Origin of the sequence: Veillonella atypica KON, from assembly GCF_002959915.1 — a bacterium.
GTDB classification, from domain to species: Bacteria; Bacillota; Negativicutes; order Veillonellales; family Veillonellaceae; genus Veillonella; species Veillonella atypica.
This window is the reverse complement of the sequence record NZ_PPDE01000003.1, coordinates 57,672-115,342: the sequence shown is the minus strand read 5'-3', so window position 1 is coordinate 115,342 and position 57,671 is coordinate 57,672. Positions and strand designations below refer to the sequence as shown.

General features: G+C 40.4%; 45 protein-coding genes and 1 other RNA gene (2 of these 46 cut by a window edge). 14 read left to right on the top strand and 32 right to left on the bottom strand.

The features are described from left to right. Positions 1-1,132 carry the start of a 2-hydroxyacyl-CoA dehydratase gene (locus VAHSUH02_RS01460; protein WP_038148948.1) on the bottom strand. It extends 3,125 nt beyond the left edge of the window, so only the first 1,132 of its 4,257 coding nucleotides appear in the window; the start codon lies at positions 1,130-1,132; the stop codon falls past the left edge of the window. A gap of 446 nt (positions 1,133-1,578) precedes the next feature. On the opposite strand from VAHSUH02_RS01460, the gene VAHSUH02_RS01455 reads away from it, so the two are divergent. Then, the gene (locus VAHSUH02_RS01455) at positions 1,579-3,333 is read left to right on the top strand and encodes a 1-deoxy-D-xylulose-5-phosphate synthase (RefSeq protein WP_005384053.1); all 1,755 of its coding nucleotides are present in this window, start codon (positions 1,579-1,581) and stop codon (positions 3,331-3,333) included. Positions 3,334-3,468: 135 nt separating this feature from the next. Here VAHSUH02_RS01455 and VAHSUH02_RS01450 read toward each other — a convergent pair whose 3' ends face one another. From VAHSUH02_RS01450 to VAHSUH02_RS01420, 7 genes are all read right to left on the bottom strand, one after another. Beyond that, positions 3,469-4,782: a DUF389 domain-containing protein gene (locus VAHSUH02_RS01450; protein ID WP_005384054.1), complete on the bottom strand. Its 1,314-nt coding sequence runs from the start codon at positions 4,780-4,782 to the stop codon at positions 3,469-3,471. Positions 4,783-4,791: 9 nt separating this feature from the next. Then, the gene (locus tag VAHSUH02_RS01445) at positions 4,792-5,829 is read right to left on the bottom strand and encodes a nicotinate-nucleotide--dimethylbenzimidazole phosphoribosyltransferase (RefSeq protein WP_005384055.1); all 1,038 of its coding nucleotides are present in this window, start codon (positions 5,827-5,829) and stop codon (positions 4,792-4,794) included. A gap of 1 nt (position 5,830) precedes the next feature. Next, complete coding sequence (locus VAHSUH02_RS01440) at positions 5,831-6,454, bottom strand: NUDIX hydrolase (RefSeq protein WP_038148952.1); 624 nt, start codon at positions 6,452-6,454, stop codon at positions 5,831-5,833. Between the two features lie 149 nt (positions 6,455-6,603). Further along, the gene (locus tag VAHSUH02_RS01435; RefSeq protein WP_005384057.1) at positions 6,604-7,926 is read right to left on the bottom strand and encodes a dicarboxylate/amino acid:cation symporter; all 1,323 of its coding nucleotides are present in this window, start codon (positions 7,924-7,926) and stop codon (positions 6,604-6,606) included. Between the two features lie 201 nt (positions 7,927-8,127). Then, the gene (locus VAHSUH02_RS01430) at positions 8,128-8,598 is read right to left on the bottom strand and encodes a hypothetical protein (protein ID WP_005384058.1); all 471 of its coding nucleotides are present in this window, start codon (positions 8,596-8,598) and stop codon (positions 8,128-8,130) included. After that, positions 8,561-9,388 carry a hypothetical protein gene (locus VAHSUH02_RS01425; protein ID WP_038148955.1) on the bottom strand — a complete coding sequence of 276 codons (828 nt, stop codon included), beginning with the start codon at positions 9,386-9,388 and terminating at the stop codon, positions 8,561-8,563. Before VAHSUH02_RS01425 ends, VAHSUH02_RS01430 begins: the two co-directional genes overlap by 38 nt. Positions 9,389-9,412: 24 nt before the next feature. After that, on the bottom strand, positions 9,413-10,585 hold the full coding sequence (locus VAHSUH02_RS01420) for an iron-containing alcohol dehydrogenase (RefSeq protein ID WP_005384062.1): 1,173 nt from the start codon (positions 10,583-10,585) through the stop codon (positions 9,413-9,415). Between the two features lie 149 nt (positions 10,586-10,734). On the opposite strand from VAHSUH02_RS01420, the gene VAHSUH02_RS01415 reads away from it, so the two are divergent. After that, a complete protein-coding gene (locus VAHSUH02_RS01415) occupies positions 10,735-12,294 on the top strand; it encodes a hypothetical protein (protein WP_005384063.1) in 1,560 nt (519 codons plus the stop codon). Between the two features lie 82 nt (positions 12,295-12,376). Here VAHSUH02_RS01415 and VAHSUH02_RS01410 read toward each other — a convergent pair whose 3' ends face one another. Beyond that, positions 12,377-12,895 carry a flavodoxin family protein gene (locus tag VAHSUH02_RS01410; RefSeq protein WP_005384064.1) on the bottom strand — a complete coding sequence of 173 codons (519 nt, stop codon included), beginning with the start codon at positions 12,893-12,895 and terminating at the stop codon, positions 12,377-12,379. A gap of 304 nt (positions 12,896-13,199) precedes the next feature. On the opposite strand from VAHSUH02_RS01410, the gene VAHSUH02_RS01405 reads away from it, so the two are divergent. Further along, on the top strand, positions 13,200-15,482 hold the full coding sequence (locus VAHSUH02_RS01405) for a ribonucleoside-diphosphate reductase subunit alpha (RefSeq protein WP_005384065.1): 2,283 nt from the start codon (positions 13,200-13,202) through the stop codon (positions 15,480-15,482). A 40-nt stretch (positions 15,483-15,522) separates the two neighbouring features. Further along, entirely contained in the window at positions 15,523-16,551 is a 1,029-nt protein-coding gene (locus VAHSUH02_RS01400) for a ribonucleotide-diphosphate reductase subunit beta (RefSeq protein ID WP_005375612.1), read from the top strand. A 259-nt stretch (positions 16,552-16,810) separates the two neighbouring features. Here VAHSUH02_RS01400 and VAHSUH02_RS01395 read toward each other — a convergent pair whose 3' ends face one another. Both VAHSUH02_RS01395 and VAHSUH02_RS01390 read right to left on the bottom strand, forming a co-directional pair. Continuing rightward, on the bottom strand, positions 16,811-17,269 hold the full coding sequence (locus tag VAHSUH02_RS01395) for a DIP1984 family protein (RefSeq protein WP_005384068.1): 459 nt from the start codon (positions 17,267-17,269) through the stop codon (positions 16,811-16,813). Between the two features lie 76 nt (positions 17,270-17,345). After that, complete coding sequence (locus VAHSUH02_RS01390) at positions 17,346-17,762, bottom strand: GNAT family N-acetyltransferase (RefSeq protein ID WP_005377465.1); 417 nt, start codon at positions 17,760-17,762, stop codon at positions 17,346-17,348. Between the two features lie 422 nt (positions 17,763-18,184). Here VAHSUH02_RS01390 and aroF point away from each other — a divergent pair, with 422 nt between their 5' ends. The 8 genes from aroF to VAHSUH02_RS01350 all read left to right on the top strand — a co-directional run bounded on the left by aroF (position 18,185) and on the right by VAHSUH02_RS01350 (position 26,349). Beyond that, a complete protein-coding gene (gene aroF / locus VAHSUH02_RS01385; protein WP_005384070.1) occupies positions 18,185-19,198 on the top strand; it encodes a 3-deoxy-7-phosphoheptulonate synthase in 1,014 nt (337 codons plus the stop codon). A 74-nt stretch (positions 19,199-19,272) separates the two neighbouring features. Continuing rightward, the gene (gene aroB, locus VAHSUH02_RS01380; RefSeq protein ID WP_005384071.1) at positions 19,273-20,325 is read left to right on the top strand and encodes a 3-dehydroquinate synthase; all 1,053 of its coding nucleotides are present in this window, start codon (positions 19,273-19,275) and stop codon (positions 20,323-20,325) included. Positions 20,326-20,344: 19 nt separating this feature from the next. Further along, on the top strand, positions 20,345-21,613 hold the full coding sequence (gene aroA, locus VAHSUH02_RS01375) for a 3-phosphoshikimate 1-carboxyvinyltransferase (protein WP_005384073.1): 1,269 nt from the start codon (positions 20,345-20,347) through the stop codon (positions 21,611-21,613). Then, positions 21,603-22,697, top strand: a complete 1,095-nt coding sequence (gene aroC / locus VAHSUH02_RS01370) for a chorismate synthase (RefSeq protein ID WP_005384074.1) — start codon at positions 21,603-21,605, stop codon at positions 22,695-22,697. Before aroA ends, aroC begins: the two co-directional genes overlap by 11 nt. Next, positions 22,684-23,823, top strand: a complete 1,140-nt coding sequence (locus VAHSUH02_RS01365) for a bifunctional chorismate mutase/prephenate dehydratase (RefSeq protein WP_005384076.1) — start codon at positions 22,684-22,686, stop codon at positions 23,821-23,823. The genes aroC and VAHSUH02_RS01365 overlap by 14 nt, the downstream gene beginning before the upstream one ends. Before the next feature lie 123 nt (positions 23,824-23,946). Further along, the gene (locus VAHSUH02_RS01360; RefSeq protein ID WP_038148956.1) at positions 23,947-25,182 is read left to right on the top strand and encodes a shikimate kinase; all 1,236 of its coding nucleotides are present in this window, start codon (positions 23,947-23,949) and stop codon (positions 25,180-25,182) included. A gap of 262 nt (positions 25,183-25,444) precedes the next feature. Continuing rightward, positions 25,445-26,062, top strand: a complete 618-nt coding sequence (locus VAHSUH02_RS01355) for a type II toxin-antitoxin system RelB/DinJ family antitoxin (protein ID WP_005384080.1) — start codon at positions 25,445-25,447, stop codon at positions 26,060-26,062. Then, positions 26,059-26,349 carry a type II toxin-antitoxin system RelE/ParE family toxin gene (locus VAHSUH02_RS01350; RefSeq protein WP_005384082.1) on the top strand — a complete coding sequence of 97 codons (291 nt, stop codon included), beginning with the start codon at positions 26,059-26,061 and terminating at the stop codon, positions 26,347-26,349. Before VAHSUH02_RS01355 ends, VAHSUH02_RS01350 begins: the two co-directional genes overlap by 4 nt. A 24-nt stretch (positions 26,350-26,373) precedes the next feature. Here the strand turns inward: VAHSUH02_RS01350 and aroD are convergent, their stop codons facing one another. The 3 genes from aroD to VAHSUH02_RS01335 form a co-directional block, all read right to left on the bottom strand. Further along, positions 26,374-27,168 carry a type I 3-dehydroquinate dehydratase gene (gene aroD, locus VAHSUH02_RS01345; protein ID WP_038148957.1) on the bottom strand — a complete coding sequence of 265 codons (795 nt, stop codon included), beginning with the start codon at positions 27,166-27,168 and terminating at the stop codon, positions 26,374-26,376. Between the two features lie 67 nt (positions 27,169-27,235). Next, positions 27,236-28,468: an MFS transporter gene (locus VAHSUH02_RS01340; RefSeq protein ID WP_005384086.1), complete on the bottom strand. Its 1,233-nt coding sequence runs from the start codon at positions 28,466-28,468 to the stop codon at positions 27,236-27,238. Between the two features lie 93 nt (positions 28,469-28,561). After that, positions 28,562-28,981 (bottom strand): RrF2 family transcriptional regulator, encoded by a 420-nt coding sequence (locus VAHSUH02_RS01335; RefSeq protein ID WP_005377450.1) that lies wholly within the window; start codon positions 28,979-28,981, stop codon positions 28,562-28,564. 145 nt (positions 28,982-29,126) lie between these two features. Here VAHSUH02_RS01335 and VAHSUH02_RS01330 point away from each other — a divergent pair, with 145 nt between their 5' ends. Next, positions 29,127-30,494, top strand: a complete 1,368-nt coding sequence (locus tag VAHSUH02_RS01330) for an NCS2 family permease (RefSeq protein WP_005379645.1) — start codon at positions 29,127-29,129, stop codon at positions 30,492-30,494. A gap of 136 nt (positions 30,495-30,630) precedes the next feature. Here the strand turns inward: VAHSUH02_RS01330 and VAHSUH02_RS01325 are convergent, their stop codons facing one another. Continuing rightward, positions 30,631-31,956 carry a hypothetical protein gene (locus VAHSUH02_RS01325; protein WP_005384088.1) on the bottom strand — a complete coding sequence of 442 codons (1,326 nt, stop codon included), beginning with the start codon at positions 31,954-31,956 and terminating at the stop codon, positions 30,631-30,633. Between the two features lie 234 nt (positions 31,957-32,190). Continuing rightward, the gene (locus VAHSUH02_RS01320) at positions 32,191-32,703 is read right to left on the bottom strand and encodes a pyridoxamine 5'-phosphate oxidase family protein (protein ID WP_005384090.1); all 513 of its coding nucleotides are present in this window, start codon (positions 32,701-32,703) and stop codon (positions 32,191-32,193) included. 286 nt (positions 32,704-32,989) lie between these two features. Here VAHSUH02_RS01320 and VAHSUH02_RS01315 point away from each other — a divergent pair, with 286 nt between their 5' ends. After that, on the top strand, positions 32,990-34,435 hold the full coding sequence (locus VAHSUH02_RS01315; protein ID WP_005384091.1) for an amino acid permease: 1,446 nt from the start codon (positions 32,990-32,992) through the stop codon (positions 34,433-34,435). 47 nt (positions 34,436-34,482) lie between these two features. Here VAHSUH02_RS01315 and VAHSUH02_RS01310 read toward each other — a convergent pair whose 3' ends face one another. The 16 genes from VAHSUH02_RS01310 to VAHSUH02_RS01235 form a co-directional block, all read right to left on the bottom strand. Next, complete coding sequence (locus VAHSUH02_RS01310) at positions 34,483-35,049, bottom strand: immunity protein YezG family protein (RefSeq protein WP_038148962.1); 567 nt, start codon at positions 35,047-35,049, stop codon at positions 34,483-34,485. A gap of 157 nt (positions 35,050-35,206) precedes the next feature. After that, on the bottom strand, positions 35,207-36,331 hold the full coding sequence (locus VAHSUH02_RS01305; protein WP_005384096.1) for a cation diffusion facilitator family transporter: 1,125 nt from the start codon (positions 36,329-36,331) through the stop codon (positions 35,207-35,209). A 218-nt stretch (positions 36,332-36,549) separates the two neighbouring features. Further along, complete coding sequence (locus tag VAHSUH02_RS01300) at positions 36,550-37,557, bottom strand: RluA family pseudouridine synthase (protein WP_105112030.1); 1,008 nt, start codon at positions 37,555-37,557, stop codon at positions 36,550-36,552. Further along, entirely contained in the window at positions 37,557-40,142 is a 2,586-nt protein-coding gene (locus VAHSUH02_RS01295; RefSeq protein WP_005384099.1) for a 3'-5' exonuclease, read from the bottom strand. Before VAHSUH02_RS01295 ends, VAHSUH02_RS01300 begins: the two co-directional genes overlap by 1 nt. Positions 40,143-40,159: 17 nt before the next feature. Further along, complete coding sequence (locus tag VAHSUH02_RS01290; RefSeq protein ID WP_005384101.1) at positions 40,160-40,420, bottom strand: hypothetical protein; 261 nt, start codon at positions 40,418-40,420, stop codon at positions 40,160-40,162. A 1-nt stretch (position 40,421) separates the two neighbouring features. Beyond that, positions 40,422-41,018 carry a recombination mediator RecR gene (gene recR, locus VAHSUH02_RS01285; protein WP_005384103.1) on the bottom strand — a complete coding sequence of 199 codons (597 nt, stop codon included), beginning with the start codon at positions 41,016-41,018 and terminating at the stop codon, positions 40,422-40,424. Beyond that, a complete protein-coding gene (locus VAHSUH02_RS01280) occupies positions 41,019-41,348 on the bottom strand; it encodes a YbaB/EbfC family nucleoid-associated protein (protein ID WP_005377304.1) in 330 nt (109 codons plus the stop codon). 69 nt (positions 41,349-41,417) lie between these two features. Further along, positions 41,418-43,832, bottom strand: coding sequence for a DNA polymerase III subunit gamma/tau (gene dnaX, locus VAHSUH02_RS01275; RefSeq protein WP_005379582.1), 2,415 nt, complete (start codon positions 43,830-43,832; stop codon positions 41,418-41,420). Positions 43,833-44,012: 180 nt separating this feature from the next. Beyond that, positions 44,013-44,112, bottom strand: an RNA gene (ffs, locus tag VAHSUH02_RS01270) — signal recognition particle sRNA small type. A gap of 111 nt (positions 44,113-44,223) precedes the next feature. Further along, positions 44,224-48,807 (bottom strand): glutamate synthase large subunit, encoded by a 4,584-nt coding sequence (gene gltB / locus VAHSUH02_RS01265; RefSeq protein WP_038148964.1) that lies wholly within the window; start codon positions 48,805-48,807, stop codon positions 44,224-44,226. 357 nt (positions 48,808-49,164) lie between these two features. Further along, the gene (hemQ, locus tag VAHSUH02_RS01260) at positions 49,165-49,896 is read right to left on the bottom strand and encodes a hydrogen peroxide-dependent heme synthase (protein WP_005375252.1); all 732 of its coding nucleotides are present in this window, start codon (positions 49,894-49,896) and stop codon (positions 49,165-49,167) included. 589 nt (positions 49,897-50,485) lie between these two features. After that, positions 50,486-51,994: a protoporphyrinogen oxidase gene (gene hemG, locus VAHSUH02_RS01255; RefSeq protein ID WP_005384111.1), complete on the bottom strand. Its 1,509-nt coding sequence runs from the start codon at positions 51,992-51,994 to the stop codon at positions 50,486-50,488. Beyond that, on the bottom strand, positions 51,991-52,887 hold the full coding sequence (gene hemH, locus VAHSUH02_RS01250) for a ferrochelatase (protein ID WP_005384113.1): 897 nt from the start codon (positions 52,885-52,887) through the stop codon (positions 51,991-51,993). The genes hemG and hemH overlap by 4 nt, the downstream gene beginning before the upstream one ends. Continuing rightward, a complete protein-coding gene (gene hemE / locus VAHSUH02_RS01245) occupies positions 52,874-53,920 on the bottom strand; it encodes a uroporphyrinogen decarboxylase (RefSeq protein ID WP_038148968.1) in 1,047 nt (348 codons plus the stop codon). Before hemE ends, hemH begins: the two co-directional genes overlap by 14 nt. Before the next feature lie 140 nt (positions 53,921-54,060). After that, positions 54,061-56,916 (bottom strand): ATP-binding protein, encoded by a 2,856-nt coding sequence (locus VAHSUH02_RS01240; RefSeq protein WP_005384116.1) that lies wholly within the window; start codon positions 56,914-56,916, stop codon positions 54,061-54,063. Next, positions 56,906-57,671 carry the 3' portion of a metallophosphoesterase family protein gene (locus VAHSUH02_RS01235; RefSeq protein WP_005384124.1) on the bottom strand. 500 nt of this gene lie beyond the right edge of the window, so the window shows 766 of its 1,266 coding nt (coding positions 501-1,266); the start codon falls outside the window, past its right edge; its stop codon occupies positions 56,906-56,908. Before VAHSUH02_RS01235 ends, VAHSUH02_RS01240 begins: the two co-directional genes overlap by 11 nt.

Sequence of the window (57,671 nt, the reverse complement as noted above, 5' to 3'; positions counted from 1 at the left end):
AATGAGCGATGTAAGCCCCTTTTGGCAATAAGCTATAGATTTTCTCTATTAGTTCTTGGGATTTTTCTAATGGTTTCCCATGATTTGGGCCATAGTGAGAGAAGATGATTTCATTCTTGCTATTGATCAAGACGACTTTCAACGTCGTAGAACCCGCATCGATACCGAGGTAACATGGACCTTCAGCATCTTTAATATCACCCTTCGGTGTTACCGCCTTAGCATGACGTGCACGGAATTCTTCTAGTTCCGCTTCATTTCTAAATAGCGGATCCACACGATCGGTTGCTTCCATTGGTACACCAATAAGCGCACCGATTTCCTTCGTCAATTCACCTACTGTAATATCACGACATTCATCATTCATGAGAGCTGCGCCTAGGGCAATAAACAACTCACCATTTTCAGGGATGATACGATGTGCTTCATCGAGTTCTAAGGTGTCACAGAAGCATTGACGTAATTCGGATAAGAATGTCAATGGACCACCGAGGAATGCTACATTCCCTTCAATTTTATGACCACATGCAAGGCCTGCAATCGTTTGGTTAACGATGGCTTGAAATACGGACTTTGCAATATTTTCATGAGATGCGCCTTGATTTAGCAATGCTTGTACGTCTGTTTTCGCAAATACGCCACAACGAGCGGCAATTGGGTAAATAGTATCCGCATTCATCGCCAATTGATTAAGGCCGGATGCATCCGTTTGCAATAATGTTGCCATTTGATCTATGAAAGCACCTGTACCACCGGCACAAGAACCATTCATGCGATGTTCTGCAGTACGACCTAGATACGTAACCTTAGCATCTTCACCACCAAGTTCGATAATAACATCAGTTTGTGGGTACAACGCTTTTATCGCCTTTGTTTCGGCAATTACTTCTTGTACAAAAGGTATACGCACCTTATCAGCCATCGCCATACCACCAGAACCTGTAATTGCTACATGTACTTTTGCTTCTTCATAGCCCACTTGAGCCTCTTGTAGCAATGTATGAACAGTATCCAAAATATTGGCGTAATGTCGGATATATTTTTTATACAAATAATTATCTTGTTCGTCCAACAAAACGACCTTGACCGTTGTAGAGCCAACATCGATCCCCATACGTAAGGATTTTTGCATATATACCTCTCTTGAAAAAAATGAAGAATTGGTACGCTCGCACCATTTTTCTTCATACATTTAAGTAAAAGTTAAATAATAAAGCTTTTAACTACACATCTAAAAAATTAAATATTAAATATATTATACAACAAACAGAGATTAATTCTAGATTTTGCCATATTCCAATGTGGTATATAGAACATGACTATTCCTAATAAAATATATATAACTCTACATGTCGTGTATTTTTTATTATACCACTTTGAAGTGAAAAATATTGTGTGTAAAGATACATTCTAAAATTAATATGGTTAGCTATCACTTATTTATATATCTAAATATACCGAATTACCTTTTTATTTATAAATAATTTTACTCTATAATGTTATAATAACTATTAATGAGTCATATATTTCATTAACTGTAATTGATTTATCCATTAGTATGGATTATGTAGGAGACCTATGGAACTGACAGACATTCAAATTCCTAGCGATTTGCGCGACTGTTCTCTCACAGAACTCGAGGTCATCGCACAACATATACGCAATTTAATTATCCATAGAACATCACACATTGGCGGTCACATTGGTTCATCTTTAGGAGCCACTGATATTATTGTTGCCTTGCATCATGTGTTCAGCCCTGATGATGCTCAATTTATATTTGATATTTCCCATCAAAGTTATGCTCATAAAATTTTAACAGGCCGTTACGAAGGCTTTAAAAATAAAAACAAATTTCACACCGTATCCGGTTATAGCAATCCTGATGAAAGCACCTACGACGCATTTCACTTAGGTCATGCTTCCACAAGCCTCAGTTTAGCTTGTGGGCTCATGATTGGACGCGATTTACAGCATAAAACGCATCCAATTATTACGTTAATCGGCGACGGCGCTCTCTCTGGTGGCGAGGCTTATGAAGCATTAAATCACTTAGCCACAATGTCCTCTCAATGTTTGATTATCCTCAACGACAACGACCAATCTATTGCAGAAAATCACGGCGGTTTATATAGCCATCTTCAACAATTACGCGAAACTAATGGTGAAAGCCCTAATAATATCTTTAAAGCTCTAGGATTTTCATATCGTTACGTCGACGATGGCAATTCGTTGCCAACCGTAATTAAGGCTTTAAAAGAATGTAAAGCAGAGACAACACCGATAGTGCTCCACATCCATACGACAAAGGGCTACGGTTACAACAAGGCTATTACCAATCCTGAAAGCTTTCATAATCCATCAGGATTTGATATTGACACAGGGGAAACAAAAAAACGCTATACCAACAGCTATGAATCTATCGTTGCAAAACAACTCATTGATGCACTGGAGCAAAACAAAGCTGCATGTATCGTTACAGCTGCTACGCCTGGCGGTTTCTGTTTAACCAAAGATATACGTGAAAAATTAGGTGCTCAATACATCGACGTAGGCATTGCAGAAGAACATGCTACAACATTACTTGCTGGCATTGCCCACAACGGTGGCACGCCGATTTTACCGATTTACAGTACATTTTTACAACGCGCCTATGATCAAATTATTAATGACCTATGTATTAATAATAGCAATGCACTGATCCTTGTATATCGCGCGTCCATTTATGGTAATAAGGATATGACACACCTTGGATTCAACGATATTACTATGCTCAGCAACATGCCAAATCTCATGTACCTAGCACCTACAACAGTAGAGGAATTAGAATCTTCCATTCGTTATGGAGTAGAACATCACAATCATCCTATCGCCATCCGTATTCCTGTAGGATCACCGATTTACGAAACTAGTCAATCCAATACAACAGAATGTCCTGTAACGTCGTGTAACATAACCCAATCAGGTAATACGATTGCCATCATAGGTGTCGGTAATTTCTACCATAAGGCGGTCGAACTTAGCCACGCAATCCATGATGCCATTCATATCTCTCCGACGCTTGTCAAACCACTTTGTATTTCTAGTTTAGACACTGATACATTGAATGAATTAACAAAGGACCACAATATCGTCATCACCTTAGAGGACGGCGAACTCGAAGGTGGCTATGGTCAAAAAATTGCTAGCTATTATGGAAAAACGTCCATGAACGTCTTAAACTATGGCATTTCCAAACAATTCTACGACCGATACAATCCAGAAGATGTATTACAACAAAATCACCTAGATTTTGAACACATTTTAGATGATATACAAAACATACAACATTAATTCAATACATATATGTAAAAAAGGGGCTGTAACAAAACAGCCCCTTTTCGTATCTATAGAATTTGTCATGAGAAGGTATTGTATCAGATACATATATTATTAACGATCAATTAGAACGCTGGGATGATAGCTCCCTTATAGAGTTGACGTTGTTTGCTCGATAGAAATAGTTACAGGCGCTGATAATTTAGCCTCTAACCAAGCTTTTATTCGTTCCAAATCGGCATCAGATATAGTGGATGTAGTATGGATAATCACCATATAGCGACTCGCTTTAGGCTGTTCTAGGTTATCTATTAAAGGCATGCCTTCCACTTTGCTTACAAACGGGAATAACGCCTTTGCTTCAGCTTCTGTCGTTTTCATAGTATTTATAGTTTCACTTACTAATTGATAAGTTGGCTGGTATAGATTGCTCAAGTTTTTATATGTTTCAAGATTCTCTGAAGATTTATTCAAGTTCGTCTTATCCATAGTAGATTTTTTCTCATCTACGCTATTAACAAATCGTAATGTATAAGGCTGCAAGTACTCATCCTTATGTAACTTGTCATCCAACTGGGCTTGCTCCTCTGAAGTCACAGGAGCTCCTATAACTACTATGTCTACTAGCTTATTCGTTTGATCCAATGAATAATCAATCACTTGTCGACGTCCCTCTTGATTAATATCATTCTTAATAAACTGCTCCATATGATTTGACTCAGAATACTTGATGGTCATATCATAGCCTGCATAAATACTTGGTATAGCCATAATAAGACCAATTACGAGAAATATTAGCTGGTTACGACGATTAACCTCTTCTGCTTGTTTATGGAATGGCAAACTATATACACCCTTTAAAACAATAAAAGATGCAAAGAAGATGAAGAATGCATTTATAAAGAATAAATAGCTAGCCCCAAAGAAATAGTTCCAATTTCCATTAGCAAGTCCATATCCTGCCGTACATAGTGGTGGCATAAGTGCAGTCGCAATCGCAACACCTGGTATAACATTATCTAAGGTCTTACGCGTTTGCCCAATAATCCCAGCTAACCCACCAAATATAGCAATGAATACATCAAAAATATTCGGTTCTGTACGCGCTAATAGTTCAGATGTAGCCGTCTGAACGGGAGAAATATAAAAATATAAAGCAGATGCCAAAACAGCAATCGTAATCTGTAAGGACAATCTTAAAATACCGCTCTTCACAACTGTAAAATTAAGCGTAGCGAAGCCAAAACCAGTTGCTAAAATAGGTCCCATCAACGGCGATATAAGCATAGCACCAATAACAACTGCCGTACTATTCATATTCAACCCAATAGAGGCAATAAACATGGAGAGGATCAGGATAACCAAAGCAGGTCCCTTAATCTTAGCACCACCTATCAGTCTTTTAGCGATAGTTGCATCATCAGCTCGCTCAAAATGTATATCAAAGTATTTATTTATTTTCATTCGTCCTCCTTATAATTTCATCAAATCTGCAAAGGTCCCTACGTTTACAAACATATGCTGTGTAGTTTTGAGCATTTGAACCATTAAGATAGCTCCTGTCCCTTCCCCCATCGACATGTGGGCTTGAATAGGAACCATGTCTTGTGTAATATCTACCTCTGCTAAAGCTAGCTCTGTGCCTTTTTCTCGAGAGTTATGAGATGGCAATGCATAATCCTTAACACGATCATTCATATGTACCGCACAAGCTGCTGATACAGCTGTAATAAAGCCATCAATGACGAAGGGCTTTTTAAACTCAACACAAGCGAGCATAGCCCCAAGAATAGCAGCAATATCAAAGCCCCCTACATGGGCTACAATTTTGCGAACGCGATCATACTCACTTTCAGCAATAATATTATTCTTATGTTTATCTAATACAGCATAGACAAAGTCAATTTTACGCTTTATCAAATCTGGTTTATCGGGCCAAGAACCGGGTCCTACTGTTTCAGTAGGATCCGCTCCAGTTAAGGCAGACAACACACAGGCAGAGGTCGTCGTATTACCGAGTCCCATTTCCCCAAAGGAAAAAAGATTTATCCCTTGCTTTACATAATGTTCAACTCGTTCATAGCCAGCTTGAAAGGCACTATTAAATTCATCCTCAGTCATAGCAGGATGGTTTAATATATTCTTAGTCCCCTTTGCGACCTTGCGATTCACTCCGATGCCATCATCTGAGGCAATTCCTACATCCACAACTTCATAAGGAATATTGTTAAAGTTACAAAACTGTGTAGCTGACGAACGACCCAAGAGCATATTACGCGACTGCTTTTGCGTTACCTCATAGTTATAACCTACATAACCTTCCATATTGCACCCATTATCGGCGGAAAATATGATGTGCTGAGGTCTAATTTCACTATCGATACGGCCCCAAGCCGTACAAATTTTACGAAAATAGGTTTCCCATAAACCAAGGCCACCAGGTATTAGGCACTTAGGTTGGAGGAATTTATTCAATTCTTTATCAAATGAAGTTATTTCGTTATCTTTCATTTTATATAGTATTACCTTGTCGATATAAATCTAAGAAATTTTTGAGGACTCGACCTGTTAATCCCCATATCGTATATTGCTTATAGGGATAAAAATAAACAGAATAGTTCTGCCGAATTTTCCAATCTATTTGATACCCTTCTAATAAATGGAACGGAAAATCTCGTAATGGTTTAGTTCCGATATCTAAGTGCCCTACCGTTGGTTCCATATTCAATAAATACGAAAGTGGTACCGTAAAAATTTCACCGACCTCATCAATATTAGGGCGAAATTCATCCGTATGTAAACGTACCGCCACTGCATGTAATTTAACACCAATGGCAGATACTAAACAATCTAATGAGCCTAACAATTCAATTTGCTCTGTATCTATCCCTAATTCTTCCGAGCATTCACGAATAGCCGCAGCAGCTCCAGTTTTATCGGTGCTTTCACAATGTCCACCAGGAAAGCTAATTTCACCAGGCTGCCTACGTAATGTCTGACTACGCACCGTAAATAGGATGTGATCCTCACCATCAATTTTAAGCAATGGCACTGCTACCGCTGCCGTTATAACATCAATATCTGTAATCACTTGCGGTTCTCGCCCATTTAAATATGTGCTTAACTGTCTGTCCATAGCCATCCCCCTTTTCTTAATTATACCAATAATTGTTTTCCAGAAAATAGTAAACGTGGCACATTATTATATTTTCTATTTGAAAGCAAAATAGGTTGCCTCACATATAAGAGGCAACCTATTTATATTATGCTTTTATAACGTACAATCTACGCACCTTGGAATTGAGGCATGTCATCATGAGAGTCAGGATCGTCTAAGGTACCTTTCAAATCATTATCAACCATAGCACATACAGATGCATCGGACCAAACGTTTTCGGCCGTTTCAATCATGTCGATAATTGTATAGATTGGTAAGATAATACCAAGCAAACCGATTGGCGCACCAATGGAACTCATCAAGGACAATGTTAAGAAGTAACAGCCCATTGGAACACCAGCATTACCAATCGCAGCAAGAACAGCAATGAATAACCAAGCAATCATGGTACCCATAGTTAATTCAATACCTGCATTTTGCATTACAAATAAGGATGTTACAAGGATGAAAGCTGCGCAACCATTCATATTAATAGTTGTACAAATTGGTAACACGAAACGCGCTACAGAAGGATGGGCTTTCAAATTGTCTTCTGCAGAGGCCAATGTAACAGGCAATGTAGCAGCAGAAGATTTCGTGAACAATGCAACAGCTACGGCTGGAGACATTTTGCGGAATACATCGAGAGGGTTTAAACCACGGAATAACAAGAACAATGGAATTACAATAAAGAATTGAATCAAGTTGCCGCCGATTACAACAGCTGTATATTTACCTAATGCACCAACAATGACCCCTGCTTCGATTTGTGCAGATAATTGACCTGCAAAAGCAAGGATACCGATTGGTAAAACGTAAAGTAAACCTCTAATCAATGTGAATAGTAATTCTTGTAAACCAAATAACACCTTCAATACTGCTTCACGACCTTCTGTACGAGGCATGAAAGCAAAAGCTAAACCAACAGAAGCAGAAATGAACATAACGGACAATACGTTACCTTCTAAATACGGTTTCAAAATATTGTTAGGAATAACGGATAAGAAATGATCATAATATGTTACGTGACCTAATTTTTCAGGTACTTGCGCTGCACCGGCACCGATTACATCAAATGGTAAGTTACCTGGCGCAATCCAAAGGAATAAACCAAGACCAACAGCGGCTGCACAAATTGTTGTTAACAATGTATAGGTGACAGCATGACCAAAGATACGGCCTGTATCCTTCTTAGCACCCAACATGGACAATGTAGTAATAACCGCTAGTGATACAGTAGGTATTGCAATAAATTGGAATAAATGCGTAAATACTGCAGCAATGAAATTAAATAAATCATTAAGAACTGGAATATGTTGCCATCCTAAGATAGCGCCGATGATGAGCGCACCCATCCATAATATAAATTGACGTAATTTACCTTGACCACGACTTTTCAAGGTAATCTCTTGCGCTAAGGCATCAACATTTTTATTATTTTGATCTGCCATAAAAACACCTCTCAACTAATAAAACTACTAGAGACCAATAAAGAAACCCCAGCCCTAGGGGCTGGGATAATTAATCACATCCGAGTCTCTTCATAAAACCCATTATAAAAATATGTTTTAGAATTGTCAATTACAATACTTGAATATATTGTAATATGTTCAAGTATTGTTCCAAATTATATATACAAACTCTGCCCAACTCTAATGATACATATCTATATCTACAGTAATCATTCGAGTTCGCTCTGGGTTAAACATAAAGTAAATGACTCTAGGCTGATCTTGATCAAAATTATGATAAACAACATATACTACATATTTCTCAGCTGATACTCGAGTACTATAATAAAAATCTTCGTTGGGATCATCACCGACACTTTGTCTACCGTCAATTAACCAGGGAAATAATTTCCAATTTTGTCGTCGAATGGTAATAATCTCATAATAATTGCTTACATCACTAACCAATACATTTTTATCTTTTGGATATGTAAACGAATTAAGTACTTCAACTGTAGTATCTTTGTCCCTGCCATTTATAAACGAATACCAAGCATTAGATTTAACCGTTTCCTCATACCTTGAAATCGTAGCTTTATCACCATCTAATACTAAACAGCTTTGATTCCCTCCATTACTTAGATTGATAAAACACAGCCCGTGTCCCATCATTACTGATCAAAAGTTCCACGAAATGAGGTCTTTTAGTATTCCCATCGTCTACAAAGACATATAGTCTATGATTTTCAGTAGAATTATATGTGTACTTCACCACTTTTTTCGTTTCTTTTCGAGGAGCAAAGCGTAACCACTCTATAAAACTCCGTTGTGGTAAGTTTAGAGGTTCTTCCTCGATGCTCTCTATAATGTTATAGCTATTGGGATGAGATATAAAACGCTTTTTCTCCCCAGTGTCTAAATCACGCAATACACCATCCGCATCAATTTGCGCTTGATACACAGTGTGTTCCTTAGCAATCTCCTCATACTGTGCAATAACTGTAGGATTTCCTTCTAATACAGTATATCTTGTAGGATATGCATTTGCCCACGCTAAGCTATCGCCAGATGCAGAGGCCTTTGAAATACCTTCAGGAAGGTTCTTAGGACGCTTTAGACCTTCCGGCAACCCGTCATCATTTGGCCAACCTCGTTGCCAGTCCATAGTACTAAACTCAAATCCATCGGTTTGTTCAAGAGTCGTTTGAGTATCATACTTAAGCCAATCCGCAACAAGTCCTGCTAAACATAAATTAAATATAATAAATACGCAGCAAATCAATTTAATATGTGTTTTTTCAGATAAAGCATGTTTCTTATACCAGTCATATTGTAGTACTAAAAGCAATACTATTGCTACGCCAAATACAATATATGTTATAGGTGCTATATTAAATAGCATTGCCACAATAAATAGCATAATTATATATGCAGTTAATAGGCCATAAAATATGCGAACCAAAACGCTCTCCCTATACTTCTATGACTACAACATTTTCTTATATAGCACTTCTATATCGTTACGACTTACTTCAGCTACTGTATTAGCAATATTTCCTGTAGCTACAACGTATACATTATCCACGAGCCATGGAATGTCTTTTTTCGTAAATCCTAATTCTGTAAGGTTTGTAGTAAGGTCTAGGTCATGTACGATTAGGCGTAATGCTTCACCCAGCTTAGAACCATCACCATGGTTGAATATACGTGCCAATGAGTTGAATTTTTCAGAGTTAGCACTCCATGTGTATTCCACTACAACAGGTTCAATAACTGCAAGACCAACACCATGGGTAATATCTTTAAGGCCACTAGCAGGGTGTTCCATACCATGACCAAGTGTGACGCCTGCTGTATTGATAACCATACCGCCAATGGTGCTAGCCAATGTAACGGACTCCCATGCTTTTGTTAATTGTTTTTTGTTAAGTACAGCTTCTTGACCATTCGCAATCGCTTTCACATGTTTATATAGAGGTACAAGATATTGTGCTAGTAATGTTACTGCATAATGAGCTAGTGCATCGGTGAAAGGTTGCGCCGTTTTAGAGGTATAGGCCTCAATATTATGGCACAATGCATCGAAACCAACAGATGCCAACACATGAGGAGGCATAGTCCCCATTACAGCAGGGTCCACGATAGATACCTTAGGCACGATGGCATTACAGCGTAAAGATTTCTTATCCCCTGTTTCAGGATTAGTAAGAACACCAAAACCGTTGCCTTCAGAACCTGTGCCACAAGTGGTTGGAATCACAATAAGCGGTAACGCATTATCACTCGTTTTACGGTTAAAGATATAATCATTAATGTCGCCGTCATTCACAGCCATAAAAGCAATGCCCTTTGCACAATCCATAATGGATCCACCGCCGATGGCAATAACCATATCACAGCTTTCAGATTTAGCTAACGCAGCGCCGTCTAAGGCAGTCGTAGTCAATGGATTGGCATCCACTTGATCAAAGAGAACATGTTCAATATGGGCCGCATCAAGCTTAGCTACTACGCGGTCATATAAACCAGATTTTTTAGCACTAGTACGACCAGTTACAATAAGTGCTTTCTTGCCATATGGTGCAGCAAAACCAGCAACATTATCTACTTTATTCCAACCGAATTGAATGTTTACAGGTAAAAAATAAGAGAATTCCATGTGATAACCTCTTTTCTTTGAAAACTAGTTCTTAGTGTTATTGTAAAGGATATTTACAAGCATGTAAAACCTCATAGGGCTTTCACCAGAAAACAGGTATACTAATAATAAGAGGTGGGTATTTATATTTATAGAGGGAGAGAACATCTATGAAATTTGCTGTTAAACATGTATGGTCTTCGCTGCGGGACCTAGCAACGCAGTCGCCTATATTACTGGCATTAATTGCCATATTTTCATGTACACCGTTGTATATTGAACAAGATTGGTTTGCCGAAATCGATATTAAGCTATACTCACTGTATTTCTTTATCGTTATATTACAAAGCTATATAACAAGGACTCGAAAGTTTTCCATTTTATATACCTTAGTAAGTATCGGAATCAGCGTTGGCCTTTATATGATTCACGAAAGCTACGAATATGTGCGAGGTATTGAACTGGCTACGGAAAATATATCGTACCTATGGCTATACTCCATGATTGCCTTGTATTTCACATCGCCTGGTGAACACTACATCGGTGAAATCATTAACCGCATCAAACGGATTGGCATCACCCTTGTTACGTCTACTCTATATAACATTGTTATCATCATGAGTTTATGGTTCTTCTTCATCATCGTGGACCAACCATTCAACTTTGAAGAAACCATTTTTAAGGTACTCGCATCCATTAATATATTCATTTGTCTATCTATGGTATGTTCTTACAAAGAAGATCCCGCAGGTCCTCCGGCACCAAACTCATTTTTTACTGTTGTATTCGGCATCATCTTACCTAAGGCATCCATTATTACAGGCATTCTAGCTAATATCTATTTGGTCTTGATTCTGTTAGGGCTTCGAGAGGATACGCGTTTCTTCTACACCTATTATCCGTATGTAGCCATTTTCTACCTATTCTACTTGGCTAGCTTTAGATCTAGTGAAAGTAGCAGAACACAGCAAATCCTATGCTTCTTGTTCATTACACTAACTACACTGTGCTTAGTTCTTATCGGTAAACGTGTGATTAATGAACCAATTCTCTGGCTCAATACGATTTACGTGAGTGCATTCAATTTAATCTTCTTAGTACACAATGTATACTCTCTTGTGAAAGGTTTAAAACCTTCTGTACACACAACCGTTATGGCTCTTGCCTTAGGTGCTGTTCTCTTGACACCATTCATAGGCTATACAACGTATCGTGAATTTGTGACCTATACTAAAGTTGATGGAGAATGGCATGCAAGCCTACCAATAACATCTACTTTTGATCCTAACTTCACGGACTACGGCACACCATATGTACCTGTAGATGATTTAAAACTGCCAGATACCAACCCAATAAACGGCAGACGCATCGAGTATATTAATTTTGATGCTTTGTCTGTACCAAAGGTTATTTCGATTGCAGGATACGATAAATACATTGAAAACATCGAGTTAATTGTATACGAACAAGATCTTAAAGAATACCAAGTAGAGTCTGCCAACTTCGACTCCATCTCCTTCAATTTCCTCAACAAAGGCCTTGATTTAGAGGTATCTCTACCAAATGGAGTAACAGAGGTGCATCATATTTATGATAAGTTCCTTACAGTCGATAAAACAGCTGTCGATCCTATCATTATAGAAGGCAATGGATATAAGCTATTGATTACGTCGTACTTCATAAACCAATTCGATACGCGTAAACTTAAATTTAATGTACTTTATAATTAAGCATATAATACAATATAGTAATAATTACAACATCATATATAATATGACAAAAGCAGTACCCCGGAAAGGGTACTGCTTTTATTCATCGATCTAACTTGACTAGAATATGTTGGGCAAAGTCTTGGGCCGCTTTAAAATCGTCTTCATTTGGGTGTACTGCAGCTTGTTTGTGACGTGCATCGCGATCAGCAGATTGACCGTGGCTATGCCCTTTCGGGAACATCTTGTACATCATTTCGATAACCTTAGGATCTACCTTACCTTGGCAGATGAAAGTTCCTACAGGCTCTACGCCATCGGGTAAACAATTGGCTGCATTAATTAAGCTCTCCTTAGCATGTGCCATTTGTGGTGGAACACCAGCTGTAGCAAACAGAGCAATATGAGGGTTATGTAATGTGCCTAGTACATCACGGGCCTCTTTATTAGCTGTCCCTTTATCAACCCAAAATCCGGCAAACACCAGATCATAGGATGCCATATCTGAGGGTAGTTCCGACATAGATACACATGGTGTGTCCGCTGGCAATACTCTGGCAATGGTCTCTGCCACTTGTTTTGTATTTCCCGTAAGGGACGAATATATAACGATAGATTTCATAGCTAACCTCCTATTGTAAAGCTATATTTATTATAAATCATATAGTATCTATCTATAATAAAATTAATCACAAACTACATCGATAAATTTAATCTAACCACATTGATAAATTTAAAAAAGTCAATATTGAATATATAGATTTTTTTCGCTATAATCATTACATAATGTATTTAATAAATAAGAAAACTACCATATATTGTAGTTTTCTTATTTTTCTGATTAGAACTAGTTTAAAAGAGTACATCTGATTTACGCTAGCTCTATAGATGATTTTACATAGATTTACAATGTAAGGGGAACCATAATGGAGATTATGATCAAGAAACGGGATGGCCATTTTGAACCGCTATCCGTTGAAAAAACGAAACGCATGATTGCCTTCGCATGTTTGGGGTTAGATTCTTGTGATCCACTAGAATTGGAAATGGATGCGAAGTTACAATTCGTTGATGGCATGACAACTAAAGAAATTCAAAAAACGTTAGTACAAACAGCTATCGAAAAGGTTATCGCTAAAAAAGACGACGGTTTCGGCAACCAAGTTAATAAAATGAACCAAGATTGGCAGTTTGTTGCAGCTCGCCTCTTCTTGTTCGATCTCTATAAAGAAGCAGCTATCACTCGTCGTTATAAAGCATTCGGTTATGGCAACTTCCCAAATCTTGTACATATGCTTGTAGAAGAGAAAAAATACGCTGACTTCTTCGTTACAGAATATACAGCTGACGAATTGCAAGAGTTAGGCGATTACATCAAACCTAAGCGCGACTACCTCTTCAACTATGAAGGTCTTAAATTATTGGCTGACCGTTACTTGGTAAAAGGCTTCAACAAAGAAATCTTTGAATTGCCACAAGAACGCTTCATGGCTATAGCAATGCACTTGGCATTGGTAGAGGGAGAAAACAAAGTAGAATACGCTAAAAAATTCTACGATTTGATGAGCCAGTTAAAAATGACAACAGCTACACCTACATTGGCAAATGCAGGTACACCATTCCATCAGTTGTCCTCTTGCTTTATCTCTGGTGTAGATGATAACTTATGGTCCATTTACGACGTAAACAGCAAGTTCTCCCGCGTATCTAAACACGGTGGTGCTCTTGGTATCTATCTTGGTAAAGTTCGCGCATTGAACTCCGACATCCGCGGTTTCAAAAACTCCTCTGGTGGCGTTATTCCTTGGATTCGTTTGTACAACGATACAGCTGTTGCAGTAGACCAATTGGGTAAACGTAAAGGCGGCGCCACAGTAACACTTGATATTTGGCACAAAGACTTCTACGAATTCGTAGAACTTCGTACTAACAATGGTGACGACCGTCGTAAAGCACACGATATCTTCCCTGCTATCTCTGTTCCAAACATCTTCATGGAACGCATGATTGCTCGTGAAAACTTCACCCTCTTCGACCCTCATGAAATCTTGGCTGTAAAAGGCTATGCTCTAGAGGACTTCTACGACACAGACGATAACAAAGAGTTCACAAAACGTTACCTTGAATGTGAACAAGATCCAAACTTGCACGGCATCGAAGTACCAGCACTAGACATGATGAAAAAAATCATGCGCTCTGCTGTTGAAACTGGTACACCATTCATCTTCTTCCGCGACACTGTAAACGCTGCCAACCCTAACAAACATGCAGGTATGATTTACGCATCTAACTTGTGCCACGAAATCGCACAAAACGTTGGCTTCACAAACCTTGCTGAAGAAATCATCAACGAAGACGGCACCATCACTACGAAAACAAATACAGGCGACATGGTTACATGTAACTTGAACTCCATTAGCCTTGGCCGTATTATTGACGAAGAGTTAGAAGAAAACATTGCCCTTCAAATTCGTATGCTAGACAATGTTATCTCTATCAATCAAGCACCAGTACCAGAATCTCGCATGACGTCTGATAAATACCGTGCTATTGGTCTTGGTACTTCTGGTTACCACCACTACCTTGTAAACCACGATATCCAATGGGAATCTGATGAACACATCGAAGCAGCGGACAAACTATTTGAAAACATTGCATACTATGCCATCAAAGCTTCCATGGAATTGGCGAAAGAAAAAGGTGCATACCCTGCATTCAAAGGTTCCGAATGGGAAACTGGTGAATACTTCACGCGTCGTGGCTACACATCCGATCGTTGGAAACAATTGGCTGTAGATGTTGCAAAATACGGCATCCGCAATGGTTACTTGATGGCCGTAGCTCCTACAGGTTCTACTTCCAACATTGCGAACACAACGGCTGGTATCGACCCCATCTTCAAAAAATTCTTCATCGAAGAGAAGAAAGGTTCTTTCACTCCAAAAACTGCACCAGATTTGAACGATAAAACTTTCTGGCTCTACAAAGAGGCGCATACAATCGACCAACAATGGTCCATCAAAGCTTGTGGCGTACGTCAACGTCATATTGACCAAGCACAATCTTTCAACTTGTATATCACACCTCAAATGAAAGCAAAAGAAATTCTAGACCTTTACGTTGAGGCATACAAACAAGGGATTAAAACAATCTACTACATCCGTAACCAATCCCTTGAAATGGATGAGTGCACTAGCTGCTCTTCATAGAAACAGAGTAATCTTCACAGATAATATAAAGGAGTCCACTATGGATAAAAAACTAATTTTCAACGAACATGGTGAACGTGGCACGCAATCTATGATTGGTGGCAACACCACAAACCTTCGCGAATGGAACCGTATCAAGTACGATTGGGCGAACCAAATGTACCGTACAATGCTCAACAACTTCTGGATTCCTGAAGAGATTTCCTTGAATGAAGACGTTAAGCAATTCCCATACTTAACAGATTACGAACGCCGTGCATTCGACAAAATTATTGCATTCTTGAACTTCCTTGATTCTATTCAATCTGAAAACTTGCCTAACTTGAGCCGTTATATTACAGCATCTGAAGTGGCATCTTTATTGAATATACAAGCATTCCAAGAAGAAATTCACGCTCAAAGTTATTCCTACATTTTGGACACTGTAACAAATCCTATTACACGTGACAAAATTTATGACGAATGGCGTACAGATAAAACATTACTTGAACGTAATCGATTCATCGCCGATGCATACCAACGTTTCAGTGATGATCCTAGCGAAGCAAACCTCATTCACACAATCATCGCTAACTATATCTTAGAAGGTATTTACTTCTACTCTGGTTTTAGCTTCTTCTACACATTGGCACGCCAAGGTAAAATGACAGCTACATCCACTATTTTCAAATACATCAACCGAGACGAAGTAACTCATCTTGTATTGTTCCAAAACATCATCCGCGAATTACGTCGTGAACGCCCTGACTTGTTCACGCCTGAACTGGAAGCGAAAATCACTGACATGATTCGCCAAGGTGCAGAAAATGAAATCGCTTGGGGTCAATACATCACTGATGATAAAATCCTCGGCCTTAACAACGTTCTTATTGAACGCTACATCAAATACCTTGCCAATATCCGTTTAGAAGCAATCGGCTTGCCTCATCTATATCCTGAAATCAAGGACAATCCAATGGAATGGATTGAAAGCTTCTCCAACTTAAACAGCACAAAAACTGATTTCTTCGAAGCAAAAGTTACAAACTATACAAAAGCAGCAGCATTTGATTTTGATGATTTAGAATAGATAAAACTTACATATAAATAAAAGGAGTGCTTTCACAACAAATCTGTGAAAACACTCCTTTTTATAGTCCCCAACGCCACCCTCATCAAAATAGTTGACACATGGTAATACATTATAAAAAATAACCATACATTTATACGCAATAAGGGCCTACACGATACATATCATCAACGCCCCGTACATGTAATGGAATATCATCTTTTTACGAATTAAGCAATCGTGGCTTTGTATCCACCCTATCTTGATTACCAACTTATACTTAATACTCTATTAAATCAACCGTCCAATTAGTTGACTGTAGTAAATTATCTAATGTACGAATCTCCTTAGATATTGTATCTGCTGTTTTTTGTAATTCACTAACATTTACAGTTGCTATCATTTTGATTTCCGATCCACGAGCACGATAATTAATCGCACTCGCACTATCTGCTAAGGCACGATATGCAGAAAGTCGCATAATAGCTCCTTCTTTCTCTGCTATAATTTGTGTTAAAGAGCGCCCTTCAACAATAGTTGCACAGTTAGTAAGATTAATATCTTTAATGAGTTGTTGAAGTCTTGCAATTGCCGCTTCTAGTTCTTGCATCAACACTGCAGGGTCTTCATTAGGCTTTTCCCCTTCTTGTACCAAACTATTTTGATTCAAACGGCCTCGCAAATCGCTAATTTTTTTATTTAAATCAGCTCGTTCTTGTAATGCTTCTGCAAGTTTCATGGTTGTACCTCCCGCGAATATCAATCAATACATATCTTTATCTTGATTATATTTCTAATAACACTAAACTGGAATATTATAAGTGTTTCCGCATCATCACATGTGGACAGCCTTCATCAAGGTATTCTTCCCCTTCTGCTTTATATCCAAGGGATTCGTAAAATGGTTTTGCCTGTACTTGCGCCGACAAGGAGCAGGTCTTAAATCCATCGCGACGGATTCCATTTTCAGCAGCGAGCATAATTTTTGAGCCTAAGTTTTGACCTCGATATAATTTGCGTACTGCCATACGACCAATATGAGCATCCCCTTCTATATCGCTGGGGAAAAATCTACAAGTACCAACAGCTTTTCCATCTATATATAAAAGCACGAATTTTGCATTTTCATCAATTTCATCAAATTCATTCTCGAAACCTTGTTCTTTCATAAACACATCTGTACGAATTTGTTTAATATCATCGTTAATTGTATTTAAAATTTGAATAATCATAACTCTCCTTACCAATTATGTTCTATAACGTTATATTGCTAGCATTTTCTCCCTTTAATTTTACCATGGGTATAAAGGCAAAGGAATATTAAAACAACTTTTTTCTATAGAATTTTGTAATTTTTTGAAAAAAATACTTGCATAAAATTCTCAAATGGGTTTATACTGTACACATCAAATTTAGAAAGGAGCAACAATAAGATGACTAACCAAATTAGCACAGTAGCAAAACAATACTTTTATTGGTTCTTTATCCAACGTACGGGTAAGGAACTATTTGAGCTACGCTAATTTAGAAATCATCAATCGTTGCTTAGAATAGTAAAAGGGTTACCCGTATTAGAATACGGGTAGCCCTTTTTTATTTGCTATCCCGTATGGTTGGCCCCACTATTCGCATTGTTATTTGAGGAGGACTTATTATGATTATCACGTTAAAAACAACAGCTACAGAAGCAGAGGTAACAAAATTACGCAATGAATTAGAAGCGAAAGGTCTTGTTATCCATCCAGTAGAAGGGGCCCACTATAATATCTTAGGTCTTATCGGCGATACAGCATCCCTTGATTCCCGTCAAATTGAATCCCTTGATTTCGTAGATAAAGTAACACGTATTCAAGAACCTTTCAAAAAAGCAAACCGTAAATTCCACCCAGAAGATTCCGTTATCAATGTAGGCGGTGCACTTATCGGTGGCGGTCACTTCGCTGTAATGGCTGGTCCTTGCTCCGTGGAAACACCAGAACAAGTTCTCGCATCTTGCCAAGCATGTAAAGATGCAGGTGCTACAATCCTTCGTGGTGGCGCTTTCAAACCTCGTACATCCCCATACTCCTTCCAAGGTATGGGCCCTGAAGGTTTAAAACTTTTAGAATTAGCAAAAAAAGAAACTGGTCTTCCTATCGTATCCGAAGTTATGGATGTTTCCCAATTACAATACTTCGACAATGTAGATATGCTTCAAATCGGTGCTCGTAACATGCAAAACTTCACACTTTTAAAAGAAGTGGGCAAATTGAAAAAACCTGTATTGTTGAAACGTGGTCTATCCGCTACATACGAAGAATGGTTGATGGCTGCTGAATACATCATGTCCGAAGGCAATGATCAAATCGTATTATGCGAACGTGGTATTCGTACATTCGAACCTAAAACACGTAATACATTAGATGTAACAGCAATCCCTATGATGCACGAACTATCTCACTTGCCAATCATCATGGATCCTAGCCATGCTGCAGGCATGAGCCGTATGGTTCGCCCACTTTCCCTTGCATCCGTAGGGGGCGGTGCAGATGGCCTTATGATCGAAGTTCACAATGATCCATCCAAAGCATTATGCGATGGCCCTCAAGCATTACGCCCAGATCAATTCACTAGCCTTATGAAAGAAGTATTCGCATTGCGTAAAGCATTAGTAGAATGCACTAAATAATCTTAAATATCACACAAATAAGCTAGTATCCGTTATAATAGATACTAGCTTATTCTTTTAAGAAAGGAATTATTATGACTCGCATCCATATTAACGCATCCACGCCGTATGACGTCGTCATCGAAAACGGTGCTTTACAACGCATCAGCGATTATATAAAACCATTAAAACCAAATTGTCGTGTTATCATCGTCAGCGACAGCAATGTAGCACCGCACTATTTGAGTTCTGTGAAAGCTAATATGGAGCATGCGGGTTATACTGTTTGTGATTATGTATTCCCTGCTGGTGAAAGCTCTAAAAATGCCCACCAACTCATCGATTTAGTGGAATATATGGCAACTCAATCGTTAACACGCAAGGACCTTCTCATCGCGCTTGGCGGTGGTGTTGTAGGCGATATGGCAGGCTTTGCAGCGGCTACCTATTTGCGTGGCATTGACTATGTACAGGTACCTACCTCCCTATTAGCGGCGGTAGACTCCTCTGTAGGCGGTAAAACAGCTGTCAATCTTGAAGCAGGTAAAAACCTGTGGGGTGCTTTCAAACAACCCATTCTTGTCCTCTGTGATCCGGAAACGCTTAATACATTGCCAGACATGGAATGGAAAAATGGGTGCGGCGAAATCATCAAATATGGTTTCCTTGATGTACCAGGTTTATTAACTCAGCTAGAAAATAAGCCCTTGATAACACACCGCGATAGCGTTAGTGCTGTCATTGCGCGATGCGTACAAGCAAAGGCGGATATCGTAGAGCAAGACGAACGCGAATCTGGTGTTCGCGCCCTCTTAAACCTAGGCCACACCTTTGGTCACGGCATCGAAAAAGCGAGTCACTTTGAGGTTCATCATGGTTATGCGGTTGCTATTGGAATGGTACTCATGGCACAGGGTGCGGTAAAACATGGAGAACTAGATATTGAGGCTCTAGATAAGTTAAAATCCCTCATCGAAGCCCATCATTTACCAACTACAACGACTGTAACAAAGGAAGAAATCCTAGCAGCTGCTAAGCACGATAAGAAAAGCGAAGGCGCCACTATTAAAATTATAGTACCAACAAGCTATGGCCATAGCGAACTTAAGGTTGTTACCCACGAAGAACTTGCCACCTATTTAGACTAAGACGTAAAAGGAGATTTCTATGCATTCCGTAACGAACGCCATTCCTACAGGAACGATTGCGTCCATCCCAGCAAAGGCACATGCACATCGCGCATTAATTTGTGCTGCCCTTGCTAACTCTCCATCTACTATACTACTAAGCCGTACCTCTAAAGACATCGATGCTACTATGGACTCCTTGCGAGGCTTAGGTGCTCACGTAGTATATGAAAATAAAGTTGTCACTGTTACACCAGGTCCTGTCCCAGCAAAAGGCAATGTAGTACCTCACGAATCAGGCACTACATTACGTCTCTTATTACCTGTAGCTGCATCCATCTGTAACGATGTAAACGTAGATGCCAAAGGTCGTTTACCAGATCGCCCTCTCGAACCTATGCTCAGTGAAATGAAAGCGCATGGCGTAACATTCTCCCAAGATAAACCGCCATTTACTATGACAGGTCGTCTCCAAGGCGGTAATTTCTCCATGGTAGGTGATGTAAGCAGCCAATTCTTCTCTGGATTATTGTTGGCAGCCCCTCAAATCGGCCTATCTACTATCACGGCTACTACCCCACTACAATCTAGTGATTATGTAACATTAACGACAGAAACCATGCGTGATTTTGGCGTGGAGGTAGAGCATACGTTACCTGATACAAACATCAACGAGGCTTTCACAGTCCCATTTGGTGCGTCCTTTATCGGCCGTGATAATTACCAAATCGAAGGTGACTGGTCTAATGCAGCAATTTGGATGGTGGCAGCCGGTATGACGGGCAAACCAATTACGATTACAGGCATGAACAAAAATTCTGTACAAGCTGACCGCCGCATCATGCAGGTTATGATTGATGCTGGTTGTGATGTTGTATGGGATGGCATGAATATAACGGTCACAGGTCGTGCTTCCAAGCCAATCCATGCAGACCTTGAGCAAATGCCGGATATGTTGCCTGTTATGGCCGCCCTTGCTTGCTCTATTTCTGGTGAAAGCTCCTTTATTAAGGGTGCTCGCCTACGCTTAAAAGAATCCGATCGTCTCATAGCTGTTGCTAATCTCGTAAGAGACTTAGGCGGTACAGTGCGTGAAGAAGGCGATGACCTATATATCATCGGTAATGGTATACTTAAAGGCGGTCAAGGTGATTGCGTAAATGACCATCGCCTCGTTATGGCCGGCACATTGATGGCCCTCATCAGTGAAAATCCTGTTACCTTAAAAGATAGCGAAGCTATCACAAAATCCTATCCAGATTTCTTCGAGGACTGGAACTTATTAGGAGGTGATGCTCATGGCATCTAATTTCGGTAAAACTATACAAGTATCTACCTTTGGCGCCTCTCATGGATACGCTATCGGCGGTATTGTTGAAGGTCTACCTTGTGGACATACCATCGATATCGATGAGTTAAAAGCCTTTTTAAAGCGCCGTGCGCCAGGACAAAATCAATTAACAACACAGCGTAAGGAAGCCGATACACCTGAATTTTTAGCAGGTTTGGTGGACGGCATGCTCAGTGGTTCCCCATTGGCATTTATGATCCGCAACACATCTCAACACTCTAGCGATTATAACAACTTACGCGATATCCCTCGCCCATCTCATGCAGATTTTACAGCTCGTATACGCTACGGTGATAAGGTAGATATGCGCGGTGGCGGCCATTTTTCAGCGCGCCTTACAGCTCCGCTTTGCGTAGCTGGTGGCATCGCTCTACAACTATTACGTGAAAAAGGCATTGAAATCCACGGCCATTTAAAACAAGTGGGAACCATCCAAGATGCTCATATCAACATGGTCCATCCAGATATGAAAGCATTAGCTAGCATCGCTACAGAACCAATTGCTATGGTTGATCCACAAAAACGTAACGAAGTAGAAACCCTTGTTATGGACCTCAAAAAAGATGGGGACTCTACAGGTGGTATAGTTGAAGTCATTGCTACAGGTCTACCAATTGGCCTTGGCAACCCAAACTTTGACGGTATCGAAAACCGCTTAGCTCGCGTAATCTTTGGGGTGCCCGCCATTAAAGGCGTATCCTTTGGCGGTGGCTTCGATATGTGTGCACAACTGGGTTCCGAAGTGAATGATGCTTTCACCATGGACGGCGACAAGATTACAACCACAACTAATAATAGCGGTGGTATTCAAGGTGGTATAACTAACGGCTTGCCCCTCGTTATGCAAGTGGGCATCAAACCAACACCATCCATTTATAAAGAACAACATTCTGTGTCACTTTCACAAAAAGAGGACACATTGCTCACAATCCAAGGTCGTCACGACCCATGTGTAGCGCTTCGTGCAGTACCTGTAATCGAAGCTGTTACGGCCCTTGTTATTCTTGATTTCTTAGGAGATATTGACCATGAACTTAGATGAAGTACGCGTTAAAATTAACGATATAAACGACCAAATGCTCGCCCTCTTCAAAGAGCGCATGGAACTCTCCAAGGATGTCGCGGCAGCCAAAAAAGAAATGAACAAGGCTATTTACGATGCCAAACGGGAACGAGATATCCTCGATAAAGTAACTCGAGATGCAGGCCCAGACCTCGACCTATACGCACGCCGTTTCTTTGAAGCCTTATTCAGCTTGAGCCGGACCTATCAGTCTGAACAATTGTTCCAAGATAATGAGTTCACTGTTAAAATGAAAAAGGCTATTGAGCAGTCCCCTACATTACCTCCACAACGTGGTAGCGTAGCTTGTGCTGGCGTCTTCGGTAGTAATGCGCAAGTGGCGTGCGATAAATTATTACCACTCAGCCAAATTCACTATGTAACAGGATTCCGTGCTGTATTTGATGCGGTAGAATCCGGTGAATGTCAATTTGGTGTATTGCCTATCGAAAATAGCTCCAATGGCTCTGTAAAAGAAGTATACGACCTATTAGAAGAGCGTAAATGCTATATCGTGCGCGGTACGCGCCTTTGGATTTCTCACGATTTACTCGTGAAAAAAGGCACAAAACTAGAAGATATTCACACTATCATCTCCCACCCTCAAGCGTTGGGCCAATGCAGTCACTTCCTAGAAAAATTAGAAGGCGTAGAATTGCGCTCCTTCGATAACACGGCTCGTGCAGCCCAGCTCGTAGCGGCTAGTGACGACCCAGGTGTGGCAGCTATTGCAGCTCCTCAATGTGCCGACTTATATAATTTATCTCCATTAATGCGCAATATCCAAAATAGCGATAACAACTATACGCGCTTTATCTGCATCAGCAAGGACTTCCATGTATACCCAGGGGCTAATAAAATCTCCGTAGTAACTACAGCAAGCCATGCTCCAGGTGGCCTTGGTACATTACTTACCAAGTTTGCAAACATCGGTGTCAACCTTACAAAACTCGAGTCTCGCCCGATTGTAGGCCATAACTTTGAGTTCTTGTTCTACCTCGACTTAGAGGCATCTCTAGCAGATCCTAAGGTATTATCCGTTCTAGCAGAGCTACACACATCACAAGATAAGTTCCGCTTACTCGGCAATTACCCTGAAAACTAATATACTTATATGTACTAGTCCCTATAAGAACATATATAGTACAATACATATAGTTATAAAACTTCAATGGCTAATAGGTACCAGCCTATTAGCCATTCTATGTATATTGACCTAGGAGGTCCTATGAAATTTGGTTTACTTGGCCGTACGTTGGGCCATAGCTTCTCCCCTCGCATTCACAGTGCATTAGGAAATACAAATTATGAATTATTTGAACGCGAACCGAGCCAATTGCAAGAGTTCTTCGCAGATCCAGAATTGCAAGGTATCAATATCACTATCCCTTACAAGGTAAATGCCCTTGAAGCTTGTGATGTTGTAGATCCACGGGCAGAACGCATTGGCTGTGTAAATACGATGGTTCGCAAGGATGGCAAATGGCACGGTTATAATACAGACTATGATGGTTTCGTATTTACCCTACAACATGCAGGCATCGATGTAGCTGGCAAGGAATGTATCATTCTTGGCGATGGCGCATCCTCCGCTACCGTTCACGTAGCTCTTGAAGACTTAGGAGCTAAGAACATAGTTCATCTCTCTCGTAAGACCGCACCATTCTATGGTGATACTCCTAATTACTATGAAACAGCACAGATTATTATTAACTGCACACCTATCGGGATGTATCCTCATAATCCAGCTAATCTCATCGATATTACACAATTTTCCAAATTGGAAGGCGTTGTAGACCTCATCTATAATCCACGCCGTACAATTTTGCTGTTACAAGCAGAAATGATGGAAATTCCTCATTGTGATGGCTTGCCATTCCTTGTGGCTCAAGGTGTTGAGGCGGCTAATCATTTCCACGGTGAAAGCTTTGGTACAAAGGAAATTGAACAAATCTTGCGCGATATGCGCCGTGAAAAGGAAAACATTATCCTCATCGGCATGCCTGGTGTAGGAAAAACTACAGTCGGTAAAGCGCTCGGTGAAGAAATGGGCCGTACCTGCATTGACGTGGATCATGAGTTAGAAAAAGAAATTGGAGACATTTCCACATACATTACAGAACAAGGGGAACCAGCATTCCGTGAAAAAGAAGCGGAAATGATTGCGAAACTGGGCACTCAAACAGGTCTTGTTATCTCCACTGGTGGCGGCTGTGTAACAGTGCCTAAAAACTACGCACACTTACGCCAAAATGGTCGTATCTACCAATTAACCCAACCTATAGAAAATTTATCTACATCCGGTCGGGTTCTCTCTAGTGGTGGTATCGAACGCTTACGCGAACTCGAAGAAATTCGTACACCAATGTATGAAAGCTTTGCACAATCCATCGTGGAACACCATCGCAATGCACCAGAAACAGTAGCGGCTATTCTAGAAGACTTCGAAACTAATTTACTCTAAAAAATTATTCATCTGTATTTCTAGATAAAACTAAAACTCATATCTTAACTTCATAGATATAGTACTAAAAGCAGTAGTTATCCCTAAGATAACTACTGCTTTTTTATATTCGCTATGTTTTATATGTATTTGTAAAAATTCACGCTTGCAATTACAATGTAATTACAAATAGAGTTGAGTAACTTAAATACTTTTAATATAAAATCAACAACATGACCAAAGTGTTATAGTCATAATCCAAAAGAATATTAGGAGAGATACTATGAAAACCGTAAACCTACAAGTCCGCATCAACGAAGATCTAAAACAAGAGGTATCTAGCATATTAAAAGCACAAGGCCTATCCTACACCTCCATGCTTGACGCACTATTTCGTCAAATTATCAAAGAACGTCGCATTCCTTTCGCCATTGCATTACCAACAACATCTACAGATGAAACACCAACGCCAAGTACACTCAACAATGACGGCACCTACGAACAACCCCGAATCACATTAAAGGCATCAGATACTACTAGCTCGTACGGAACATCAACCACAAACGAGGTTGAAATATCCTTTGATAAAATTGATAAAACAGGCATACTCAATATCCGTATAAACCCTAAAATTAAAACACTAACAACAGCTATCTTGAAAGAAATGGGTTTAACTATATCATTGTTGATTACACTTATCTCTAAACAAATACAATTTTCAAAAGCAATTCCTAAGTCAGTAAACAAACCTATCGCTTGTGACTCCATGAATGCAGACTTTCTTACTGACGAAGAAATCGATCAACTACTGGAATTGTCATATGCAGATATAGAACAAGGTAATGTAACGCCTTTAGAAGATGTTATTTCTGAATTAAAGAAAGAAGGTCTTCTCTTATGATACATAAGATTTTACTGTCTAAAATCGCTAAGAAAGACCTAAAAAATATACTATTATCTTTAAAGAAAAAAACAGAAGATTTAAACCTTATTATTCAGCATCAGTCAGAAATTATTGATAATGCATTCTCGCTTGATATTTTTCCAGAAAGATACCCTTTATATCACGGAAAGTATAATAAGCAAAATTTACGAAAAATGGTCACAAAACATTATATTATCTTATACTCTATAAGAAATAAAACTGTAATAATTAATAAAATATTAGCGCAAGGTATGAATATATAAAAAAGTCGGCGAGAGCCGACTTTTTTAATGCACTTTTACCCGTTTATGTTGTTGTTCATCAAATACACCATCTACATCAAGAGTATCTAAGATACGTTTTAGTTCATGTACATCAATTTGACCTGGTGCCGATGCTTTGCCCGCTGAAGCAAAGGTCATAGCATTGCCAAATAAAGCTCCTGAAGCACGTGTAATAGCCCCCAATGGCCCCATGGCCATCGTAATGATTGGGTCAGATGGATATAAGGATTTCACCTCAGACGTCGCTTCAAGAAGTGTTAATACATCACCTGTTGTATGAGGCATAACGGCTATCTTTGGCACATCCGCTAAAAATCCTTTCATTTGAATGAGTCGATTTACAATAACATCTCTACTTGGTGTACCATTAAAATCATGATTGCTCATGACGATTGTTACACCATGAACCTTGGCAAATTCTATGGTTTTGACCATTCTATCTTGATCAAAGAATAACTCAATATCAATAGCATCTACCAAGCCCGTTGGGATAAGGCGTTCTAACATTGTAAAGTAATCTTGTGAGGAGATAGATTTCTCGCCCCCCTCACCCTTCGTGCGCCACGTAAACAGCAGCCCACGACCTTTTAATTGAGGTTTCATGAGCATCAATAGTTCAATAATAGCATCAATGGAATGAGCTCGTTCGTAATAGTCAATGCGTAGCTCCACCACATCACAAGGTGTACTGCATGCCACCGCAGTAGCATCTAGAATTTCTTTTACCGTTGTGCCCACAATAGGCACGCATATCTTTGTACCCTTTTCTCCAAGTACAGTTTGACCGATACGGACCATAACAACTCCTTTGCATCTCATACGAAACAAATGATTCCCTTAATACTATCTATGACTCATCATAGTATTATTCATGTTTTTTAGATAATTTTCTAGACTGAAAGCCCATATATAACAATAACAATCCAGTAATACTAAATACGTAGGATATGCCCACATAGGTCGATACAATACTAGCAAATACAGGCCCTACCATAGAACCAAATTGTTGAGCTGTCGTCGTCATACCAAACATACGACCTCTAAAGCTTGGATCTGTATTAAGGGTTACTGCTGCACTCAAGGATGGGTTAATGCCTACAATGCATGAACCAATTAGAACCTGTAAAACACCAAACCACCATATACCCACTGGTAAGCTTTGCAGCAATAGAACGATACCACTACCCATCATACAGTAGGAAATGGTCTTAAAATAACCACGACGTTCACCAAGGCGAACCCATAGATTAGTCGTTAAGGAGCCTGCTAAACCGCCGATACTGAGGATTGTACCAGAGATTATAGCCGCCCCTTCCATGGTGCCTTGCATATCCCCTACATAAAGGGCCAAAATAGGCTGTAGCATCATGATGACACATTGCATAAAGAAGAAAATCCCAAGCAACCGTACTAGTACAGGTTGTTGTTGAACGGCCTTAAAGTCTTCACGTAAGGATGTAGATTTAGTAGGTTGAGCCGGCTGTTCTTTTCCATCAGTACCTACAGCATGTAATTTTGGTTCTTTCACAAAGAACAATACAGCCAATGTCGCAATAAGTACAGCAACACCAGATACATAAAATACAGGACGCATCCCTACTACACTTTCAACAGCACCACCTAAGAATGGACCGATGACATTCCCCAAGATAAGCCCTGTCTGGAAGATACCTAAAGCTCGACCAACCTGTTTCTCATCGACACTGAGGGATACCATAGTCATTGCCGCGGGATAAAACCCATTGGCAAATCCAACGAGGGCCCGCCCCATGAGTAGTTGATATTGGTCTGTAACTAAACCAATTAATACATAACAGACAGCAATGCCAAAGCCAGCGCGCAAGGCCATCCGTTTTTTCCCTTTATTATCGGCGATTTTTCCCCAAATTGGAGCCATAATGCCCGCAATGAGGAATGTAATCCCAAAGACAAGGCCCGACCAAAGGGCTACATCGGCTTTTGGGACACCTAATTCCAAGAGATATATAGGCAAAAAAGGAATAATCATGGTGTAGCATATAGCTAATACAGTCATGGCAGCCGTAATAATCCATACATTGCGCATGCCACCACGAGTATCATCTGCGATTGTACTCATCTTTCGCCTTCTTTCCACATATAAAAGTGTATAAAAATATGCTTTTACAAAATTATATAAAGAAGAGTCGCATATAAAACGCGACTCTCTCAATTATTCCACTGGAAACTTGTGATCCATTACATCTTGCAAGGAAACGCGCTCCATTACATGGCGAAACTCATCTTGTAAATACTGCCAAAGAGGAGCAGTCAAACAATCATTAAACATAGGACATGGCTCTACATCATCCTCTAAACAGGACACAAGAGCAATAGAGTCCTCTGCAGCATATAAGATTTCATATACATTATATTCAGCAGGATCTTTAACCAAGCGATATCCACCATATTTACCACGGCCACTTTTAACGAGGCCTGCAGAGGACAAGCGAGATACAATTCCTTCTAAGTATTTATCTGAAAACCCTTGGCGTTCTGCGATTTCACGGATAGGCACATTTTTTTCCGTCCCGTGTTCTGCAATATCCGCTAGGATTCGCAAGGCATACCGCCCTTTTGTAGATATTTTCATAAGTTAACCTCTAAGTCATTCACAATATATGTATAGTATAACATAAATTCATACAAAAAATGGTGGGAAATATGATACACTATAGGTATATCGAAATATTTTTATTTGATATGATTTATAATTTCATACAGGGAGGATTTATCTAATGTTAGATAAACTATTTAAACTCAATGAACGAGGTACCTCCGTTAAAACCGAGATTTTAGCAGGTATTACCACGTTTATCACGATGGCGTACATCCTATTTTTGGCGCCAAACATCTTGAGTCTTGCTGGCATGGACAAGGATGCCGTCCTCATCGCTACAGCTTTAGGTGGTGGCCTCGTAACGATTGCTATGGGTTTATTTGTTAACTATCCAATCGCACTGGCTCCAGGGGTTGGCCTCTTAGCCTTTTATTCCTTTACCGTAGTTCTCGGTATGGGTGTATCATGGCAAACGGCACTAGGTGCGGTGTTCATTTCCGGTCTCGTATTCCTCGTCCTAACGCTGACATCGATACGACAAATGATTGTTGTTGGTATACCGGCTTCTATGAAAGTCGCTATTACCGTTGGTATTGGGCTATTTATCTCCATCATCGGTTTAAAACTATCCGGTTTGATGGCGATTTCCATCAGTTTATCTCCTAACACCTTAGGCCAAGTTATACAAACACATGGCAATCTAGTACCTCCAGCATCTGAAGCATTGTTAACACTAGGTAACTTGCACAGTGGCGAAACATTGTTAGCCCTATTCAGCCTCATCTTTACCGCTCTATTAATGGCTCGTAAGATTCAAGGTTCACTCTTGATTGGTGTGTTGGTAACAACAATTGTGTCCTATGTAACGGGACTATCTACAATGCCTGAGAACTTCACAGTATTGGCAGTGCCTGACTTCTCAAAAGCCGCATTTCTTCAATTAGATATTCCTAGTGCGATCCACATGGGCTTGATTACGATTATCTTCTCCTTCACATTCGTAGAATTGTTCGACTCTATGGGTACGTTAATCGGTACTGCTACAGAGGCGAAAATTGCGGATCCAAAATCTGGTAAATTCCCAGGTCTTGGTAAAGCGATGACTGTTGACGCTATCGGCGTTAGTGCTGGCGCATTACTCGGTACATCTACGATCACTGCTTTTGTTGAAAGTGCAGCAGGTGTAGGTGCTGGTGGCCGTACAGGCTTAACAGCTGTCACAACAGGCGTATTATTCCTAATCTGCTTATTCTTGGCTCCATTGGTATCCTTGGTACCAAATGCAGCCACATCTCCTGTTCTTATCATTGTCGGTGCCCTCATGTTAGGTGCTATCCGCAATATCGACTTCGATGATTGGACAGAAGGATTTCCTGCATTCCTCGTTATCGTTTTGATGCCGTTCACATACAGCATCGCTAACGGTATCTCTGCAGGTCTTATTGCATACCCTCTACTCAAAATCATTGCAGGTCGTGCAAAAGAAGTTAACTGGATTATGTACGTATTAGCGGTACTCGTTATCATCCGTTACGTATTCTTCTAATTAATAGCTAAAAGAACCTATCTCAAAAGATATTACTGAACCGCCCCCTTAATGTTAGACCAAAAATCTTAACGTTAAGGAGGTCGGTTCACTTTAATATCTAATGGATAGGTTCTTTTTTTAGTGCTATTTAGTATTAACGAATTGTTTTTACACCAATTAAGTCTGTACGACTTGGATTGATATCTTTTAACGGCACTACATGATCTCTATAAAAGTCTGCTTCAGAGGCTTTCACAGGCACTTGGAAGAACAAGAAATATGCCATATTATCCTTGTACCACGTAACACTGCGTACTAAGCCCTTATCTACATCCCCTGTATAGTGAACCTCCCCTATTGGAGTAGAGTCGCTCCACTGTACGTCATGGTACTCCATTGGAATATATTCTTCAGGCCATACGGTGTCCATAGAGTAGCTCATGCGGAAGACCATCGTATGAGTTACCCAACGGCCACTGCGCTCTTGATACTCTTCACCTTGCTTCCAATATACCGTTTCTAATACATCATTGTCATAAAAATGTGTAGCATAGTATGTATAGCCAAGAGGTAAATAACTTGATACAGATACGTCATAGGACATCTTATGAGATGCATTAATTACACCGCTAGGTAAACCGATGGTTTTGCTGGTAAGTATAGGCCACACAGAATTCGTATGTGTACGCAATGGTAACCCAATCGTTTCATAAGGAGGCCAATCCGGGTCATCATTTTGTTTAACCTTTTTCGCATCGTTTTCTTCAACATTTTGCTTATCATTGCGGTCACCACGTAGTCGAGTATCATCAATGGCTACGTTACTCACAGGACCTACAGAGTCTACAATTTTGCTTACAAAGTTTTGATTTCTTAAAGAAGCAAAGTAGAGCATATAAACTTTATTATCTTTTTCCCAATAAGCAATTTGAATAGCGTCTTTACTATAACCTAACGTATGTACAGCGATCCCATTAGGGGTAGTAAAGCTAACTGCATCCTTAGCGTTGTAATTTGTCTTTTCTAATATAGGTGTTACCACTGTATCGATAGCCCAACCCATACGATATACAATATCTGTATTAGAGAAGATTAATTTCGGACCAAATTCTCCATCACGGCCTGTTTCTGTATAAACGATTTCTAATACGTCATGGTCCTTGGCCTTTACATCGCGTACTGCATAATCCTTAGGCATATAAGACGGAACTTGTATAGGATAGCTAAATTCCTGCGCGATACTCTCAATATTAGTTTTAACTAAATCATAATCATCAACTTGATCATACCAACGATAACGATCAGCGAGTTTTTTATTATCATCGATGAGATTTTTATTATCTACATCTCGTTCAACAGGAACGGTATTACCATTTTTATCTATTAACGGGTATGTAGCACTAACTGGCTGTACGCCAAAGGTGCTTACTGCAGTAGCCATCGCGGCACATAAAACAGCAGATGTTATTATTTTCTTCATATTCTCTCCTATTACAAAAATTTATAATATACTCCACACATATAATGATATATTTTCTTATTTATATCAAAATCAAGCTACCGTTTCTGTAGCTCTAGCTACTTCATAAAACTTTTATCTTTCCTTTTGTGAAAGCATCGTCACAACCAAATAATGTATCTAATGCTTAGGTTCGATATAAAAAATCCTACTGAACACTATATCATAATAGAGTTCAATAGGATTGTTGTATCATTATTTAGTTAATGGAGGCATAATAGCATCTTGTTCAAGTTGTCTTCGTCTTTTGGCCGTATAGTCGACAATTTTAATTTGAACTACGCCCACAGAGTTTACCATGGCTTCCGTAAAAGTAAACTCACGACCTGTCTGATGTTTCATCAATACTTGTAAGCCATGAGACTTTTCATCAATAGCCTCTAAATAGGTAGCCTCTCCACGGCCCATCACACTGGAATAAACTGAACTATATGCACAAGGAATATCACCACCTGAAACAAGGGCTTCATCACTGCCATCAATTTCGATAAATACATGAGGATTTGCTTTAATCAAGTCAAACTTCTTTCCCTCATGATGCCCATGCACATAGATATAAAGCACCTCATCTATAAATTCAAAACCAAAATGTAAGGGCACCACGTAAGGGTAGTCACCATCCATCATGCCTAGGTGAATGATGCGAGTGCTATTTAAAATGCCCTTAATTTCTTCTATATCTGTAACTCTTCTGTCTTGTCGTCTCATAATAACCTCCACTACTTTACGTAAAAGATAATCTATCAATTATTATAGCAAATTATGAAAACCTTTTAACGTATAGTATGCTTTTAAAAGTATGAATACGCTTTCTTTTATTCGTATGTTAATAATACTATTTACATGATGTGTCTACTGTAAAAATACATTTGACTTTTTATAATAGATACTGTATTATAAGAAAATAGTTTTATATATTCTATAGATTATGAAAGTTATGGTCATCCATGGCTTTTTGTATTTATAGGTAGTTTGTAGAAAAGAGGTCTTTACTATGTCTGATACGAATCAGTTAGAGCGGGGCCTTAAGAATCGCCACGTACAATTGCTCGCCATCGGCGGTGCCATTGGTACAGGCTTATTCTTAGGTTCCGGTCGGGCCATCCATTTGGCAGGTCCATCCATTCTTTTTGCTTATCTCATTACTGGTCTTATATGTTTCTTTGTAATGAGAGCGTTAGGGGAATTATTATTATCTAATCTTAATCATCATTCCTTTATCGACTTTGTAGAGGATTATCTAGGTGATCGCGCTGCGTTCATCACAGGGTGGACATATTGGTTCTGTTGGCTATCACTAGCCATGGCCGATTTAACGGCTGTCGGACTGTATATGCAATACTGGATACCATGGCTTCCTCAATGGGTACCAGCCCTCGTCGTCTTAATAGCTCTATTACTCATGAACTTAACAGCCGTAAAGCACTTTGGTGAAATGGAATTCTGGTTTGCCATGATCAAGGTTATTGCCATTGTGTCCCTTATCATCATCGGCTTAATCATGATTTTCTCTGGATTTAGTACCGATGCTGGTGTAGCTGCCGCCTTTAGTAATTTATGGAATTACGGCGGATGGTTCCCGAATGGAACGATGGGCTTTATCTTATCCTTCCAAATGGTTGTATTTGCATTCACCGGCATTGAACTTGTAGGTTTGACAGCAGGTGAAACTGAAAACCCTGAAAAGGTTATTCCAATGGCCATCAATAATATTCCTTTGCGTATTATTTTGTTCTATATTGGTTCCTTGGCCATCATCATGAGTATTTACCCATGGACAGCCGTTAACCCTGCAGCCAGCCCATTTGTGGCCGTATTTACAGCAGTTGGTATTACCGCAGCAGCAGGTATCGTCAACTTTGTTGTGCTTACCTCTGCCGCATCAGCTACAAACTCTGGTATTTTTAGTACAGGTCGTATGATCTATGCCCTTGCAAAACGCGGTCACGCACCTAAATCAATGCGTCGCTTAACACATAGTAGCGTGCCATATCAAGCGACTATTTTCTCTGCTGCCGTACTACTTATTACAGTTGTACTTAACTATGTCATGCCAGAAGCAGTCTTCGTTATGATTACATCTATCTCTACATTCTGCTTCATTTTCATCTGGGCTATCATGGTTATTTGCCATTTAAAATACCGCAAAAAAAATTCTGAATTAGCGGCAAAATCTAAATTTAAAATGCCTCTATATCCAATGATGAACTATTTAATTCTTGCGTTCTTCGCGTTTATCCTCATTATCTTGGCCTTGAATGATGACACAAGAGTTGCCTTATTCTTCACACCAGTTTGGTTCATTATCTTATGGGCCTTCTACTCCATGCTCAATACAGGCGACGAAGATACACTTGAAGAAGAACTATTAGACCTAGCAGGTGCTAAAAAGCAAGCTAAAAAACAAACAACAGATGATCACGATGATTATGTAATTTAACACAAAGCCCCTACCTCACCGAGGTAGGGGCTTTCACTATATCCAAACTATTTCAAATTTGGGAAATTAATTTGTTCATAATTTTGTTGATAGATTGAACTATCTCCTATATTTTCATCGTAATTCATGATGGTTCGAATCTGACGCCCTTGACTGGTAACGATAATATCTATAGAAGAAGGAATTTCCTGATTCGTTTGTTGTAGATACCTATACAAGTCCTGCAACGCCTGAGCCTGACGTAATGCTCCTGCTCTATATTTTCCCTTAGATAAACCAGTATTTTTAATAGTTTGACCACTATAAACTTGGCCCATCGTATCCGTATAGTAGAAACGAACTGTATTGTCAGATGGTACAGCCTTAATATAGATGGTTTTCCAATTCTTTTTAATCATTGATCTAGTGGATACGGCCACATTATTCACTAATGATTGTGTTTGTTTATTGATTTCTTTTGTAGTACCATTACCTACCGAGATTTCATCATTCTTCGGCATTTGCAACATAGTCATGGTTGGATCTGGTTTAACTGATTTAGCATCTACAGGTTGCACTCCACAGATACTAACTGCAGTCATAACTGCTAATGTGGATAATACCAATTTATTCATAGTTCTCTCCATACTATATATAATATATGACTAACTATATTTTATACAATTCATTATAGGCATAAATAATGTATTTATCAAGTGACGATCCAGCCCCATAAAAATAACCGATATGCTCCTCATACAAGGATACATATCGGTTATTCTTTATATAAAACTAATTACTAAAATCCGTATCCACAATAGCAAATTGTGTATAATCTGGATAACGGTTATGAAGTTCCGCCTTAATCTTTTCTAATGTACCATGTGGATCTTCTTCGTCAAAGTTAAAGATAATATCATAATAGATAATCTTTTTATCTTCTCGTACGTAGAAGGCATGTACTTGTACTACATTAGTATATAAACTTACAACTTGATCAAGCGCTTTTTTGATTTCAAGAACTTCTACGCTTGGTTGATTTTCTGCGTATACGCCGACAGTCATATTAATGCCAAACTTTTTATAAAGATGAACAGCAATGCCTTTAGTTAAAGGATGAACCTCGCCCACTGTCATCGTATCTGGCAACGAAATATGAACAGAACCAATCACTTCACCTGGTCCATAGCTATTTAGCACTAAGTCATATACACCGCCTACATTTGGATGTTGTGCGATAGTTTCTTTGATGTTTCGGATAAGATCATCATCGGCGCGAATACCAAGCAAATGATTATACATATCCCGCAAGATTTCATAGGCTGCTTTCAAAATTAATAGCGAAATTAAAGCCCCTACATAGCCTTGAATATCTACATTAAAGAAATATACGAGGCCTGCAGACACCAATGTAGCAAAGGTAATCACCGCATCAAAAAGAGCATCAATACCAGACGCTACAAGGGCATCCGATTTGTATTTCTCACCTTGAGATTTAATGTATCGCCCCATCACAACCTTTACGATAATGGCCACCGCGATGATGGCAAGGCTTGGAATATCAAATGTGGATACCTCTGGATAAAGAATTTTATCTATCGATTCCTTAAGGGACCCAATGCCTGCACCGAGAATGATGAAAGCAATGGCCATGGTAGTCATATATTCTATACGGCCATGTCCAAATGGATGTTCCTTATCGGCCCCTTTTGCAGCCAGTTTTGTACCGACAATCGTCAACACCGACGAAAGAACGTCTGTTAAGTTATTTACTGCATCAAGGATTATGGCGATGGAATTCGATGCCAATCCTATTATCATCTTAAAAATGACAAGCACCACATTGCCTATAATACCCTTGATACTGGCGAGCGTAATACCCCGATTACGTTCAGCACTATTATCTTGTAAAATCATACTATTACACCTCTTACATACTATATGTACAATATTAAATAATTTATATGTGTACGTTTATTTGTATTATAGCTTATGGATTATCATTTGTCACTATAATTTTTGATATATTTTCACGAAATCCATTGATTTTACTGAACTTATCAGTCATTCTCATTTCTCAATTAGAAACTTTTATGTATTTAAGAACTCATTCTACTACTGAATGTCCATTCTAATTAAGCTTGAACGGTTATACGGTCTCCAGAACGCATATGTGTAAAAACAACCTTCATTGCACGTAGTGCAAATGGTTCTCCCGTAGATTTCGCCCCATACAATGTATCCCCTAACAAAGGATGACCTATATGACTGAAGGCCACTCGAATTTGATGTGTTTTACCTGTATATAAGCGAACTGCCACTGCTGTACAAGGCTGATTTTCTAAGTTATGCACAGAATTATCCACAATTCCACCCTGTTTATCCACAGTATTCACTGTGCTGTCCACATTTTCATGGGATATATCCACAATATTTTGTAGGTTATGCACAGAGTTATCCACAGCCCCATACGGATATCGGTGTAAAACGGTAAAATCAGTCCGTGTTTCTTTCCCCTTAGAATTTACTTCGTAATGAATGCCATCAATACTTCTATCCATAGGAAGCACCAACGAATCCGAATCTGATTCGACAAGGCCTTCAACAATAGCCATGTACCACTTTTCAAATGTGTTATCATCCATTTGTTGTTGATATAAGCTTTGGGCTAGACCGCTTTTAGCAATTACAATACAGCCTGTTGTATCGCGGTCAAGACGGTTCAAAAAACGTACTTTTCGCTTAATACCATGTTTCATAAAATAATGGGCAATGCCATTAGCAAGGGATACTTGATCTTTTGAGTTTACCGTAACACCGGCAGGCTTATCCACAATGAGCAAATCGTCATCTTCATAGAGAATATGTAAATCCATTGCAATTGGCTCATAATCAATCTTCTCTTTGGCCATAGCTATCCAAATTTCATCATCTACGGCAACCTCTGTATGAGGTGTTGCTTTATGACCATTTACATGGATTAATTTCTCATCAAATAACTTTACCATCGCTTTTCTTGGATATTTAGTATCTAACAGTTGCCCTAATGTTATCGCATCTGTATTTGCATGTTGTATGGATTCTATATCCTGGGTAGTAACTGGCCAAATAATATCATCTGGTCTATGCGTTTTTCGTGCCATTACATACTCCTTTCTACGAGTTTTACATCCCTTGGCATATAATCAAGGAATGCACTTGGCGCTGTGCCTTGGCCCCGTTGTGATTCATTGGTATAGGTAATAACCAGCTCCTGTTTTGGTCGCGTAATGGCCACATAGAACAAGCGTTTTTCTTCATCCTCATTGCCCTCGCGTAAGGACATAAAACTAGGGAAGGTCCCTTGATTCATACCCGCCAAAAATACATGGTCAAACTCACTCCCCTTTGCTTGATGAACCGTAATAATCGGTATCTTAGATTGTTTACTCATCTGTTGTGGCTCACCAGCCGTCAAGGCAGCTAATTGCAAAATATGATTGAGACGAGCTAATCCCGTTGTACCTTCATATTCCTTATCTAATGATTCCATAATACGATACAAATCTCGTATATGTTCAACCTTGGCCATTTCGCCATGACTCTTATAATAGTCTAGTACGCCCATTTGATTCATAATATAGGCCAATAATTCCGTAGGATTATCGGTATGCATCTTTCTGCGCAAGGTTGCCATTTGAGACGCAATCGTTGTGAAAGCCGCCTTATATTGATTAATGGCTACCATGCGATCTGTCGTTGTGGGCACAATATTTTCACGGACTGCGTAGGTTAATAATTGGCCCGTAGCAATAATATCATCCATCGCATTATGGGTAGGCGTATGATTAATAGGAAAATATTTTGATAAAAATCCTAACTTATGATTTTCCAGTGTTGGATAGAACCGTCTAAAGATATCTAATGTATCATATACGGCCTTAAATTGAGGCTCGCCTAAATTATGGCGCGCTAATTCATGGCTCAAAATGCTAATGTCATAATTTACATTATGACCTACAATGATACGATTGTTAGAAAATTCTTTGAAAGCCTCTAATACAACTTCAGGGCTTTCACCATGCTCTGCTAAATATTCATCTGAAAAACCATGAACAAGTTGAGATGTGCCTACCGATTTACCAGGATTGATAAAACGTTCAAACCGTTCTATTTCATTGCCATCTTTATCAATGCGCATCGCTGCAATTTGTATAATTCTATCTTGTGTCGTATCAGTACCAGTGCTTTCTACATCGTACACCACCACTTCACCCACCTCAAGACCAGCTACCAATTTGGCATATGGCTCGGCTTCAAAGATGGGCATATCCATAAAATCCGTCAATTTTAACCCTACTCTGCGATTTTTTGGACTTTCAATATCGCGAATACGCGCGTCGCCAATGCCCGATACATAGCGTTTAATAATGCGTTTTGCACTAACCGCATCATTAGGATTCATCAAGAGCTTAAAGTACGCCATGATATCCTTGATTTCCTGACGGCGGAAGAATTTATATTCATCAATAATCATAAACGGACGACGCTCAGATTCTGGCTTATCTTGATTATATCGTTCAAACTGTTCACTTAAACGCTGTGCCTTGCGATTATCGCGAACCAACACACCGATAGATGCATCCTTTGGAAGCGCGCAAATACGGTCATAAATAAATTTTGATTCCGTATATTCATTGCGACAACCTTTCACAAGGATAGGTGCCCCATCACTAGCACTGTTGGCCTCTGGCATTTCATCATATACATCGCCTACCAGTTGAGGAAACATGTTCTGCAATGTTTTGAAAGCCATCGTGAACAAAGTACGGTTGGAGCGATAGTTTTTATAGAATATGATTTTTAGAGGATTAAAATCACGGGTAAATGCCTCTAATAAACGGAACGGATCTGAGCCGCGCCATTCGTAGATAGTTTGGAAATAGTCGCCACATAAAAGAACGTGATTGCCTTCCCATAGCATTTCCATAACCTTATATTCTAATGAGCCCGTATCTTGCATTTCATCAACGGAAATATACTGATAACGACTGCGCCACCGTTCTCGAATATCTGGATTTTGAAATAGTCGATGCACACCACAGATTAAATCAGTAAAATCAACGCCGTGAACAGATTGTAAACTTTCATCATAACGAGCAATCCATTCATGACCATGCGCCCAAAAGTCCGACAAGTCCTCAGTAGCAAGAGTATTGTAATTGTAAAATAATTTCTCTATTTGCTTAGATTGCTCCCGCTCTAAACGTTGTATCGTTCGTTTGTAATCATCTATCAACGATTCAGAATAGAATTCATACACAGAACGATATTCCTTTACCAGGCTTATAAGGCTAGCAAAGTTCATATCCCGCATATTTCTCGGTTTATATGGCAAATATAGTTCTTTACAATCCTCTTCATCAAATATGGTCACATCTGTATAGAGCGACTCATCTCGCTTGCCCTCTTGTTGAAGAACGTAAAAACAAAAGCTGTGGAACGTACTAATCTCCACAGCCTTTGCAGGTTGGCCAACGAGGGATTCGATGCGCGACTTCATCTCTTGTGCCGCCTTATTGGTAAAGGTCATGCACAAAATCTGATGAGCCTCGCAGCGGCCACTTTCAATAATATGGGCCACTCGATAAGCCAGTGTATTCGTTTTTCCCGTCCCAGCGGACGCCAACAAGAGGATATTTCTATCTAGTTCATCGATGACGCGTTGTTGTTCGCTATTGATAACCATGATATCCTCTCCTTATTTCATAAGCCGTAGTATAGAGCGGCCAGTACCATCGGAATGGGGCCAAACAGTACGGTCAAAGCCCACACACCTAAGCCAATATCCATTGGTATATGCAATACATGAATGCATACCATGTATGTCACAATGCCTAATACTACATTTAGAGCTACCTTTTTAATAGTAAAAAAAGCAAGTTTCAAGGCGATAACAATGACCAATACAGATATAATCGCCTCAGTCATAGGCGCTGCCAATAATGGCGCGAGTAATACGTTCATATTATCCTTTCATCTCCTGGCGGTTTACAACGGCACCGCCCAAGGTCAATTCATCGGCATATTCGATATCTCCACCTACAGGAACACCGCGGGCAATACGCGTTACCTTGATGCCAGTCGGCGCTAGTAGACGTGCCAAATATAAGGCCGTCGCCTCCCCTTCTACATCAGGGTCCGTTGCGAGAATAACCTCTTGTACGACACCATCACGCAAACGAGCAATCAGCTCTTTAACGCGAATGTCTTCAGCACCGATGCCCTCTAAAGGTGACAACGCCCCCTCTAAGACATGGTAGAGCCCCTTGTAATCACCACTGCGTTCTATGGCAATCACATCGCGAGATGTTTCAACCACCATAATCGTGGTTTGATCCCGATTAGGATTAGAGCAAAATTCACAAGGGTCCTGCGCAGATAGATTAAAACAGATAGAACAATGGCGGGTTGCCCCTTTAGCTTCAACAATGGTATTGACCAATCGGTCCACCTCTTCTTGCGGCATTTCCACAAGATGGTATGCCAAGCGACGGGCAGATTTTGATCCAATGCCTGGCAATCTGCGCAACTGTTCTACGAGCCGTTCTAATGCGTTTGTCATTTAGAATAAACCTGTTGGCAAGTTAAGACCACCTGTCACCTTGCCCATTTCTTGAGACAATAGATCATCTACCTTTTTGCTTGCTTCATTAACAGCAGCCATTACCAAATCTTCAAGCATTTCCACATCTTCAGGATCAACTGCGGACGGGTTCAATTTCAAAGATTCAATCATCTTTTCGCCATTCATAACAACGGTAACAGCACCGCCACCTACGGATGCTTCTACTGTACGAGTTTTTAACTCTTCTTGCATTTTTTTCATGTCAGCTTGCATTTTTTGAACTTTTTTCATCATGCCTGCCATATTGCCCATACCTTTACCGAACATTGTATTTCCTCCTTATAGGACTGTGAAAGTCCTTGCAAAATAAATTAACTATATACTGAAAATTATAATTTACTCTTCTATGACCTCTACATAAATGTCATGGTCTTCTGAAAGTTTCTCTAATGTTTTAGCCAACAGTGGGTTTTGTTGTTCTTCAACGCCCATGTGTTCAGGGTCCCACTGGTATTCACGCTTTGGGACGGCTTCTACCTCCACGGTGGCACCGCTATCCATAGGCCGATTGATAACTTCACCATCATCGGTCATTACCTGTGTTCCGTCTAAACTCATAACGGGTATACCACCGTCATCATGAGCTGTCTTTTTCTTAGCAGATGAATCCTCATCGCCCTTACTGCTCGGTGGTTTTATACCTCTTGCTTTAAGAGCAGCTAACGCAGCCTCTCTAGCATTATTGCGAGCTTCGGAGCTTATAGACTCTGGCGGTTTTACACCACCAGATACATCTTGGGTTTCAGATTGTATAGTAGCTCCAGACTTCTCTTCAGTATCCTGATTCGCTATAGGCGTAGAGGATATTGTTTCACCATTATCAAGTAAGTCTGTTTCTACCGGTGGTGGCGGGGCCTCAACAACCAGTGTAGGCTGTGACCTCTTAGGCTGTACAGCTCGATTGGACCGCGCTCCGCTAGCCATCATATATTCTTTATAGACATCTGTCTCTATATCGACAATCTCTAAAGACACGGAATAGCCCAACGCATATTGGAACGCTAATGCAATTTCCTTGCGATTTGCTTCATTAGTAGCCAAGGTAAGGGATATTCCCTTTTTAAAAGCTACTACTGCTTTTTCACGATCTACATAAATAACTTGGCCTTGACCAATAATATTATATGCTAATCCCTTATCGCTGTCCTTTAGATATTTTATCACAGTAGTCTGAATGGTTCTATATTCCCCAGAGTCCACCATGGTTTCACCGATAACAGCGACTTGGCTAATACCTGTATTCTTCTGACGGCCCGTATGTCTCGTCGTTCGAGATGTGCCGGTCTTAGGTGGTACTGCACCAGAAGTCTTCATCGGTGGTGGTGTCATACCAACACCATGCATAGGTGGCGGCGTCAAACCTATAGTAGCCGTTTGATTACTACCGCTAGGTTTCGATTCCGCTACAATAGGTGAAGGCTTATAATTTGTTGGCACCTCATGAATCGTAACAGATTCGTATTCCTCCATAGGCGGTGGAATGAAATCATCATCTACCACATTTGATCTTGATGCATTAGGTGTAGCCACAAAATTAATAGATGGCGCCGCCATCGGTGGACCTTGTTGTTCCAATTTGGCCAGCCGATTGAGTACGCCTTCACGTGACTCGCGTTCAGACTGTTCTAATGCAGCCAAACGGTCCTCCACATCGTCATGAGCCTTGGATACGCCTGCACATAAAACCAATAGGCCCATTTCAATAACCGTGCGTGGATTATCTACCTGTTTCGCATCGCTCATGATGGATTGTAACTGTTTAATATATTGATTGATGGTACCAAACTCAATGTCTTTTGCTTGTTCTAAGAATTCAGTGCGGAACGAATCATATACCTTTAATTCCTCCGCATCAGGAGCGACCTTAGCAATCAATAGAGCCCGTAAGTGTTGCGTAAGGGCCTCCATAATTTGAGCCCCATCACGCCCTTCACTGAGTGCATTTTGAATATATTTCAATACAGCTGGGCCATCTCCATTATGCAAGGCAGATAGGAATTTAATAATCCAGTCCTTACTAACGAGGCCAATGAGTTCCTCCACAACGGCCGGTGTAATCTCGCCACTGGCCATGCCCACACATTGATCGAGAATACTTAACGCATCGCGCAAGCCACCATCCGCATGAACCGCGATGAGACGTGCTGCATTATCTTCTAAGGCAAAGCCTTCTTTATCCGCAACATATTGTAACCGCTGTGCAATATCATCAGATGTGATACGTCTAAATGTATATCGTTGGCAACGAGATACGATGGTAACAGGCAGTTTTTCAATCTCAGTGGTCGCAAAGATGAACATCACGTGATCTGGTGGTTCCTCTATCGTCTTTAATAGGGCATTCCACGCTTCATTGGTAAGCATATGGGCTTCGTCGATGATGAATACCTTTTTACGCCCCTCTACAGGCATAAACTTTACGCTTTCACGTAAAGCACGAATCTCATCGATACCACGATTCGACGCCGCATCAATTTCGAGGACGTCCATAGACTGACCACTCAAAATCGATTTACATACGCTACATTCATTACAAGGATGGTCGGTAGGGCCATGTTCACAATTAATGGCACGTGCAAAAATCTTAGCCATACTTGTCTTACCAGTCCCGCGCGGGCCGGCAAATAGATACGCATGAGCCACCTTATCCTCGCGAATAGCGCGCATCAACGTATCTGATACCTGATGTTGCCCAACCACATCGGTAAACGTCTGCGGACGATACTTACGATATAGCGCCATATATGCCATAGGAACACCCCCCTTTTCCCTGTAAACAGTCCGTAATTAGCAATACTTTATTATACCATATTACACAAAAAAGAGGGCGTCCTTTCACGTCCTCTTTGCATGTAACTAATACCCGTTTTAGCTTCAATAATAGAATAAAAAAAGCGGCCCCCAAGGCCGCCTTGCAATATTCGATCACGACAGCCCCCGGGTTCCCCGTGGCACATGAAGGTTACCGCTTAGTGCTGCTACCTCTCAGTCCTGACACGATTCACAGGCCCCCATTGCACGGGCCCGAGAACTGCCATGATCCAATATTGCAATACAAATATTATACATGAAAATGCCTCTATAGTCAAAACTATAGAGGCATTCTACATTACATTCTCTCTAAGTTATATTAGATTAGAACTTATTTTGCATATTTTTCTTTAAATGCAGCCAATTGAGCTTCTTCTAAGGACAAGCCTTGTTCTTTGAATCGTTCAATAGCAGCATGCATTTCTTCGTATGCTACAGGAACAACCTTAGTAAATCTATTTGCAAAGTTATTCCAGTTTTCAAGGATATGACGGCCTTTTGTGGAATTAGTATGCAATACATGTTGTTCGACTAATTCTTTGATTCGTTTAAGGTCATCATTATTAGCAGGACGTAATTCTACAAGACCAGTATTTACATAACGTTCATCGCAATCGAGGATGTACGCATAGCCACCGGACATACCGGCTGCGAAGTTACGACCAATTTTACCGAGTACAAGAACCTCGCCACCTGTCATGTATTCACAACCATGGTCGCCTACACCTTCCACAACAGCTGTAATACCACTGTTACGAACAGCGAAACGTTCACCAGCTACACCATTGATATAGGATTTACCAGATGTAGCACCATAGAAGGCAACGTTGCCGATAAGAATGTTTTCATCAGCTTCAAAAATAGATTTCTTAGGAGGGTAAACAACGATGGTACCGCCGGATAAACCTTTACCGAGGTAGTCATTCGCATCCCCTTCGAGTTCTAATGTCATGCCTTTTGGAATGAAAGCACCAAAGGATTGACCTGCAGAACCTTCAAAGTTCAACTTAATTGTGTTATCTGGAAGTCCGCTTTCACCATAACGACGTGTTACCTCAGAACCAACTAATGTACCTACTACACGGTTAATGTTGTTGATAGCCAATTTAGCGCGAATAGGTTTTTGATCTTCGATAGCAGGACGGCACATACGCAAGAGTTTGGACATATCCAATGTGCGTTCTAATTCATGATCTTGATCGATGGTATGCATATGACCAACAGACGCATCGATGTATGGATGGAACAAGATACGTTTCAAATCGACACGAGACAATTTGAAGTTATCGTCTTGAGATTTTTGACGAACCAGATCGATACGGCCAACGAGTTCAGCTACGGAACGGATGCCTAAGCGAGCCATGATTTCACGCAATTCACGTGCAATGAAGATCATCAAGTTTTCTACATATTCAGGTTTGCCGTTGAAACGAGCACGTAATTTTTCATCTTGTGTAGCCACGCCATAAGGGCATGTATTGAGGTTACATACACGAGCCATTTTACAGCCTACAGCTACAAGTGGTAATGTACCGAAACCAAACAACTCAGCACCAAGCATAGCCGCAACAGCTACGTCGAAACCAGTCATCAATTTAGAGTCTACCTCTAATTGAACGCGGTCACGCAAACGGTTGAGCATCAATGTTTGATGAGTTTCAGATAAACCAAGTTCCCAAGGCACACCAGCATGTTTTACAGATGTACGACCAGCCGCACCTGTACCGCCGTCATAACCGGAAATCAAGATATTATCTGCTTTTGCTTTCGCCACACCAGCTGCGATTGTACCAACGCCAGCTTCGGAAGTCAATTTAACGGAAATGCGAGCATCTTTATTGACGCATTTCAAATCGTAAATTAATTCCGCCAAGTCTTCGATGGAGTAAATATCATGATGTGGTGGAGGAGAAACAAGTTCTACACCTGGTGTGGAGTGACGAGCCTTACCGATTTCAGGATATACCTTTTTACCTGGTAATTGACCACCTTCACCTGGTTTAGCACCTTGTGCACATTTGATTTGCAATTCTTTGGCATGAATCAAGTAATTAGCAGTTACACCGAAACGACCGGATGCAATTTGTTTTACTTCAGAGTTCATGCTATCCCCATTAGGCAATGGTTTAAAACGTGCAGAATCTTCGCCACCTTCACCGGAGTTAGATGTAGAGCCAAGACGATTCATCGCAATAGCGATTGTTTCATGCGCCTCTTTACTGATGGCACCATAACTCATAGCGCCTGCTTTGAAACGTTTTACGATGGATTCTTCAGGTTCAACCTCTTCAATAGGAATACCGCCGCCTACAGGATAGTTCAATTCCATCAAGGAACGCAATGTTACATGGTAATCGTTGCGGATAGCTTTAGAGTATTCTTTATATTTAGCATAGTCGCCGTTGATAAGAGATTCTTGTAACAAATCAATCGTTTTAGGGTTAAACAAATGCTCTTCCCCATCTTTTACAGGGCCATACCAACCGCCTGGTTCAAGCACAGATTCGTCGGATTTGAAAGCACGGTCATAACGAGCCAATGCTTCATTGGCAACGCCTACAAGACCAATACCGCCAATACGTGTTGGTGTATTTACGAAGAACTTATTAATAAAGTTGGTGTTCAAGCCCAAGGCTTCGAAGATTTGTGCACCATGATAGGAACGAACTGTGGAGATGCCCATTTTGGACATAACCTTCATAATGCCGCCTACAGCTGCTTTAATGTAGTTCTTTTCTGCTTGTTCAGGTGTAATATCACCAAGACGTTTACGAGCTTGTAAATCGCGTACAGTTTCAAGAGCCAAGTAAGGATTGATAGCTGTTACACCATAACCGATCAATGTACAGAAATGATGTACTTCACGAGGCTCACCAGATTCGAGGATAAGACCAATTTCTGTGCGCAATACTTTTCTAATTAAGTGATTATGAACAGCTGCTACAGCTAACAACGCTGGAATTGGTGCATGATTTTCATCAACTCCACGGTCAGATAAAATCAATACATTTTGCTCTGTACGTGCTGCTTCTTCTGCTTTTTCGCACAATTCATTCAACGCATCACGCAAGCCATCCGCACCCTTAGTTGGATTGAAGAGGATTGGCAATGTAACAGATTTCATACGACGGCAATCAAGAGCCTTAATGGACGCCAATTCTTGATTTGTAAGAATTGGTGTACGCATGGACAACGCATAGGTACCAGCTTTATTTGGATCTGTTAAGTTACCAGAATTACCAAGCATAACACGAGTAGATGTAACCATTTCCTCACGAATGGAGTCGATTGGAGGATTTGTTACTTGTGCGAACATTTGCTTGAAGTAGCTGTATAACAATTGTGGTTTATCAGAGAGGATTGCCAAAGGCGCATCGGCACCCATGGCACCTACAGGGTCTTTACCATCTTTTGCCATAGGTACGATCATACGTACCAAATCTTCTTGAGTATAACCAAAGGCTTGTTGCTTTTGGAACAAATCTTCTACTTTTGGAATATCGCTTTCATCAGCTTGAGTAATTTCAGACAAATGAATAACATGTTCTTTTACCCATTCATTATATGGCAATTCAGTAGCAACGCGTTGTTTGATTTCTTCGTCGGAAATAATGCGTTGTTCCTCTGTATCGATGAGAAGCATTTTGCCTGGTTCCAAACGGCCTTTAGCACGAATATTTTCCGCATTTTCATTCACAACGCCCACTTCGGATGCCATGATAACTCGATCATCTGTTGTTACATAGTAACGAGCAGGACGCAAGCCATTACGGTCGAGAACACCGCCGATAACAGTCCCATCAGTGAAGCCCATAGCAGCAGGACCATCCCATGGTTCCATCATAAAGCTATTGAATTCGTAGAAGTCATGTTTTTCTTGGCTCATGAGCTTATTGCGTTCCCAAGGTTCAGGAATCATCATCATGATCGCATGAGGCAAGGAACGACCTGTCATGTGCAAGAATTCCAATGTGTTATCGAACATAGCAGAGTCAGAACCGCTATCATCGACTACAGGGAATACCTTTTTAATATCAGGGAACAATGGAGACTCAGCTTTACCTTCACGAGCATTGATCCAGTTTACGTTACCGCGGATTGTATTAATTTCACCATTGTGCACTAAGAAACGGTTAGGATGCGCCCGAGCCCAGCTTGGGAATGTGTTCGTACTAAAACGGGAGTGAACCATTGCCAATGCAGATGTAAAATCAAGGTCGCTCAAATCAAGGTAGAAGTCACGCAATTGGCCAGGAGTCAACATACCTTTATATACAATTGTTTTAGAGGACAAGGATGCAATATAAAAGTCGCTAGATAGTTCCTTACTCAATGGAATAATGCGTTTTTCCGCCAATTTACGGATAACATATAATTTACGTTCAAATTCCGCATTATTCGTTACATCAGGGCCTTTACCAATGAGAATTTGGATCATCCAAGGACGAATAGCAGCCGCTTCCTTACCAACTTTAGTACCATCTACAGGCACTTCACGCCAACCGAGAACGACTTGCCCCTCTTCGCGTACTACTTCTTCAAAAATACGTTTTTGCTCATTGCGAAGACTTTCATATTTATGCGCAAAAATCATGCCCACACCATATTCGCCTGCTGCAGGTAAACTAATGCCCAACACTTCGCATTCACGTTTAAAAAATTCATGTGGGATTTGTACCAAGATACCAGCACCATCGCCTGTATCCTTATCTGCACCAGCACCACCACGATGCTCAAGACGCTCTAAAATACGCAAGCCATCATCGATGATATCATGGGATTTTTTGCCCTTAATATTTACGACAAAACCCATACCACAGGCATCTTTTTCAAATTGGCTGCTATACATGCCATTTGCTTCAAGTCTAGCCTGATCTAAACGTTGTTGATCAATAACGCTACCATTCATCTCCATAGCTTTTGTACTCCTTCTCATATCACTTGATGTTTCACAACCTCTATAATCATTATATATAAGCCTTGTGAAAGTTAATTCCATTTCAATATTCATATAAAATTCAAATTCTATAGAATTTAGTGTCTATACACAGTATACCAAAGTCCACTGTAAATTGATAATATAAAAACCGCAATCTAACTTGCGGTAAAATCATAGCCATATGCGTATTTTGTATACATGATTCATTATAGGAAAACAAAAAGGGGTAAAATTTTTCCACCAGCCGATTTTACTTAGCCCTCAAGGCTTCGTATGGCTAGCGTCAAAACTTTAACCCCTTCCCTTTACAGTACTACTACTGGTAGTTATAGATTAAGCAAACACTTCATCAAAGCGTGCTTCATCAATCAACGTTCCTACATAGAAATCGCTGAAGATACCATATCGTGCACTCGCTTCTTCAAAGCGCATATCGTAAACAATTTTCTTGAATTGAATGTCATCATTACTAAAAATAGTAACGCCCCATTCCCAATCATCAAGACCAACACCACCTGTAGTGTACTCAGATAGTACTTCTAAATATGGTCTACCAGTGATGCCATGTTCACGCATCATACGACCGCGTTCCTCTTGAGGCAACATATACCAATTATCATTGCCTTCACGCTTCTTCGTCATATTATAAAAACAAATATATTTATCCTTTGGTACAGTTGGATACAATTTCGCATCCACCTCAGGCGTATCAAGCTTAGCTTTCACATATGCACTGACCTCAGTTACAGACGTATAAGAATACGTTTGAATAAGCACAGATGCAATCGTTAAACGGCGGAATTTGCGTTCCCATTTCGCCAAATCCTCAAGAGACGGCGCCAAAATCCACAACAAAAGATCGCCCTTATAACCATTCACATCATAGAATGCATAACTGCCTTCTTTAGCTTGGTGCATAGACTCCAACTCAGCCAAAAACGCCTTTAACTCACCGCGAGCCTCAGCCTTCTCCTCTGCATCAAAACAATTCCAAGCACTAAAATCCATGGAAAACACCATATGTTGACTATGCCAACCCTCAACAGTAGGAATTGCCTTACCCATAATACCACTCCTTTTCACATAAAATATATAAAACACAATTTACAATTACAAAATCGAGCCCCTAACCCGAAGACCGTTTTCCTCTAACCTAGGCTAAAGGACCTTGTACTAGATGGAGGCTAAAATCCGCTACAGTAGGCAATGGATAAGCCTTCTGAAGCGACTTTAGTAAGTCGAGGCCCTAGGCCGAAGACCGTTTTCCTCTAACCTAGGCTAAAGGACCTTGTACTAGCTGGAGACTAAAATCTACTACAGTAGGCAATGGATAAGCCTTCTGAAGCGACTTTAGTAAGTCGAGGCCCTAGGCCGATGACGATTCTCCTCTAGTCTGGGCTAAAGGAACCTTGTGCTACGGTTGTTTAAAGAAATCTACAGTAGGTGAGGGATGGGTCTCAATAGGTAACCATTGTACATTCAGTATCTACTATTGTAGGCGATGGATAAGCCTTCTGAAGCGACTTTAGTAGGTCGAGGCCCTAGGCCGAAGACCGTTAAGCTAGCTGGAGCTGAAGGAGACTTATCCATCGCCGGCAACGTAGTACTTATACCAACAACCTATTGACGCCCATACCGAATCGGCTACGTAGAATTACAACCGTTGCACAAGTTCCTTAGCCTGCTTCACCCCATCCGGTATCCCAATCCCATCAAACGGTGTCCCAATGAGATACAAATTAGGATAATGTTCTTTCACATGCTCCCGAACGGCTGCGATAGCAGCACGATGGCCCACATTATATTGAGGCATACAATGTATTAAACGATTGATCTTAATCCACTCTGGATTAGCTTTAAAGTTCATAATACGTTGAATTTCTTTAAGAGCTAATGCAGAAAGTTCTTCATCACTATAGCGCTCCACCACATCATTACCAGGTTTACCGATAAAAACGCGAAGAACGATTTTATCATCTGGCGTTGTTTGTGGCCATTTTTGATTTAATATGGTACACGCCGTTAATGGTGTATCCGTTTTACGAGTAATCAACAAGCCAGAGCCTTTTAGTTCGCCATCAAAGGACGCTTTATCAAAGGCCATGATTGCAATAGCACAACTGGATTGTTCCATATTGCGTACGCCATCAAATCCAGTATCCCCCATAAACCAATCTTTATACGTAGCTGGTGGTGTAGAGATAACCAACATATGGGAGGTTTCTTCTCGACCATTCACATTATAACGATACACTGCATCAGCATACGATATATCTCGAACAAGGGCCTTAGTAGTCAATGTAACATTGGATGGCATTTGTTCCACAATCGCACTTACCACGCTTTCAAGACCACCCGTTAATTGTCTAAACATACCGGATTGTGATGCGGTTCCTTTTGATGCTTTTAGATTTCCATTCGTTCGCTGAATACTAGATTGTTTCTTATCAAATTGAGCATCCGTCATCGTTCCTTTACCAGCACGGGGAACGTCGCCTTCATTAACAGCACCTTTAGCAGCCTTAGATACCCCCGCCTTTTGATGGCTCATCTTAGCAGCAATCATGCCCTTAACCATATTGCCATATTTTTGTTCTACTTGAATAAAATGTGGAAACGTAGATAATAGACTGATTTTATAAATATCGCCACCATAAATACCCGCCAATAATGGCTCAATTAATTTATCCATCATTTCTTGACCTAAATGGTAGCGGAAGAAATGACCAATCGATACATCACCGTGAGCATCTAAGGGATACGGTTTCTTAAAATAATCAAGACCAGCACGCACTTTACCAGCCCAGGAAATTAAGGTCGCTTTCACAAAAGGCATCATTTCCGTAGGAACGCCCATGATGGAACCACCTGGAATTGGGTGAATGTTACCGCGGTCATACACATAGGCCTGCCCCGTTTCATTGGATACAAGCGTATCTGCTAGACCAAGATCTGTAATGAGATCCGTCATTTCCGTTTTGCGGCCCAAGTAGGAATCCGGTCCTAACTCAACAACAAAGTCATCTACTTGTTGCGTTTGAATTTTACCGCCAAATCGAGGGGCCTGTTCATATAATTGTATCTGCCAATCTGGTTTGGCATGGCCTAAATAATAGGCTGCAGTAAGCCCCGTAAGGCCACCACCAACAATCGTTACCTTCACTTATTAATCCTTTCTCGTATAGCCTTTGCCATGGCCTCCATAAATAGGGTATTTCCATTGGGCATAGGCAGACGTTCATATGTAGCCCCAGCATTTTCAACGATATTCCGACAAATAATATCATTATCATACAAAATTTCTACATGATCGCTAACAAACCCAAAAGGAATACATACAATCCGTTTTGCTCCATCTATAAGAGCCTGTTCAATGACACTTTCAATGGTAGGACCTAACCATTCACCATAGGGCGCCGCACTTTGCCATGCCTGATACCAGTGATTAAGGCCTACCATTTTTGCAATTTGATTTGATGCGGACATGACCTCATCTTCATAGCTACCAACCGTTGAAGTAGGTACACTATGGGCAGAGAAAATACAGGCTGTATCAGCTTGTAATGGATTCGCGGCCATCAACTGTGAACGCCAGTATTCAAAAAACTGTGGTCTATTCCACCAAGATTTGATAATTTCACAAGATATATCCGGATACGCTCGTAATATAGAATGTAATTTCCGTTCATACGCGCCTGTTCCAATCATAGAATAAAACGGCGATGTGACAATACATAAAATAGAAGTATACCCTGCAGTTGCTATGGATTCTATAGCTTGTTCCATACTATTAGGCATATGAAGATAGGCCAAATACATCGCGTCTATCGCCAATAGGGATTTAAGAGTTTTCTTTTGCTCTTCCCCCATCGTTTGCAACAGCTTATTATCCCATTGTCCGATGGCATCGTAACGAGCAGTTAGAACCTTCAACTCTCGTTCTGTCGGAATTTTTCCGCGTCGAATGCTCGTCAAATAGGGTAATAAATCAGATGGTTGACGAGGTGTACCAAAAGATAATAACAGTATAGCCTGCTTCATATTATCGGCTTTCACGAGCCCACAATTCACGGCTCTTTTCATGAACATAGTCTGTCAACCAATGTAATTTTGCTGGGTCTGCCTCAGGGAATACGCCATGCCCTAAGTTAAATACATGTTTACCATGGCGAACGCCATCCATTAAGATTTCATCTACCACCTTGGCTATTGTTTTTGTATCCCCGTATAAATAAGCCGGATCAAGGTTTCCCTGTACTGTTTGTGTAACACCTCTATCCTTAGCCGCCCCAAGAGAGCTTCGCCAATCTAAGGCGATAACATCAAGAGGTAATTTAGCCCAAGTAGAAACAAGGTGGTCTGTACCGACACCATTCATAGCGAGCGGCAAGTTAGGGAATCTAGATTTTACTGTGGAAATAATACGTTTCATATGAGGGAAAATAGCTTGCTCATATTCTGTACTATTAACGGCCCCCACCCAAGAGTCAAAGATTTGTAAAGCATTAGCACCAGCGCGCGCTTGCATTGACAAATACTCGATGGACATATCCGCTAGTTTTTCCATTAGTCTATTCCAAATTTCGGGTTCGCTGATTAACATCCCACGAGTTTTGTTATAACTTTTCGTAGGACCTCCTTCAATAAGGTAAGACGCGATAGTGAATGGTGCACCACAAAAGCCAATAAGAGGTACATCAAGCACCTCAGTAGTCAACAACTCAATAGTTTTGGAAATATACTCTACCTTTGTTGCATCAAACGCATATAATCGTTCAATATCTTCCATACGGCGTATTGGAGTATCAAATACAGGACCTACACCAGGTTTAATATCCACATTCACGCCAATAGCCACCATAGGGCTCATAATATCCTTATAAAGAATAGCCGCATCAACGCCATATTCTTTAACAGGCAGTTCTGTCACTTGTGCGCAAAGTTCTGGTTGTTTGGTAATTTCGAACAATGTGTACTTCTCTTTTATCTTACGATATGCAGCCTGACTGCGCCCTGCTTGGCGCATATACCATACCGGTGTTATGCCAGGGTTCTTGCCCTGAATCATATCTAAATAAGCAGTATTCAAATTTCCACCCCTTTCTACAAAACACACCCATACATGTATATAAGATTTTTTATTAGAATGTCACGCTTATATTAAAAGTGTACCCCAAAAGTGATGAATATGCAAAGCCACTTATTATCTATATTTTTAGGGATAGAAATTTATGCACGTTGTAATATATGCGTATCTATACCAGCAATAGCTTGACCCATGTAATACACTTGTTGCTGACATGTAAACAACCAAATTTGTTGATGTTCACCAAGTTCAGCTAACAACTCAAGTGCACTCTTTTGGCGATCTTCATCAAATCGGACTAGGATATCATCTAATATGATTGGCAATGCATCCACTTGGTACGAAAAGACCTTTGCTAGTGCCAAACGCAGCGCGAGATACACCTGATCCGCTAAACCACTAGACCAATGATAAATCGGTAATCGTTCACCCCGTTCATTCAAAAGGGCTAAACCGTCTTGCAATCCCCACATATCAAATGTATAAGCACCATTCGTTAAACGTTTAATATACTGAGATGCTAATTCTAACATCTTTGGTTGTGACTCTTCTTCGTATGATTGTTGCGCTCGTTCCATACAATGAGCGATGACAACTTGAGTGGCCCAATCTTCCAAGGCAGATTCCAATTCAGATTCTAACTCTTGTCGTTGTTGAATGGCTTCCCGTTGCTCCTGATCTGAACCCAATGCACGCATAGCTTCCACGATTTGGCCTCGTTTCTCATAGAGGTTAGCCATCGCATCCTTGCGCGCATTCAGCTCTTGATCTGCATGGGCTAATTCATCAGTCCAATTCTCTTTATTCCCCTCACGCAAGCGGCGATAGAATAAATCTTTATTTTCACCATCTGGAGTTAACAAATCAAGCTGTACTTGGCTTTGTTTGTAAATCGTTTCCCATTGCTTAAATTGATCTTCATCAATGAGTTTTTGACGATATTCATTGGCCCCGGATAATCCGCTTTTTTCAAGCAATGCTTTTTGTTCTAGTAAAAGCTCTTTTTCCTTGCGATGCCAATTATCATACTCCATACGGTAGCTCTTACGCTGTGATTCTTTTTGTTCCCAACGAATCATTTGTTGTTGAAAGTTTTTATATTGGTTATAAATACGTTTTAGCTCAGTAGGAGACACAGGGGCTTCAACACCAAGGTTATACCATAAGGTAACAGCTTGGTCCTCTATAAGGCGCAAAGATTCCTTATGTTCATCTAAGCGTTTCTCGTATCCTTCAATGGTCCGCAATTGTTCAGAGTACTGGTCATATTCATGCTTCATACTAAAGAAATCATCTTCATCGAGACTCTTGGCAGCCCCTTCAGGAATCCATGCTTGCCATTCAGCCAAGGCTTTTTCATAATTAGCCTGTAATTGTTTACCTTCATCATTGTAACGTTGCTCAATAGCTGCCGTTTCCAAGTTCGGTACATCTGACGCCACAGGTAAAGGTGCATCCAATTGTGTTTCCAAATACGACTTACGTTGCTGTAAGCGTTCTAGTTCACGCATCAACCGAGCTACATCGGAATCATCTACATGGCGAAGGCGCCATCCATACCAGAACAATCCCAGTCCAAGTATTAATAGAATAATACCACCGATGCTATATAGTACAGATTCCAGTGCAATAAGTCCTGCCAGAGACATCAATACACCAACGACGGCTCCAATCCCCCCAATACGTTGCAACCAAATCGGCATCGTGGCCATACGTATGGAACCATGTTCTCCAAGTCGAGACTCTAGATCTGCAATATCAGTCATAACAGCCTGCAACTCTTGCTGAGCCCAGGTGTTAACAGGGCTATTTTCACCAGTGTCAACAGATGAACTATCTTCACTTATTTTTGGTTCTTTTTGCAAGGATGGTGCTTGGCTTTGCCAATATAATAATTGGTCCTTTGCGGTACGCAATCGTTTGGATAAACGTTCCCCTTCAAACCAATTCACATCAGTTGGCACCGATTCATCCTTGCGCCATGAAGATTGTAACCCTCTCGAGAAATCAAGTTGCTCTTTAACCTTAGCAATGTAGGCTTCGCCTTCTTCACACTCACGGCGCAATTGTTCCCACTTCGCACCTTGTTGAATCAAATCCTCTATATCTTGGCCATAGGTAGTAAATGGACTATTAGGATCAAAATTTTCCGGTTTTAGTGCTTCTTCTTTATCAAGCCAAAGTTGCATATTCTGACGAGCTTCACGAAGGCCCTCATCGATACTTAAAAACGCATCGCGATCTAGTGTATCAGGAGATGTAAACTGTTGCATACGACGACGCGCCTCTTCGCTACGTCGATATGTATCCCATGCACGAAGCACCATCTCTACGCCTTCACGATAATCTTGCCATTCTTTGATTTGATTCTGAATTTCTGCTTCTGTATCCTCGGAAGCCTTCAACGCTTGTTGTAATTCTACATATTGCGTTTCATGTTCACCCAGTGCGGATAAACGAGCCTTATTTTCTTGTAATTGATCTATCAAAACATTGATGCGGCGTTTGCCTGATGCAGACGCAACCAGTAAGTCATTAGCATTGGTTTCAATGCTTTTTACTACACCACCGAGTTGCTCGCCCCCTTCGGCGCCAAAGAATCTAGCTCGTACATCTACTTCATTGAGTATATCTACGCCTTGAAGGTCCTCTAACGTAAGGCCGAATATGCGGTTATACGTTTTTTTATCGAGCCCATGCCACCACAATTGATTCGGCTCGACCTTTATGCTAGGCTCACCAGGAGAATAAAAATCTAAATTCTTGTTTTGTCGGCCTAAATGATAAGCCGTCCCCTCTTTGTCGAGCTCAAGAGATCCACTTACATAACCATATTTTTTATGTTTACCGCCAAATAAAAGAGAACGCATACCTTCTAATAAGGAGGTTTTCCCACTTTCATTAGCGCCATATACAAGCTGTACACCGTTAGGACCGGATGTAAATGTCCAGTTTTCATACGGCCCAAATGAGTCGAGTCGAATCTGTTTAATGTTCATCGTTTACCCCCATTAACACCGTAACCCCTTCCATTTCACTGCGTTCCATAACTCGTTTCAATACATCGTCTGATAATAAATCTAAATAACTGCCAAGTCGTTTAGACTCAGGACGATCGACCAAGATTTGACGTACGGCCTCAATATCAGTAACGGTTTCATCATAGGCACGTAGATAATCGCCTACCATGTCGGACAATAAACGGCGCTCTGCCAAATTAACAGTAGGACGCGTTTTAGCAATCATGCGGTATGGCATAACAAAAATAGATTTACTCTTTTCCTCTGCCTGCGTCTCCCGTAGCCATAATTTTCGAACGGACTCATCCACGCATAAGCGATGAATTGGACCAGTTCCTACTAAATGGACCGATACCAATGTATTCTTATTATATTTTTTACGTAAGGACTGCTTTTTATGGCTCAACAAATCTAATAACTCACGTTCAGTTTGTATGCCTGCAATATCGATCTTTATATCTTCAAAACGAATGGCACTGGTCTCAATAAATTCTAGTTCACAATGTCCATTATGTGATACGTTGACCATATAGCATCCTTTAGCGCCAGATTCCTTGCGATGTAATCCTTGAGGATTGCCCGCATATACGACCATAGGGTCTTCTGAAATCACCTGTGATTTATGGATATGACCTAGTGCCCAATAGTCCATAGCGCCTTGCATGATATCCGTCAAATTACAGGGCCCTGTTACATCATGATGTTCACTGCCCACACTAGATCCAACCGTTCCA

Coding starts and splice junctions, on each gene's coding strand:
- VAHSUH02_RS01410 (WP_005384064.1), bottom strand. CDS start 12,895: ATGAAATCTATCGTTATATATTCGTCCCTTACGGGAAATACAAAACAA.
- VAHSUH02_RS01420 (WP_005384062.1), bottom strand. CDS start 10,585: ATGGAATTCTCTTATTTTTTACCTGTAAACATTCAATTCGGTTGGAAT.
- VAHSUH02_RS01310 (WP_038148962.1), bottom strand. CDS start 35,049: ATGAATAAATTGGTATTATCCACATTAGCAGTTATGACTGCAGTTAGT.
- VAHSUH02_RS01320 (WP_005384090.1), bottom strand. CDS start 32,703: ATGAGACGACAAGACAGAAGAGTTACAGATATAGAAGAAATTAAGGGC.
- VAHSUH02_RS01405 (WP_005384065.1), top strand. CDS start 13,200: ATGGAGATTATGATCAAGAAACGGGATGGCCATTTTGAACCGCTATCC.
- gltB (WP_038148964.1), bottom strand. CDS start 48,807: ATGGAGATGAATGGTAGCGTTATTGATCAACAACGTTTAGATCAGGCT.
- VAHSUH02_RS01295 (WP_005384099.1), bottom strand. CDS start 40,142: ATGGTTATCAATAGCGAACAACAACGCGTCATCGATGAACTAGATAGA.
- VAHSUH02_RS01240 (WP_005384116.1), bottom strand. CDS start 56,916: ATGAACATTAAACAGATTCGACTCGACTCATTTGGGCCGTATGAAAAC.
- aroF (WP_005384070.1), top strand. CDS start 18,185: ATGATTATCACGTTAAAAACAACAGCTACAGAAGCAGAGGTAACAAAA.
- aroA (WP_005384073.1), top strand. CDS start 20,345: ATGCATTCCGTAACGAACGCCATTCCTACAGGAACGATTGCGTCCATC.
- VAHSUH02_RS01450 (WP_005384054.1), bottom strand. CDS start 4,782: ATGAAAATAAATAAATACTTTGATATACATTTTGAGCGAGCTGATGAT.
- VAHSUH02_RS01445 (WP_005384055.1), bottom strand. CDS start 5,829: ATGAAAGATAACGAAATAACTTCATTTGATAAAGAATTGAATAAATTC.
- VAHSUH02_RS01360 (WP_038148956.1), top strand. CDS start 23,947: ATGAAATTTGGTTTACTTGGCCGTACGTTGGGCCATAGCTTCTCCCCT.
- aroB (WP_005384071.1), top strand. CDS start 19,273: ATGACTCGCATCCATATTAACGCATCCACGCCGTATGACGTCGTCATC.
- VAHSUH02_RS01435 (WP_005384057.1), bottom strand. CDS start 7,926: ATGGCAGATCAAAATAATAAAAATGTTGATGCCTTAGCGCAAGAGATT.
- VAHSUH02_RS01335 (WP_005377450.1), bottom strand. CDS start 28,981: ATGAAAATATCTACAAAAGGGCGGTATGCCTTGCGAATCCTAGCGGAT.
- VAHSUH02_RS01290 (WP_005384101.1), bottom strand. CDS start 40,420: ATGAACGTATTACTCGCGCCATTATTGGCAGCGCCTATGACTGAGGCG.
- dnaX (WP_005379582.1), bottom strand. CDS start 43,832: ATGGCATATATGGCGCTATATCGTAAGTATCGTCCGCAGACGTTTACC.
- VAHSUH02_RS01325 (WP_005384088.1), bottom strand. CDS start 31,956: ATGAAGAAAATAATAACATCTGCTGTTTTATGTGCCGCGATGGCTACT.
- VAHSUH02_RS01350 (WP_005384082.1), top strand. CDS start 26,059: ATGATACATAAGATTTTACTGTCTAAAATCGCTAAGAAAGACCTAAAA.
- VAHSUH02_RS01390 (WP_005377465.1), bottom strand. CDS start 17,762: ATGATTATTCAAATTTTAAATACAATTAACGATGATATTAAACAAATT.
- aroD (WP_038148957.1), bottom strand. CDS start 27,168: ATGGTCCGTATCGGTCAAACTGTACTTGGAGAAAAGGGTACAAAGATA.
- VAHSUH02_RS01315 (WP_005384091.1), top strand. CDS start 32,990: ATGTCTGATACGAATCAGTTAGAGCGGGGCCTTAAGAATCGCCACGTA.
- recR (WP_005384103.1), bottom strand. CDS start 41,018: ATGACAAACGCATTAGAACGGCTCGTAGAACAGTTGCGCAGATTGCCA.
- VAHSUH02_RS01365 (WP_005384076.1), top strand. CDS start 22,684: ATGAACTTAGATGAAGTACGCGTTAAAATTAACGATATAAACGACCAA.
- aroC (WP_005384074.1), top strand. CDS start 21,603: ATGGCATCTAATTTCGGTAAAACTATACAAGTATCTACCTTTGGCGCC.
- VAHSUH02_RS01430 (WP_005384058.1), bottom strand. CDS start 8,598: ATGATGGGACACGGGCTGTGTTTTATCAATCTAAGTAATGGAGGGAAT.
- VAHSUH02_RS01415 (WP_005384063.1), top strand. CDS start 10,735: ATGAAATTTGCTGTTAAACATGTATGGTCTTCGCTGCGGGACCTAGCA.
- VAHSUH02_RS01395 (WP_005384068.1), bottom strand. CDS start 17,269: ATGAAACTTGCAGAAGCATTACAAGAACGAGCTGATTTAAATAAAAAA.
- VAHSUH02_RS01340 (WP_005384086.1), bottom strand. CDS start 28,468: ATGAGTACAATCGCAGATGATACTCGTGGTGGCATGCGCAATGTATGG.
- VAHSUH02_RS01300 (WP_105112030.1), bottom strand. CDS start 37,557: ATGGCACGAAAAACGCATAGACCAGATGATATTATTTGGCCAGTTACT.
- VAHSUH02_RS01400 (WP_005375612.1), top strand. CDS start 15,523: ATGGATAAAAAACTAATTTTCAACGAACATGGTGAACGTGGCACGCAA.
- VAHSUH02_RS01455 (WP_005384053.1), top strand. CDS start 1,579: ATGGAACTGACAGACATTCAAATTCCTAGCGATTTGCGCGACTGTTCT.
- VAHSUH02_RS01305 (WP_005384096.1), bottom strand. CDS start 36,331: ATGATTTTACAAGATAATAGTGCTGAACGTAATCGGGGTATTACGCTC.
- hemQ (WP_005375252.1), bottom strand. CDS start 49,896: ATGGGTAAGGCAATTCCTACTGTTGAGGGTTGGCATAGTCAACATATG.
- VAHSUH02_RS01440 (WP_038148952.1), bottom strand. CDS start 6,454: ATGGACAGACAGTTAAGCACATATTTAAATGGGCGAGAACCGCAAGTG.
- VAHSUH02_RS01330 (WP_005379645.1), top strand. CDS start 29,127: ATGTTAGATAAACTATTTAAACTCAATGAACGAGGTACCTCCGTTAAA.
- VAHSUH02_RS01355 (WP_005384080.1), top strand. CDS start 25,445: ATGAAAACCGTAAACCTACAAGTCCGCATCAACGAAGATCTAAAACAA.
- VAHSUH02_RS01280 (WP_005377304.1), bottom strand. CDS start 41,348: ATGTTCGGTAAAGGTATGGGCAATATGGCAGGCATGATGAAAAAAGTT.